This is a genomic window from Streptomyces sp. NPDC054796 (assembly GCF_053611545.1).
In genome coordinates this window covers 1-57,671 of record NZ_JBSHAO010000026.1, presented here as the reverse complement: position 1 = coordinate 57,671, position 57,671 = coordinate 1, and the positions used below count along the sequence as shown (strand labels likewise).

The following is a 57,671-nucleotide window of genomic DNA, read 5'->3' as shown; positions in this document are numbered from 1 at the left end:
CCTCGAAGGTCACGCGCCCGTCGTGGTCGCCGTCCATGTCCTGGAAGACCGCCTCATGGGCGGCGCGCGAGGCGGCCACGACGGGGTGGTGGGCGTCGCGGCCCAGGGCGGAGGCCACGCGGTCGACGCGCGCGAGGTATTCCGCACGGGTGATGGCGCCGTCGCCGTCGGCGTCCAGGATGGCGAAGATGCGGTGCTGCGGTGAGTCGGACACTGTGCTGTCTCCCGGCTGTTCCACGGATGTGCCACGTCAAGTTATCCGCGAAACAGGCGGAAGGCTCACATATGGGGGAGAGCGGGCGGGTGTGTCCGGACTCCGTGGCACGGAGGGCTATGGGCTTCCGGGGCTCAGATCGCGCTGGTACCAGGTGCCCTTCTTGCCCCCCCCCGAGGCCGGTCGGCCCGGCCGGGGTGACCGGGAGGAACCCGGCCTTGACCAGCACCTTCTGGGATGCGGTGTTCTCGTGGGCGGTGGCCGCCCGCAGTGTGCTCAGCCCGTACCGCGTCGCCGCCGGTCGGCACAGCTCCCGTACGGTCGCGGTCGCCGGACCGCGCCCGGCGGCGTGCTGGGCGACGCGGTAGCCGACTTCGGCGGCACCGTCCTCGAAGTCGTACAGGTTGAACCGGCCCAGCACCGAGCCGTCCTCGGCGGCGAGCACGTGGAAGGCGCAGCTGCCCGCCTCCTGCTCGGCCAGCAAGGCGTGGTACCTGCCGGGGAACCGGTCGAAGCAGGCGTCGCCGCGGTCGGAGACCGAAGCGGCGAAGTAGGCGCGGGTCGCCAGCTCGAAAGCCAGGACCGCCGGGGCATGGCCAGCATGCAGCCGTATCAGCTCGGGCACCGCCCGACCCCGACCGGGCTGTGCGCCGAGGACATCTGAGTTCCCGTCAGCGGTTGTGGGCCATCGGGATCAGCGGGGCGGGTGCGGATTCTCGGGCCCCCCGGCCAGCCCCGTCAGTCACCCACGGCGACGGCGATGAGGGCCTGGAGCTGTTCGGCGGTGTGGTCGAGGGGCTGGGTGCTGCGCTTGGCGCGGCACATCGCCACCGTGCCCTCGACGGCGGCGACGACGAGCGTGGCGAGCTGCGCGGCCTGCCGGGCTTCGGCGCCGTGTTCCCGCAGGGAGGCGGCGAGCAGCGTCTCCCACTGTGCGAAGACCTCGGCCGCGGCTGCCAGTGCGGGCGGGACCTCGTCGGCCGGGGGCTCCTCGATGGCGACCGCCAGGACCGGGCAGCCCGCGTGGAAGTCGCTCTCCACGACGACCCGGCGCCACAGCTCCAGGAAGGCGCTGAGCCCCGCGGCCGGACCGGCTTCCAGTTCCTTGCGCAGCCTCCGGGCCACCCAGTCGCCGGTGTAGCGGACGGCCTCGTCGGCCAACTGCCGCTTGCCCTCGGGGAAGTAGTGGTAGGTCGAGCCGAGCGGCGCCTCGGCGTGCTTGGCCATCTCCCTGATGCTCGTGGCGCTCAGTCCGCGCCGGCTGATCATGTCGGCGGCTCCGGCCACGATCCGCTCGCGCGACGGCGCACTGCGCTCGGCCACTGGTGTGCTCCCATCCGGCCTCCGGCCGCTGGCTATAACGACCGTCATAGTCTACCGTGATCCGCGTCTATAACGATCGTCATAGGAGCTGCCATGCCCATGATCCGGTTGACCGTGCCCGCCGAAGCCCTGACCGACGAGGGCCGCACCACCGTTCAGCGCGACCTCGCGGCCGTGCTGCTGCGCTGGGAGGGGGCACCCGACACCGCCTTCTTCCGCGCCCAGGCGTGGAGCTACCTCGTCGAACTCCCCGCGGGCGCCCAGCGGACCGCCGAGGACGACGCGCCCCGCTTCCTCGTGGAGGCGACGGTGCCGGCGGGGGCGCTGTCCGAGCGGCGCAAGGCCGGACTCGTCGAGGACGCGACGCGCACGGTGCTGGCCGCCGCAGGACTCGCCGCTGACGACGCGACGCGGGTGTGGGTGCTGGTGCACGAGCAGCCCGACGGAACCTGGGGCGCGGGCGGCTCCGTCATCCGCTACGCCGACCTCGTCGCGCTGGCGCGGCAGGGCAAGGAGCAGGCCGATGCGTGAGCTGACGTACGTCGCCCGCCGTACGGTCGAGTGGCGAGAGGCCCCGGAGCCCAAGGTCCGGTCAGGCCAGGAGGCGATCGTCGCACCGGTCGCCGCGACCTCCTGCGACGTGGACTCCGCGATCCTGGCCGGACACGGCTTCATCGACCCGCCGTTCGCCCTCGGGCACGAGTGTGTCGCCCGGGTGGCCGACGTCGGCGACGCCGTCACCACCGTGACGCCCGGCGAACTCGTCGTCGTGCCCTGGTCGATCAGCTGCGGCACCTGCGACAACTGCCGTACGGGACTGACCGCCCACTGCGCCTCCGTCCCGCACATGGCCATGTACGGCGCGCCGGTCGGCGGCAGTTGGGGCGGCCTCTTCTCCGACCTGGTCCGCGTGCCCTGCGCGGACGCGATGCTGGTGCCCCTCCCCACCGGCCTCGACCCCGTGGCCATGGCCTCGGCGAGCGACAACTGGTCCCTGTCCTGGCGCCTGGTCGCGCCGCACCTGAGGGCGCGCGCCGGTGCCCGGGTGCTGGTCGTGGCCCGGGGCAGCATCGGCCTGTACGTGTGCGACATCGCCCGCGCCCTCGGCGCCTCCGACGTCCTCTACGTCGATCCCGACCCCGGGCACCGCGAGCTCGCCGAGAGCTTCGGGGCACGCACCGCCGGGACGATCGAACCCGTCCGGCACGGCTTCGACATCGCCGTCGAGGCCACCGGCCGCGTCGACCAGCTCTCCCTCGCCGTCCGGTCCCTCGCCCCCGAGGGCATCTGCGAATCGGCCGGCAACCACTTCCGCGCCGGCGAACTGCCCCTGCTCGACATGTACCTCACCGGCGTCACCCTGCGCATCGCCCGCGACAACGTCCGCGCCCACATCCCCGAAGCCCTCGCACTCGCCGCCTCCGGCGCCGTCGCGCCCGAACGCGTCGTCTCCCACGTCCTCGACTGGGAGCAGCTCCCCGGCGCCCTGCCGGAGAAGCACCTCAAGCCCGTCTTCGTGCACGACGGCCTTCCGCCCCAGGGCTTCAGCGGGCGAGGATCCCGAGCTGTCGGAGCATGATGTTGACGCCCCAGTAGTCGATCTCCTGGCGGATGCGGCCGGCGTCGGCGAATTCCAGCACGGTGAGGCCGCGGTATCGCGCGGACGCGGTGCTCTCACGCTCAGTGCCGCTGGACTCCCAGCTTGGCCGCGGCGGAGATGCCCGACCGGCATCCCGCTTCGTGCAGCCCGTCGCCGTGATAGCTCCCGGCGAAGGCGAGGACGTGGTCGCCGAGGTCCCCGAGGCGGCTCTGGGCCGCTACCGATTCGCGTGTGAACGTCGGGTGCTTGTAGACGCCGTGGTGCAGGACTTTTTCCGGCGCGACGCTGTCGGCCGGGTCGTAGGTGGCGTAGTACGGCCGCTCGGCCTCCAGCCCGTGCATGCGGGGTGCGTTGATGTGAAAGGTGCCGGGTTCGGCCGAAGCGCAGCGGATATGCAGGACGATGGCGCTGTCCGGCGAGAATCCGGTCGGCAGAAGGCTGTCGTCGGTGTGCACGTAGACTTCGATGCGGCCGTAGGGAAACGCCCCGAGTGTCCTCTGGACCATCGGGTCCGGGTCCACCAGCATGCGCAGCGTCTCCGGGGCCGGGGTGGCCAGAACGGCCTTGCCGAAGCTGTGACTTTGACCGTCGGCGGTATGGATTTCCACGCCCTCGGCGACCCGCCTGACGCTGCGCACTGGCGCGGCCTTGTGCACTGCGGCGAGTTGTGCGGCGATCTTTTCGACGTAGGTCCGGCTGCCTCCGATGATGGTCCGCCAGTTGGCATAGGCGCTCTCGTCGAGCAGTGCCAGCCCCTGCACCAGGAAATCGGAGGGGAGGTCATCCAGGCATATCGCGTTGCCCAGGTACCAGCCTGCCAGCCGTGGATAGAGGAAATGCCGCGTGAAGTAGGCGCCGTAGCCCTTCCGTGCCAGCATCTGGCCCAGTGTCAGGCCGTGATCCGTGCCCTGCTTGGCCGAGTCGACGAGGAGCTGGCCGAAGGCGTTCCGGTCGTCGCGGAACTTCTGCCACGTTGCCTCGCTCACCCTCTCCGGGCGCGCGGGGAGGTCCTGGCCGCCGACCCATGTGTCGGCCTGTGTGAAGCCGCAGTCGGTGCAGAGCACGTCGGTGACGTTGCTGCCCGGCTTGGAAGCGACTCCCAGCTCGTCGAGCAGTCGGTGCACCTCCGGATAGAGCGCCGAGTTGTACTCGGCGAAGGCCGCCTCGATGGGTGGTGAGCCGTTCGCTTCCACCGTGTCCGCGTTGCCGCCGAGCCGGTCGCGCGCTTCGAAGAGTGTGACCTCGAACCGCTTGCTGAGGAGGTAGGCGGCTGTCATGCCGGATACTCCGGACCCGACCACCGCGGCCGTGGGCTTGCTCATCTCGCTGTCCCCTTCAATAGCTCCGGAGGTGCCTATGCGTACCGGCCGGTGACGCGCTCCCAGCGGTTGTTTCCGGCCTCGACGTTGTGCAGCCCTTGCAGGTACCGGCGCATGTCGAGCCGTTCGGTTTCGGTGAGCAGGACGTCGAGATCGCCGATGTGGTCTTCGAGGGCGAAAACGCGCTCGAACCTTTCGTGAACCATTGCCTGGAGGCGTTCGAACGCTTCAGCGCGGGTGCAGCCGTCGCGGTTCTCCGCGATCAGCAGCAGATTGTTGTAGTGGTCGCCGGTGCTCGCCTCCTTGTCCGCGGAGGTGAGGTCGTTGTCGATGGTGATCTTCTCGGCCAGGCAGTCGCGGATCTCGGCGAGCAGCGGCGTATGCCACACGATGTCCGGCGCCTCGAAATCGTTCACCGCCTCGACCATGTCGAAGATCGGGTACGCGCATTTGATGACGGTGAGCTGGCGCAGCGTGCTGACGCGTCCGTGGACCCGGTTGGAGACCTCCGCGACCTGCGCCGCGAAGTAGTCCGTCCAGTTGACGGTGGCGCGCCGGACCCAGGACGGTGAGCGGCCCTGGCGGCTGCGTCGCCACAGATCCGCGAAGGCGTGGACCCGCGGCTGGGCGCTCGCGGGGACGGGGGCGTCGGGCGCGCGGAGGACGCCTATGAGGTCCCCGCAGATCTTTCCGGTGGTCTCGATGTCGCGGCCGGTGGGCCCGTCGAAGACGTCGTCGAAGGGGGTGAACACCCAGCCGACGTAGTCGGCGGCCAACTGAAGCCGGTCCGCCGGCGCTTCGGGATGCCACCAGGCGGCGAACTCCGCCAGCATCCACCGGGTGTACCGCTCGGCGTTCAGACGCGCGTCGTCGACCAGGCCGAACGATTCCATCCAGTCGACAGCGCCCGCGCGGACCTGGTAGAGGTGCGGGTTGGTGCGGACAGGCCACGGGCACCCGAACTCGACGGCCTGCAAGGGTGTGTGCTCGTCCCACCGCGCTTGTTCCGTGATCGCTCTGCCCCGGCTGTCGAAGAGTTCGCCGCCGCTGTAGCGCTTCACAGCAGAGGTGCTCGTCATGGTGCGATCACTCCTTCGCCTCCGGTGGCTGCCTGGCCGCCCGGCCCGCTTGCTGCTTCCCGCACCCGGACGGTGCGGCGTGTTGGCGCCGTTCAGGAGGCGCAGCGGCCGGTCCCTCCCAGGCAAGCGCGGAACCGGGGTGCGGAGAAGGGGATGAGGGCGCCGGAAGCGTGCACGTGTTGAACGTTTGTGCGTTTGTGTGCTGTGCGTGATGCGTCGAGCGCGGATCCGGATCCGGATCCGGACCCTGTCCGGGCTCGGGCTCGGGTTGTGGCACGGGTTTGCCCGTGTGCAGGACCGTGTTGACGTGTGCGGTGTCGAGCGCCCCCTCCCAGCGGGCGACGACGAGGGTGGCGACGGCGTTGCCCGCGAGGTTGGTCAGGGCGCGGCACTCGGACATGAACTTGTCGATGCCGAAGATGAGCATGATCCCGGCGGCGGGGACGGTGCCGACGGTGGAGAGGGTGGCGGCGAGCGCGATGAAGCCCGCGCCGGTGATGCCGCCCGACCCCTTGGAGGTGAGGATCATGACGGCGAGCAGGCCGAGCTGCTGCCCGATGCTCAGGGGAGTGTCGGTGGCCTGGGCGATGTAGACGGCGGCGAGGGAGAGGTAGAGGGAGCTGCCGTCGAGGTTGAAGGAGTAGCCGGTCGGGACGGTGAGTCCGACGATGTCGCGGCGGACGCCGAGCCCTTCGAGCTTCATCATCAGCCGGGGCAGTGCGCTCTCGGACGACGAGGTGCCCAGGACCAGGACGAACTCCTCGCGGAGGTGGCGCAGCAGGCGGAAGATGTTGAGCCTGAGCGCTGCCATGACCGCGCCGAGGACGACGATCACGAAGAACGCGGACGTGCCGTAGAACAGCCCGATGAGCTGCCCGAGGCTGGTCAGGGTGGAGATCCCGTACTTGCCGATGGTGTAGGCCATGGCACCGAAGGCGCCCACGGGAGCGGCCAGCATCACATAGTGCAGGATCTTGAACACGACGGTGCTGAGCCGCTGGATGCCGTCGACGAGAGGTTCGCCGACGGGGCCGACGGCCTTGAGCGCCACGCCGAACAGCACCGAGAAGAAGATGACCTGGAGGATGTTGCCCTCGGCGAAGGCGCCGACGGCGCTGGAGGGCACCAGGTCGGTCAGGAAGTGCCACCAGTCCTGGTGTTGGCCGTCCTTGACGTACTGGCCTGCGTCCCCCTCCAGGCGGAGGTCTCCGGGGTGGGCGTGGACTCCGGCGCCGGGCTGGAAGACGTTGACGGCGATGAGGCCGACGAGCAGGGCGGCGAGGGTGCCCGCCTGGAAGTAGAGCAGGGACTTCAGGCCGACCCTGCCGACCCGGCCGAGACTGTCGACGCCGCCGATGCCCGCCACGATGGTCAGGAAGACGATCGGCGTGATCAGCATCTTGATCGCGGCGACGAAGGTGGTGCCGACCGGTTCGAGTGCGGTGCCGACGGAGGGCCACAGCCAGCCGGTGAGAACGCCGGTGACGATGGCGGTCAGCACCCAGAAGTAGAGCTGCCGGTACCAGGGTTTTCTCGTCACTTCGGCGTGCGTCCGCGCCTGCGTCTGCGTCTGCGCCGGTTTCCGCGGTGGTACGGGGGTTGCGGGTGCTGCCATGTCGTTTCTCCTCGTCGAGAACGGGGCGCAACCGGGGGAGTCCGGTGATGGGGCGTCAGGGGGACGTCGCGCTACAGCAGTTCGAGGAGCTTGTCGGTGAACTCCGCCGTGGTGGCCGTACCGCCGAGGTCGCGGGTGCGGATGTCGGTCTTGGCCAGGGTCGCGGCGATCGCGTCGGTGATGTCCTTGGCCGCACGCGGGTGGCCGAGGTGGTCGAGCATCATGGCCGCCGACCAGATCGCGCCGAGCGGGTTGGCGACGCCCTGCCCGGCGATGTCGGGAGCCGAGCCGTGGACCGGCTCGAACATGGAAGGGAACGCGCGCTCCGGGTTGAGGTTGGCTGCCGGGGCGATGCCGATGGAACCGGCGACAGCGGCGGCGAGGTCGCTGAGGATGTCGCCGAAGAGGTTCGATCCGACGACGACGTCGAAGCGGGCGGGTTCGAGGACGAACTTGGCGGCGAGCGCGTCGATGTGCTCCTGGTCCCAGGCCACATCAGGGAAGTGCGGGGCCCGTTCGGCGACGAGCTGGTCCCAGAACGGCATGGTGTGCACGATGCCGTTCGACTTCGTCGCGGAGGTGAGCCTGCCCCCTCGTTGCGCGGCGAGCCGGAACGCGTAGTCCAGGACACGGGTCACACCGGCGCGCGTGAACACGGCCTCCTGCACGGCCATCTCGTCCTCGAAGCCACGGTTGAGCCGCCCGCCGACCTCGCCGTATTCGCCTTCGACGTTCTCGCGGACGACGACGAAGTCGACCTCGCCCGGAACCGCGCCGCGCACGGGGCTGCCGATGCCCTCGAAGACCCGGATCGGCCGGAGGTTGACGTACTGGCGGAAGCTGCGCCGGATCGGGATGAGCAGCCCCCACAGCGAGACGTGGTCGGGCACGCCGGGGTAGCCCACCGCGCCGAGCAGGATGGCGTCCTTGTCGCGGAGCTGGTCGATGCCGTCGTCGGGCATCATCGCGCCTTCGCGCAGATACCGCTCGCACGACCAGTCGTCGTAGGAGGTGTAGCCGAGGGTGAAGCCGTGGCGGCGGCCGAGGACGTCGAGGACCTGGCGCGCGGGCGGCAGGACCTCGGCGCCGATGCCGTCGCCGGGGATCAGGGCGATGCGGTGGTCCGTCGTGGTGCGGTGGTTCGTCATGGCGCCGATTCCAGCAACGCCCTCGGCGCGGCGTCCAAGACGCAGTTCGCATCTGCCTTATAAGCGGCGCCTATCAGCGGGTGCGGATCGCTACGTATGTCGCTACGTGAGCCGCCATGTGTGCCGCTGCATGTTGTCGCTACGTGTGCGGGGTCCGGGCGCGGGCCGTGGCCAGGAAGGCCGTCGCGGCGGGGGAGAGGGGGCCGCGGCGGCTGACGAGGCCGACGTTCAGCGCCGTCGCGGGCTCGATGTCCAGAACGTGCGCGCCCGCCTGCCCGGCCAGGTCCCGCCAGGACTCGGTGACCACCGCGAGCCCCACCCCGGCCAGCACCAGCGGCAGCAGGGCCACCCGGTGCTCGATCTCGGCCGCCACCTCGAACGCGATGCCCCGCTCGCGCAGCGAGTCGACGTAGGCGCGGATGCCGGTGCCCGGCTGCCCCACGATCAGCCGCAGCCCCGCCAGGTCCTCGCACGACACGCCGTCCCGCAGCGCCAGTGGGTCGCCAGGCGGGACGAGGAGGACGAACCGCTGCCGCTCCAGAGCGGTCGTGCTGACCTCCTTCTCCGGCAGGGGTCCGGAAGTCGCCAGCAGCCCCAGCTCGACGGCCCCGGTGCGCACCGCGTCGACCGTGTCGCGCGCCGTGAAGACCGCCTTCACGGCCACGACCACCCCCGGATAGCGGTCGCTGAACGCGCGGATCAGCGACGTGAGGGGTTCGACAGCCTGCGACGGCATCGACGCCACATCCAGCCGCCCCGCGCGCAGCTCGTGCACGGACGCCACGCTCGCCCGGGCGGTCTCCAGGCTGCGGACGGCGGCACGGGCGGGCTCGATCAGCGCCTTGCCCGCCTCCGTGAGCACCGCACGCCGCCCGATCCGGTGGAACAGCGCGGACCCCAGGTCGCGTTCCAGCGCGCGGACGGCCTGGGACAGCGACGGCTGCGACACGTACAGGGCCGCGGCGGCCCGGTTGAAGCCGTCGGAATCGACGATCGCCAGGAAATACTCCAGTTGGCGGACGTCCATCGGTCCTCCCCGCGTCGTCTCGCATCGCTCATGTCCGTCCGGGCCGGATCAGCCTAGACGTCCGACGTCGGGGGAGGGCGGCGCACCGCTGACGGCTGACCGCTGACCGCTGACCCGCTGGCCCCACGGTGACCGGAAGTGGCTCCCCGGAGCAGGGACGCACTTCCGGCCCGACGCGCCCTGGGCTACGGTCCGGCCGGACCGTACGCGCACCCGAACGCCCATCGCCCATCGCCCACCGTCCGCCGTGTGAAAGGGCGCAGGATGACGACGCCACCCCCGCCGCCGCGCGCCTGGACGACCCGCCGTGCCGCGCGGCGCCCCTTCGATCCGCCGCCCGAGCGGTCCGGGCTGCACGCCGACGCGCCGCTGTCCAGGGTGACACTGTGGAACGGCGCCACGGCCTGGCTGGTGGTCCGGCACGCGGACCAGGTGGCGCTGCTGCGGAGCAAGCACCTCAGCGCGGACGACACCCGGCCCGCCTACCCGGCCGTCAGCGCGGCCGAGGACGCCACGCGCGATCACAACCGTACGTTCATCACCATGGACGGCCCCGCACACGCGGTGCGGCGCCGCAGGTTCACGGGCGAGTTCACCCCGCAGCGGATCGCCGCGCTGCGGCCACGCGTCGAGGAGATCGTCGACGGGCTGCTGGACGCGATGGTGCGGGCGGGCCCGCCCGTGGACCTCGTTGCGGCGTTCGCCCAGGCCGTGCCGGTGAAGGTGATCTGCGAGCTGCTGGGGGTGCCGTACGCGGACCGGGCGTTCTTCCAGGACGCCAACGCCGTGGTGGTGGACACCCGCAGCGCGCCCGAGGCCGCGCTCGCCGCCTCCCGCGCACTGACCGGCTACCTCGGGGAGCTGATCGAGCGCAAGCTGCGCGCTCCCGAGGACGATCTGCTCAGCCGGCTGGCCACGGACCACCTGGCGTCCGGCAGGACCACGCGCGAGGAGTGCGCGCGCGAGGCGCGACTGCTGCTCGCGGCCGGTCAGGAGACGACGGCGAGCATGATCGCGCTGGGCACGTGCGTGCTGCTCCAGCACCCCGGGGAGCTGGCCGTGATCAGGGAGGGCGGCCGGGAGCGGGTCGAGGCGGCCGTCGAGGAACTGCTGCGGTATCTGTCCGTCACGCACATGGGCCGACGCCGGGTGGCTCTCGCGGACATCGCCCTGCACGGACACGTCATCAGGGCCGGTGACGCGGTGATCTGCGCCAACGACCTCGCGGGCCGGGACCCGGAGGTGTTCGCGTGCCCTGACCGCCTGGACACGCGGCGTCCTGGCGTCCGGCGTCACCTCGCCTTCGGCGAGGGACCGCACCAGTGCCTGGGCCAGCACCTGGCCCGGCTCGAACTCCAGGTGGCGTATCCGGCGCTGTTCCGGCGGCTGCCGGGGCTGCGGCTGGCCCGGCCGGTGTCGCGCCTCCCCTTCGCCACGGAGAAGTTCGTCTACGGAATCCGGGAGCTGCCCGTTGTCTGGTGACACGCCCCAAGGCCCCGACGTCGGCCCTGCTCCGTCCGGCGTCGCCGCCCCCTCCGGCGTCCCCCGTCCGCTCAGCGGCAGGAGCGCGGTGGTGACGGGCGGCTCGCGTGGCATCGGCAGAGCGGTGACACACGCGCTGGCCGGTGCAGGGGCGCGGGTGGCCGTGAACTGGGTACGGGACGCGGAAGCGGCGGACGAGACCGTCGGCGAGGTCCGGGCGGCGGGTGGCCGGGCGGTGGCGGTGCGCGCTGACGTGTCCCGCGAGGCGGACGTCCGGCGGCTGTTCGACGAGGCGGAGGCGGCCTTCGGCACGGTGGACATCGTCGTGGCCAACGCCGGGGTCGTGGTGTGGAAGCCGCTGACGGAGAGCACGGAGGAGGACTTCGACCACATCTTCGCGACGAACGCCAAGGGGATGTTCTTCACCCTGCGCGAGGCCGCGCTGCGGCTCCCGGACGGCGGCCGTATCGTCGCCGTTTCGACGGCGGGCACCCGGCTCTACCTGCCCCACACCCCGCTGTACCTGGCCAGCAAGGGCGCCGTTGAGCAGTTCGTCCGCTCGCTGTCGCGGGAGCTGGGGCCGCGCGGGATCACGGTGAACGCCGTGTCGCCCGGCTTCACCGAGACGTCGCTCTTCCGCGAGGAGGACCGGGCGTGGGCTTCCGGCACGGCCTCGCTGGGCAGGGTGGGCACCCCGGAGGACATCGCCGGGACGGTGCTGTGGCTGGCCGGTCCCTCGGCGGCGTGGGTGACGGGGCAGAACGTCAGCGCGTGCGGCGGCGTCGGCTGACGAGCTGAACGGGGCTGACGGGCCAGGCGCGTTGGGCGGGTTGGGCGGGCCGGGCGGGGCGCCTCACCCGAAGTAGTCCTCGGGCCCTCCCGCCCGGACGGTGTCGAGCGTGAAGCAGTGGAACCCGCCCCCGAACAGGCGCCGGTGGCGGTGCCGCACCGGGACGACGGTGAAGCCGTTCTTCTCCAGGACCTTGATGAGGTCGGGGAAGAGCGAGTTGGCGATCACCGTGTTCTCGTCCACGGACAGGACGTTCATGTCGATGTACCGGGTGGTGAGGACCATGTCGTCGTCCTCGTACCGCGGGAAGATGCTGTCGGCGGGCTCCGGCGGATAGATGTGGTCCCACGAGCGCAGCGGCGCGGGCAGTTTTTCGGTCACTTCCGGATTGCGCACCAAGAGGGTGCCGGGACGCAGTGGAAGCACGAGGCTGTCGATGTGGTTGTCCGAGAACCGGTACATGATGTGGAATCGGAACTTGCCTTCGAGATGGCGTTCCAGCCAGCGCACCGCGAGTGCGTGGTTTTCCGTCGCGACATTCACGATCACATCCTGGCCGAATCGCATGCACTGGGCCGCGTCCAGGAGCATTTCGAATCCGACGTCGAACTCCGACGGGTCCGGATCGGATATTTCCTGGAGGGCAGGAGCGTTCTGTCCTGACACGTAGGAGATGTCGAAGGACTTGTCCGTCATCACGGGGCGCGGCATGGTGGTCCATTTCGCGCCCTGCTCGAAGTACCGGTAGAACACGGGCTTCAGCAGATCGTTCTCGAAGTACCGGGCGCGGATCTGCGGAGGCGTTTCGATGATCTCGTCGCCCAATACCATGGCCTGGTCCCGTATGTTGAGCGCCGGAACGCAGCTCGCCGCCCAGTAGGGGGTCCGGAAATCGACGGAGCGGGTGAGCGTTTTCGGCCGGTGTACGGTGACCGACAGCGCCGCCAGCGCCGCCGCCAGCTCCTCGACGTCCTCGTTCAGCTCCTCCACGTACTGCTTCTTCAGCTCCAGACGGCCCGAGACCGGTGCCCCGTAGGTGGGGTAGTAGAAGGGCCCCGCCACGTCGTGGAAGAAGAGCTTGAAGGACAGCTCGACTTCATGGGCGTCGTACCGGAGGCCGGAACCCACGATGACCTCTCGCAGGGGTGACCATTCGTCGTAGCTGTGTACGGACATCTCGCATCGGCCCTTCTCGGAGGAGGGTGCGTTGATGCACGAGTGAACAGAACGAGTGAACAGGCGGAGGCGGAGCGAAATCTATGGCGCCTTCGGGTATTGGCCGAAACGGGCCGAACGTATTACGCCGGTCGGGCCGGAACCGTGCGAGCACCGGGCGCAGTTGACAGTGAATAATCCGGCGGGCACCCTCGCACAAGGTCACCCGAATGGTATTCACCCCGATCCGAACGCTCCGCCTAGGAGGCGCAGTGGTAGCCGATCAGGACTACGGAACCCATTCCGGCGAGACCGGACCCGCAGCCCAGGGCTCGGTCTTCACGCAAAACGCGGACAGATTCTCCATGATCCTGTTCGGGCACGCCGCTTTCCAGTACCTCAACGCGGCATGCGAACTCGGCCTTTTCGAGCTGCTGGCCGAAAAAGGACCACTCACCAGCAAGGACATCCGCACCGCACTGGACCTGGAGGAGCGCGCGGGCGACATCCTGCTGCTCGGCTGTGCCGCGCTGGGCCTGGTCCACAGGGAAGGGCCCACCTGCCGCCTGTCGGCGGCGATCACCGACCTGATGGAACGCGACGAGTGGACGCACGTCGTCAACACCGTCGCCTTCGAGCAGTACGTCGTGTACGAGGGCCAGCGGGACTTCACCGACTCGCTGCGCCACAACACGAACGTCGGACTGCGCCGGGTGCCCGGTGACGGCGCGGGCCTCTACCGCAGGCTCTCCCAGAACCCGCACATGGAAGAGGTCTTCTACCGCTACATGCGCTCCTGGTCGCAACTGGCCAACGCGCACCTCGTACGCCATCTCGACCTCTCCGGGGCCCGCACGCTGCTGGACTGCGGTGGCGGCGACGCCGTCAACGCGACGGCCCTCGCGCAGGCCAACCCGCACCTGCGCGTCACCGTGCTGGAGATCCCCGAGTCCGTGCCGCTGGCCGAGGAGGCGATCCGCGCGGCCGGTCTCCAGGACCGGGTGACCGTGCGCGCGGCCGACATCCTGGAGGACCCCTTCCCCACCGGCTTCGACTGCGTGCTCTTCGCCCACCAGCTCGTCATCTGGACCCCCGAGGAGAACACCGCGCTGCTGCGCAAGGCCCACACCGCGCTGGAGCCTGGCGGCCGGGTGGCGGTGTTCAACTCGATGTCCGACGACACCGGGGACGGGCCGCTCATCGCGGCGCTGGACAGCGTCTACTTCGCCACGCTGCCGGCCGAGGGAGGCATGATCTACCCCTGGTCGCGCCACGAGGCGTCGATGCGGGCAGCCGGATTCACGGGGCTGCGCCGCATCCCGCTGCCCACCTGGACCCCGCACGGCATCCTGACCGGGACGCGGGCGGCATGACGGGCTCAGCGACGGCCCTGCGGGACCTGCCCACGGTGCGCACCTGGCCGGTGCTGGGCTGTCTGCCGGACCTGATGCGCCGCAAGGAGTCGTTCTGGGCCGACGCCGGGCGCGCGCACGGCGACCTCTACGAGCTGGACCTCGGCGTCACCCGGCTGGTCGCTGCCGGGCACCCCCGGCACGCCCACCACATCCTCATCGACCACGCGGACAACTACCGCGACAAGGGCGGCGCCACCGGCTTCCGGGCCACGCTGCTGCCGCTGACCGGGCAGGGGCTGTCCACCATCGACGTGGAGGACGCGCACTGGCAGAGCCGCCGCGACCTCGTCGGCCCCGCGTTCCGGCAGGCGGCGCTGAAGTCGATGACGGACCACATGGCGCGGCTCGTCGGCCACCGCGCCGACGGCTGGCTGCCCGCGTCGGCGGGGGAGGCGGCGACGGGGCTCGACGTGGTGCCCCGCGTCACCGCGGCCGTCACCAGCGCGCTGGCCGAGCTGCTGTACGGGGCGCCGATCTCGGACGACGAGATCCGGCGCGTGGACCGGGCCTTCGACCAGATCATGAACTACATGTGGGTCGGCATGCTGGCCTCCGCCGTGCCCGCCTGGCTCCCCTTCCCCGGGCGGGGCCGGCAGCGCAGGGCGATCGGGGTCGTCGAGCGCACCGTCCTGGACGTCGTCGCCCGCCGTGACGGTGACCGGGACCGGGACCGGGGCCGGGGCCGGGGCGGGGAGGGGCCGGGCCGCCGTCCGGAGCTGGTCGACCTGATGTCGGCGGCCGGGAGAGAACTGGACGCCGAGGGACTGCGGGACGAGGCGGTGTCGCTGCTGCTCGGCGCGGAACCCCTGGCGATCTCGGTGAGCTGGGCGCTGCACCTGCTGGCACGCCACCCCGACGTCCAGCACACTGCCCGCGCCGAACTCGACGCCGCCCTCGGCGGCCGGTGCCCGCGCTTCGAGGACCTGGCCGCGCTGCCGTATCTGCGGACGGTGCTGAAAGAGGCGCTGCGCCTGTGCCCGCCGACGTACTGGGTGCAGCGCCGCGCCGCACGCGACGACGTCATCGACGGCGTCCTCGTCCCGGGCGGCACCGTCGTGGTCGTGCTGATCCACCGCATCCACACCCATCCGGAGATCTGGGAGGCGCCCGAACGGTTCGACCCTCAGCGGTTCGCGACGGGAGTGGGCGGTGGCGCGGGTGGCGTACCGGCACGGCACCGGCAGGCGTGGATGCCGTTCGGCGGCGGGCGCCGGAGCTGTGTGGCGCGGGAGTTCTCCATGACGCTCGGGCTGCTCGTCCTGGCCCACGCACTCCAGCGCTACGTGTTCACCCCGCACCCGCGCCGCACCCCCGCGCTGACCGTCGCGACGAACCTCCGCCCGAGCGCCGGGGTGTGGCTCACCGCGCGCCGGCACCGGGCGACATGACGGCGGGGTGCGGCGCGGCGCGGTCCGGTGCGCGGGGATCAGCGTGCCGTGACGCGGCCCGGAACGTCGCGGCCCGGAACGTCGCGACGGGGGAGGGCGCGGTCCGCGAAGAGCCGTGCCGCGCACGCGGACATCGCGTCCTTGAGCCGCTCCAGGTCCGTCTCGGCGCCAGCGCCCGGCTGGAGCACGATCCGGTGGACGCCGAGATCCGCCAGACCGGCGGCCTCCTCCGCCGTCAGCTCCCCGAGCCCCCGGTACAGCGACAGTTCCAGCGCGTCGGGGTCACGCCCGTACCGTTCCGCCTCGTCCCGCATCACCCCGGTCAGGCGCGTCAGCTCCGCACCCTCGACGCCGAGCGGCTGGAACCCGTCGCCGTACCGCCCGGCCCGGCGCGCGGCTGCGGCGCTGTGCCCGCCGAAGTGGAGGGGGACGCCCGTGGCCCGCCGGGGCCGTGGGCGGCACAGCACCCCCTCGAAGCGGAAGAACTCCCCCTCGTGCGTGGCCCCTTCGGGCCCGTCGTGCGACCACAGCGTGCGCAGCACCCGCACCTGCTCGTCCGCCCTCCGGCCGCGCGTGGCGAAGTCCACCCCGCACGCCGCGGTCTCCTCGCGCAGCCATCCGACGCCCACGCACAGCCGCAGCCGCCCGCCCGACAGCGCGTCGAGGGTGGCGGCGCGCTTGGCCAGGACGACGGGATGGTGGTGGGGGAGGATCAGCACACCGGTCGCCAGCCCGATGGTGGCGGTGCGTGCCGCGAGGAAGCTCAGCAGCTCCAGCGGGTCGGGGACCGGGCAGTCGGGGGCGACCGGGAGCCGCCCGGTGGGGCTGTACGGGTAGGTGCTCGACGTGCCGCTCACCATGACGGAGTGTTCGGCGGCGACCAGGGACTCGAATCCGCACGACTCGGCGTGCCGGGCGAATTCTCCGACCCATTCCGGGTCGACCACACCCGGGCCGCCGAAAGGTAAGGCGATGGCGTAATCCATGGGGACAGCGTAGGCGGAACCAGGAACGCGCACAGGCCGCTTTCCTGCCGATCGCATATCTCCGGCGCATACCTGAAAGGAGCGCGATGTGGTACTCAGGCCGTGACACGGGGCTGACCGAAATATGGTCCAGGAAACAGCATCTGGCCTACGGAATGGGCCTCGGCATCATGCTCGTCGATGACGTGTATCCGGGGTTCCCGGGCGACATGCGCAACCCGAGCGCGTACCCGTTCCCCATTCAGTACGACGTCGTCAGGGGAATCGGATTCGACGAGCTGATCTTCGAGCGGGACAAGTCGGCCTGTGTGGAGCCGGTCATCGCGTCGGCGCGCCGGCTCCAGGACCTGGGGTGCCGGGCGGTCGCCGCCGAGTGCGGCTATTTCGCGTACTTCCAGCGGACGGTCGCCGACGCGCTCGACGTGCCGGTCTTCATGTCCAGTCTGCTGCAAGCCCCGCTGGCCAGGGCCGTCGTCGGCGCGCACCGGACGGTGGGCCTCATGGTGGCCTTCCGTGACCACCTCACCGGCGGCCATCTGGAGGCGGTGGGCATCGCGCCGGACGACCACGCCGGATATCCGGTGACCGGCATCGTCGAATCCGGGCACTGCCCGACCCTGGTGCGGCTCTACAACGAGCCCGACCCCGCGAAGCGGCACGCCGAATACGCCGTCGTGGAGCGCGAAGTGGTCACCCTGGCCACCGAGTTCAGGGACCAGCACCCCGCGATGGGCGCGCTGGTCCTGGAGTGCGGTGCCGTCCAGCCGTTCGCCCGCGCCGTCCAGCGGCATCTGGACCTCCCCGTGTTCAGCTGGGGCACGCTCCTGGACTACGCCTACGGAGTGGTGGCGCACCGCGACTATTTCGGGCACGTGTGAGCGGGTGACGGGGCAGGCCGTCGGTCCCGTGGCCGCCCGCTCAGCCGTCCGTCCACGCCACCGGCAGCTCCCGCAGCCCGCGCACCACCAGCCCCGTCCGCCAGACCAGTTCGTCCGTGGGCACGGCGATGCGCAGGCCGGGGAAGCGCGCCAGGAGGCGGCCGAGGGCGACCTGTAGCTCCATCCGGGCCAGGTGCACGCCCAGGCAGTGGTGGATGCCGTGCCCGAAGGCCAGGTGAGGGTTGTCGGCGCGGGCGAGGTCGATCTCGTCGGGCCGGGCGAAGACCGCCTCGTCGCGGTTGGCCGAAGGACGCGACACCATGACCGTCTCGCCCGCCCGGATGAGCTGCCCGCCGATCTCCACGTCCTCGGTGGCGACGCGGGGCAGCCCCGCGTCGGACCCCAGCGGGACGAAGCGCAGCAGTTCCTCCACGGCGCGGGGCAGCAGCGCGGGATCGTCGCGCAGCCGCCGCCACAGCCTGGGGCTGCTGAGCAGGGTGTAGCTGAAGTTGGTGATCTGACTGGCCGTCGCGGGGAAGCCGGAGACCAGGAGGCTCACGCTCAGATGCACCAGTTCGTCCTCGGTGAGCGGGTCATCGCCGCTCTGGCGCGGGTCGTGGACCAGGGCCGAGAGCAGGTCGTCGGCCGCCCGTGTCCGGCGCCGCCGCAGCAGCTCGGCCATATAGGCGTCCAGCCCCGCGCACGCGGCGTCGATCTCCTCCTGCGTATGGGCCGTCAGCGACAGCAGCACCTCCGACCAGGGGCGGAGCACCTCGCGGTCCGAGGCGGGCACGCCCAGCAGATCGCACATCACCGTCAGCGGCAGCGGATGCGCGTACTGCCCGACGAGGTCCCCCGGTTCGCCCTCGGCGGCCATGGCGTCGAGCAGCCCCTCGGCGATCCGCTCGGAGCGCGGGCGCAGCCGCTCGACGCGGCGGTGGGTGAACGCGCCCGCCGCCCTGCTGCGGATACGGGACTGGCGCGGCGGATCCATGTCCAGCATGAAGGTCGGCTGGACCCCCTTCGCGGGCAGTCCGGTGGCCAGGGTGCGGCTGAAGGCCGGGTGGGTGAACAGCCGCCGGGTCTCGGCCCAGCCGGTGACCAGCCAGGCCGGACGGCCGTCGGAGAGGCTGATCCGTCCGACGGGGCACGCGCCGTCGCGCGCCGCGAGCGCGGGATCGACCTCGAGGCGCACCCCCGGTATCTCCTCCTGGTGCTGCCAGCGTGAATTCGTCACCGATTCCTCCGGTATCGCCGAACGGTTCTCCGGGATTGCGCGTGTTCTCGGTGCGGGTTCCTGATGCCTGCCCCTGCCCGAAGGGCGTCAACCGCCCTGGCGCGGGCCGCGAAAAGCCGTACCGGAAATCGCGTGTGCTGCGCTCACATCAGGCCATTCGCAAGAGGCGATCCTCCGCCCGATGGGGTCCGCGTCTACAGTGAACGGAGAATCGGCCGGCCTTCTCTGCCCCGGCGATACGTCACTTCCCAAGGAATCTTGCCAAGCAATCTTGCGCGACAGGGAATCATCCACGGAGGATGCGGACGGGAGACGGGAAATGACCAGTACGTCGACGGTGCGGACGCCCACCCTCGCGGAACACGGATACGAGGTGATTCCCGGCGCGCTTTCCCCGGCGCTGCTGGAACGCCTCTCCGAAGCGGCGCACCGTGTGCACGAGCGGTTCCGGGACCGTGCCCGCGACTACTACACGCCGCGCCGCCGGATGCTGTTCGCGATCCAGGAACTGGAACCGGCCTTCCTCGAACCCCTGGCGCTGGCCACCACCCTGCCCGCCGTGTGCGGGGCACTGGGCCCGAACATCTTCGTCTACCACTCCCACCTCGACCGCAACGAATCGCTGCCCGAAGAGTTCGAGTACCCCTTCAACTGGCACCGTGACCTGCAAGGCATCACCTACACGCTGCCCCATCCGCTGCCGCTGCTCTCGGTGAAGGTCTCCTATCCGCTCACCGACATCGCCGGTGCCGAGGACGGCGGGCCGCTGGTCGTCCCCGGCTCCCACACGGGGCCGCCGACGGACCGGCCCACCGGGCCGCGCCCGCCCGGCTCGGTGCCCGTCCTGGCCCCGGCCGGATCCGCGATCCTGATCGACTCCCGGCTCTGGCACACCGTCGGCGCCAACCGCTCGGGCCACATCCGGATGACCCTGTTCTACGCGTACGCCTACCGCTGGATCCGCCCCATCGAGCCGTACGACCTCTCTCCGGAACGCCTCGCCGGGCTCACCCCGGTGCAGCGCCAACTGCTGGGCGCGGGCGACCGGCTGGAGGGCTTCCATCTGCCCGAGCCCGACGAGGTGCCGCTGCGCTCCGTCGCGGAGAGCGGGGACTGGTCGACACTCTGACGTACCGTCAAATCTCTGCCTCACCCGCGAAGTCGACCAGCACCCGCACGGGGACGCGCCCCGGGTTCGCGGTGAGGCGGCCCAGCCGCAGGTTCTCGCGGCGGCGTTCGAGGTTGTGCCGCCGCATCTCCTCCCAGTCCAACGGCAGCCCGGTGTCGCGCAGCTTGTCCTCGATGCTGTTGAGGATCGAGGCGCGGCCCGGCTGCGGCAGCCGCACGACGGCGAGCCCCAGCGCCCGCGCCCGGTCGATCAGATCGACGTCCTGCTGGGACATGGGCAGCATCTCCTCGTCGTAGCCTCCCAGGGCCATGAAGTGCCGACGGGGCAGGCCGATGCGTCCGCTGGTCCCGTTGCCCTCGGCCGGGAGGCCGTCCCGCTCGCCGGTCCGCCCCTTGTCGGTCTCGGCGACGAAGCCGTGGATGAGCGTGTCGTAGGCCCGCGCCCACTGCGCGCGCCACGCCGGGACGGTGTCACCGATGAAGTTGTCCGCGTCCACATTGACCAGGAACTCGCCCGTGGCCCCGAAGTGCGCGAGGTTCTTCGCCTTCGACATGTGGAAGTGCGGCGCGTCCCGCAGGTGCAGATAGCGCAGCAGGCCGCGCTCGATGTGCGGCCGGAACGTGCGGACCCACTCGTCCATGCCGTCGCGCGAGTCGTAGTTGACGAGGACGACCTCGGCGTTGCCGTCGGCCTCGGCGCGCTCCAGGTTCTCCGGCAGGGTCCGGCGCAGTTGCCAGAGGCGGTTCTTGCACGTCACGCAGAACGAGATCCTGCCCGCGCCCTGACCGTTCACGAGCCCGCCCCCTGCCCCGCCCTCTTCCCCTTGCCCTTGCTCTTCCCCGTCCCCTTCTCCCGCCAGCCCGGCCAGTGCTCGTCGAGCATCGTGGCCAGACCGTCCCGCAGCGCCACGCGCGGCACGTACCCGAAGGCACGCGCCGCCAGCGAGATGTCAGCCCCTGTGTCCCGCACGTCCCCCGGCGCCGTCCCCACCCGCTCCGCCTTCACCGGGCCCACCAGCGACCGCAGCACGTCGATGGCCTCGTTGAGCGACACCCGACTGCCCCCGCCGACGTTCGCCACCCCCGCGAACGCCGACAGGGAGGCGCGGTACAGGGCGTCCACGACATCGGAGACGAAGGTGAAGTCGCGGGTCTGGCAGCCGTCCCCGTACACGGTGAAGGGCTCGTCGCCGGCCGCGGCACGGACCAGCCGGGCGAACGCCATGTCCGGGCGCTGACGGGGCCCGTAGACGCTGAACAGCCGCAGCGCCACCGTGGGGACGCCGAAGGTCTCCCGGTACACCTCGCACAGTTGCTCACCGGCGAGCTTGGTCACCCCGTACGGGGACACCGGGCGCGGATGCCGCGTCTCCGCTGTCGGGTAGGAAGCGGCCTGCCCGTACACCGACGAACTGGAGGCGTACACCAGCTTGCGCGGCGGACCGACGCCGACGGCCCTGGCGGCCTCCAGCAGCGCGTGGGTGGTGAGGACGTTGCGCCGCACGTAGGTGGCGAACTCCTCGCCCCAGGACGTGCGGACGCCGGGCTGACCGGCCAGATGGAAGACGACATCGGCGTCGTCGAGCAGCTTCGCGAGGGGGAGCCCGAGCAGTTCCTCGCCCCGGAAGGTGAACGAGGGCCACGCTCGCAGCCGCTCCGCGTTGCGCTCCTTGAGCGCGGGGTCGTACGTGTCGGTGAGGGCGTCCACCCCGAGGACCTCGTGCCCCTCGGCGAGCAGACGGTCGCACAGATGGGATCCGATGAAACCGGCGGCACCGGTGACCACGGCCCGCATCAGCGCGGGCCGACGGGGCCGGCGTCGGGTAACGGGGAGGCAGGAGACACGGGGGACACCCTTTCGTCGAGGGGCGAGGTCCGAGGGGCCAGGCTTTCGCGGCGCCGGGCGGCCACGGAAGAAGGCCGCCGCACAATGGCCGAAGGCGGTGCGGTGGGGTATCGGTCACGCTGGCGGAATCACGGGCCCACTTTCCCGCCGACCGGGTCACCCTTGCCCTTGCCCTGGCCCTGGCCCTGGCCCTGGCCCTTGCCGTGGCCGTGGCCGTGGCCGACCCCGTCACCGTCGGTGCGCGGGAGCAGGGTGGGCGCCGCAGTGGCGCGTCGGGAGTGTGGCCGTGCAAGGGGAAGCCCGTCGGGAACGCCAACCGCTGCCGGCGGGAGCCGCGCTCCTCGCCGGGCCCGGCGTCCGCTGCCGGGCGGGGCTCATGGCCCTCGCCCGTGCGGCGGGGCCCGGTGACGCCGTCCCCTTGGCGTCACCGGCGCGTCCCGGTCGGTGCGTCCCGGGCCGCCCCCGCGGAGCGACGGCCGGTGGCGGGGCCGCCCGCGCCCCGGCTCGTGGCTGTCCGGCCTCCCCCGTTGCCCGGACGGCGAACCGGGGCAGCCGCCCGGACCCCCCCGTTGCGGTCCGGGCGACCGCTCCGGGGAAAAGTCTTCGGCGTCCGCCTGTTGTTGCGCAGGTCCGTCCAGCCCGAGAAACAACGCGACGGCCGGACCGGGCGTGGGCGGCTTGGGTGCGTGGGGTCGCTTTTGAGGGGTCTTGCCAGGGTCGGAGCGGGTGCGTAGGTTTCCGCGCGTCAAACGTCACCGTCGGGCAGGGGGCTGGGATGCCGCGTCGGGAGAGTCCGGTGGATCCGGGCGCGGGGCCGGTTTCGCGGTTCGCGTTCGCGCTGCGGAAGCTGCGGGACGAGGCCGGCGGGATGACGTATCGCGTGATGGCGCGGCGTACGGGATACAGCGTGCCGACACTGTCGCGTGCGGCGGGTGGGGAGAGTCTTCCGTCGCTGCCGGTGACATTGGCTTATGTGAAAGCGTGCGGCGGGGACGAGGGGGAGTGGGAGGAGCGCTGGCGGCAGGCGTCCGAGGAGGCCGCCGGGCTGGCGGCTGCCGAGGAGGGCGGCGCGGCGCCGTACCAGGGACTGGCCCGTTTCGACACCGGGGACCGGGAGCGGTTCTTCGGGCGGGAGAAGCTGGTGGGGGAACTGGTGGAGGTGGTGCGCCGCAGCCGGTTCACCGCCGTGGTGGGCGCTTCGGGCAGCGGGAAGTCCTCGCTGCTGCGTGCCGGGCTGGTGCCAGCCCTCCGGGACGACCCCGTAGCGGAGCGGCGCCCCTCGGTGGTGCGCCTGCTGAGCCCGGGGGAGCGCCCCGCCAGCACGCTCGGGCATCTGCTGGCGCCCCAGGACGCCGTCGGGGAGACCGTCGTCATCGTCGACCAGTTCGAGGAGGCGTTCGCGCTGTGCCAGGACGCGGCCGAACGCTCCGCGTTCTTCGGCGCGCTGCTCGCGGCCCGGAGTGCGGGGAGCCGGTTACGGGTCGTGGTCGCGGTGCGGGCCGACTTCTTCGGCCGGTGCGCGGAGCACCGTGGCCTGGCCGAGGCGCTGCGCGAGGCGAGCGTGCTGGTGGGGCCGATGGGGCGGGAGGAGTTGCGGGAGGCGGTGGTCAAGCCGGCGCAGAGCGCGGGGCTGATCGTCGAGCGGGCGCTGACCGCGCGCATAGTGGACGAGGTGGCGGACGAGCCGGGCGGGCTGCCGCTGATGTCGCACGCGCTGCTGGAGACCTGGCGCCGCCGCTCGGGCAAGGCGCTGACGGTGGCCGGGTACGAGGCGGCGGGCGGCTTGCACGGCGCCATCGCGCAGACGGCGGAGGAGCTGTACGCGCGGCTCGTCCCCGCGCAGGCCGCCGTGATGCGGCGGCTGCTGCTGCGACTGGTCACCCCCGGCAACGGTGCGCCGGACACCCGGCGCCCGGCCGAGCGGGCGGAGCTGCTTCCCAGCGGGCACGGGGAGGCGGAGGCGGAGTCGGTGCTGGAGGCGCTGGTACGGGCGCGGCTGGTCATCCTCGACGGCACCCGCGCCGACCTCGCGCACGAGGCGGTGCTCACCGCCTGGCCCCGGCTGCGGGAGTGGATCGAGGAGGACCGCGAGCGGCTGCGCGTGCACCGCAGGATGACGGAGGCGGCCGGTACCTGGCAGGAACTGGGGCGCGACGCGGGTGCGCTGTACCGGGGCACGCAGTTGGCGCTGCTGCACGAGTGGCTGGCCCGTCCAGGTGCCCGGGAGGAACTGAACTCGCAGGAGCGTGCCTTCGCGGACGCCAGCATCGCCGCGCAGGACGCGGAGCAGAACCGGGCGCTGCGCACGGCACGCCGTCTGCGGGTGCTGGCCGCGGCGCTGGCCGGGCTGCTGGTGGCCGTCACGGTCGTCGGCACGGTCGCGGTGCGCGAGCGGAGCCAGGCGGAGCAGGCCCAGCGGATCGCGCAATCGCGCCAACTCGCGGCCCAGGCCCTCAGCATGGCCAACACCCGGCAGAAGACCGCCATCCTGCTGAGCGTGGAGGCGTACCGCCTCGCCCCCACCTGGGAGGCCCGCAGCGCAGTGCTGTCGATGGACGCCTACAAGGACTACCGGGCCAAACTCCTCGGCCACACCGGAACGCTCTTCGACCTCGCCTACGGCCGCGACGGCCTCCTGGCCACCGTCGGCCAGGACCGCAAGCTGATGCTGTGGGACACCGAGCGGGGGAAGCAGCAGCTCGAACTGGACGGCCTCACGGCCCGGTGGCGCGCGGTGGCCGTCACCAAGGACGGACGCTGGGCGGCCACCGGCGGCGACGGCGGGCCCGTGGTCCTCTGGGACCTGAAGACCCGCAAGAAGTCGGCGTCGCTGTCCAGCGGCACGGACCGGGTGCGCGATCTCGCCTTCAGCCCGGACGGCCGCAGCCTGGCGGTCGCGGGTACGGAGGGCGAGGTCGAGGTGCTCGGCGTGCACGAGCACTCCAGGGCGCGGACCTTCGACGGGCACTCCGGCACCGTCAACGCGGTGGCCTTCAGCCCGGACGGCCGCACCCTGGCCACCGCGGGCGCTGACCACACCGTACGGCTGTGGAAGGCGGACACCGGCACATCCACCGCCACCCTCAGGGGCCACAGCCGCTCCGTCGACGGCCTCGCCTTCTCCCCGGACGGCCGCACCCTGGCCAGCACCGGCGCCGACAGCACGCTGCGGCTGTGGGACGCGCGGGAACACACCCGGCAGGCCACGCTCACCGGCCACGAAGGGCCGATCAACGCGGTGGCCTTCGCCTCCGACGGCCGTACGCTGGCCACCGCGGGAGACGATGACACCGTCATGCTCTGGGACGCCCGTGGGCACTACAAGCGAGCCGTCCTCACCGGGCACACCGGTGATCTACGCAGCCTCGCCTTCCGCCCCGGCGGATCGCGGCTCGCCGCAGGCGGATCGGACGGCACCATCAGCATGTGGGACCCCACCCGCGTCCCCATGGCCGGGCACACGGACGAGGTCAACGACGTCGCCTTCAGCCCTGACGGGCGCACGCTGGCCTCCGCGGGGAGCGACGGCGCCACCGTGCTGTGGAACGCCGCCGACCGCGCTCGGCAGGCCACCCTCGACAACGGCGACACCTCCGTCAACAGCATCGCCTTCAGCCCCGACGGCCGCACCCTCGCCACGGGCGGTGACGCGGGCGAGCCCGGCGAGGGGGGTCTCACCCTCTGGGATCTCGGCTCCGGCCCGGAGCGCGGCAAGCGCGTCGCGCGCGGAGACTTCAAGCAGGTCGCCTACAGTCCCGACGGCCGCACCCTGGTCACCGTCACCTCGGACAACATCCTCGCGCTGCGGGACGCGCAGCGGCCCGAGGAGGCGGCCGAGCTCCCGGCGGCGAGCACCACCGATCCCGCCACGGACGTGGCCTTCGCCCCGGACAGCCGCACCCTCGCCGTGACCCTGCGCAGCGGCGACACGACCCTGTGGGACCTCGCCGAGCGGAAGAAGCGCGCGACGTTCCCCGGCACCGACGGGGCCTCCTGGTCGGCGGCGTTCAGCCCGGACGGCCGCACCCTGGCCATCTCCGGCGCGCGGGACACGGTGGCGCTGTGGGACGTGGCCGCACACGATCTCGTCGCCACACTGGCCGGCCACAGCGGTCCCTCGTACGATCTCGCCTTCAGTCCTGACGGCCGCACCCTGGCCGCCGCGACCCCCGAGACGACGACGGTCCTGTGGGACGTGGAGAAGCGCACCCCCCGGGCCTCGCTGAACGGCCACACCCGGCCCGTACGCTCCCTCGACTTCAGCCCCGACGGCGAGACCCTGGTCACCGGCAGCGACGACCGCACGGCCATGCTGTGGATCACCGACCCCCACCGCAAGGTGCGGGAGCTGTGCGACATCGCCAAGCTGAACTTCAGCCGGGAGGACTGGAAGCGCTACTTCCCCGACACCGCCTACCACGAGACCTGCCCCGTGGGCGATCTCCCCGCCGACCCGTGAGCCGTGCGTCGTGATGCCGTGCGCCGTGAAGCCGTGAGCCGTGCGCCCGGGGAAGGGTGATGGTGAAGGTGGGGAGAGCGTGCGGATTTTTACTGGGGGGTAGGCCGCGCGGCGGTCCTTGTTATACCGTCCGTCAGCAAGCGGGCGCTGGCTGCCGCCCCGGCGATCCACCGGAGAGAGGCGACGGCCGCATCCCCCTCCGGCCGCAGCGCGAACGCCACAGCGAACAAGGACCCCTTTCCTGACTGTAGGAGCCGCAGGATGGCAAGCAGCACGGTTCGACCAGAGACTCAGGACGGCCTCGACCGGCAGGACGTCGCCCGGCGGCTGCTCGACTCGGCCGCGACGCTGGCGTACGACCCGGCCACGGAGGTGGACTGGGAGACGCCGCTCGACAAGGACTTCCACGGCGCGAGCCCGGAGTGGAGCACGCTCTACGGGACGCGGTACTGGAGCGAGCTGAGCGAGGCCCAGCGCAAGGAGCTGACGCGGCACGAGGCCGCGTCCGTCGCCAGCACCGGCATATGGTTCGAGATGATCCTCCAGCAGATGGTGCTGCGCGACATCTACGCGAAGGACCCGACAGACGACGAGTTCCAGTGGGCCCTCACCGAGATAGCCGAGGAGTGCCGCCACTCGATCATGTTCGCCCGCGGCGCCAAGAAGCTGGGCGCTCCGCCGTACCGGCCCCACCGGGTGGCCGTCGAGCTGGGCCGGGCCTTCAAGACCCTCGCCTTCGGCGAGTCGGCGTACGCGGCGATCCTCGTCGCCGAGGAGGTCCTCGACGTCATGCAGCGCGACTGGATGCGGGACGAGCGCGTCGTGCCGTTCGTGCGCACCATCAACAACATCCACGTCGTCGAGGAGTCGCGGCACATGAAGTTCGCCCGCGACGAGACGCGCAAGCGGCTCGCGAAGGCGGGCTGGGTGCGGCGTCAGATCAGCGCCTTCGTGATCGCCATCGCGTCCTACGTCATCGTCACCAGCATGGTGAACAAGGGTGTGTACGCGAACGCCGGGCTCGACAGCGAGCGCGCCCTGCGCGAGGCCAAGGCGAACGAGCACCACAAGTCGATGATGCGCTCCAGCTGCTCGGGCCTGATGGACTTCCTGGCCTCGGCACGCCTGCTCACCAAGCCCGCGCTGATCTTCTACAAGCGCGCCCACCTGATCTGACGCGCCCACCTGATCTGAGCGGACCCAGCGGACTGAGCGGACGACCATGCCCTACGCCATCACCCAGAACTGTTGCAGCGACGCCACCTGTGTCGCCGTGTGCCCCGTCAACTGCATCCACCCGACGCCCGACGAGCGGGCCTTCGGCAGCACGGAGATGCTGTACGTCGACCCGAAGACCTGCATCGACTGCGGGGCCTGCGCCGACGCCTGCCCGGTGGACGCGGTCTTCCCCGTGGACAGCCTCTCCGCCGCGCAGAAGGAGTACGCCGAGATCAACGCGGCGTACTACGAGAACGCGGGGCAAGCGGCGAGCGCGGAGGACGAGGGGACAGAGGGGGAGGGCGCGGGCATCGCCGGGCCCGAACCGGCGCCGGGCAGCCCCAACTTCCACCACTGGGACCGCCCGGTCTTCGACCGCGTGCTGCCCTCGGACTTCAAGCCGATCCGCGTCGCGGTCGTCGGCACGGGGCCCGCGGGCATGTACGCGGCCGAGGACCTGCTGCTGCACACCCACGCCGAGGTGACCCTGATCGACCGGCTGCCGGTGGCGGGCGGGCTCGTGCGCTACGGTGTCGCGCCTGACCACCCCGCGACCAAGCGGGCCGGTGACACCTTCGCGAGGTTCCTCTCGCACCCCCGCTCGCGGCTGCACCTGGGGCTCGACATCGGCAGGGACGTGACGGCGGAGGAACTCGCCGCGCACCACGACGCGGTGATCTACGCGGTGGGCGCGTCCACCGACCGCCGTCTCGGCATCCCCGGCGAGGACTTGCCCGGCAGCATCGCCGCGACGACGTTCGTCTCCTGGTACAACGCGCACCCGGAGGTGGCGCCGGACGCGATCGACCTGTCGGCCGAGCGCGTGGTGGTGGTCGGCAACGGCAACGTCGCCCTCGACGTCGCCCGCATCCTCGTCGCGGACCCGGACACGCTCGCTGGTACCGAGATCGCCCCCCTCGCGCTGGCGGCCCTGCGCGCCAGCAAGGTGCGCGAGGTGGTGCTGCTCGGGCGGCGCGGCCCCGAGAACGCGGCGTACACCAGATCCGAACTGCTCGCGCTCAAGCACCTGCCCGGCGTGGACCTCGTCGTGGACGACCACGACCCGCGCGTCGGCACGGCGATCGACGCGGCGGCCGACGGGCCCGGCGCGCCCGGAGTCCAGGACAAGGCGGCGCTCCTGCGCGGGGTGACCCGTACGGCGACGGACTGGTCGCAGGCCCCCGCACCGGGGCGGCGCATCGTCTTCCGCTTCCACTCGGCGCCCGTCGAGGTGCTGGGCACGGGCGGCGTCAGCGGAGTGCGCGTCACGGAGGGCCCGGCGGACGGCTCGGGCGACGGATCGGGGCACGCCCCGCGTGAGCGGGTGATCCCGGCGGGGACGCTGCTGCGTGCCGTCGGCTACCGCGGCGTGCCGGTCGCGGGGCTGCCGTTCGACGAGGCCACGGGCACCGTTCCGCACGAGGGCGGACGCGTGCGGGGCATGCGCGGCACGTACGTCGTGGGCTGGATCAAGCGCGGCCCCTCGGGCGGCATCGGCGCCAACCGCACCTGCGCCGCGGAGACGGTCGGCACGCTGCTCGCCGACGCCGTCGAGGGCACTCTGCCCACGCCGACGCGCGCCGCGAAGGCGTTCCACCGGCTGGCGCGCCGCCGCAGCCGCGCGCGGAGCGGAGGCGGCGGAGGCGTGCGTTCAGCGGCGGCGGCCCGGCGGTCGGAGCGTGCCGGGGCCCCGGCGTAACGGCGCTTCGGCCGGTTCGTCGATCGGTCAGCGCGTCGGGAGGCGGGAGTCCCGGGCACGGGCCGGGCGCGAGGAGAGCTCGCGCCCGGCCCGCCCCTTGGGGCGGCCCGTCAGGGCGTCAGCGCGCGGAGACGCGCTCCACCCGCAGCTCGGGTGAGGCCGCGATGTCCTTCTCGCAGAAGCGCGAGGTGACCCACTCACTGTCCCCGAAGAGCCGCGTCATGTCGCTGTAGTACGGCGACGCGGGGTTGCTCGACTGGGAGTAGGTCAGCAGCGTGCGGGCCACCGGGCAGCGCGAACCGTCCCAGCCGACCGCCTGGATGTAGCTGGAGCCCATGGACACCTCGGTGTAGCCGCCCTTCGCCGCGTTCCACTCCGGCTCCAGCTTGTTCCACACGCCGAGCGGCTCCGTACCGCCGTGCAGCGCCGTCCGCTTCCCGTTCCGCTCCACGAACTGGTGCTCGCCCAGGGGAGCGTCGAGCGCGATGTCGGCGTCGCGCAGCTGCGCGACGGCGTCGGCCAGGGCGCGGGTGAAGCCGGGCGCCGCCGTGTTGAGCGTGTGCGGCGTCGTGACGGGGTGCGCCGGGTCGAAGGGCACCTTCCACCGCTCGGTCTCCGTCACCTGCGCCGTCAGCTCCCGCCAGAACCGGTCGAAGAGCAGCGCGCCACGGCTGTCCTTGCGCATGGTCCGGTCCCACCGTTCGAGGACCGGGCAGGCCCCGGACACGTCCACCCTGGCCCCGTCGCTGCCCGTCGCCGTGCCGCCGGGGAGCGACGCGCAGGCGCGGGCCGCGTCGGCGGCCGCGAGGTCACCGGCCGGTGCACGGTCGGCGAACTGCTGCTTCTGGAGGTCGCGCACCGTCAGCTTCCCCCGCCCGGCCATCTTCGCCACGTCCTCGATGGCGCCCCGTGTGCGCAGCGAACGCGGGGTGCCGATGTCGCCGAAGACCCGCTCGTACCCGCTCAGCGGCCGGTCGGCGTTGGCCAGCCAGGCGCTGTTGTTCGAGTTCTCGGCGTACGGGGCGTCCTTGAGCGTCGGCATGCGCGACGGGCCGAAGATGCCGGGCTGCGCCGCGTCCGGGTCGCTGCCCAGCGCGCAGTCACCGCGCGAGCCGTCGAGCACCGCGAGGCCGCCGGCCGGGTACGTCGCCCTGCCCAGCTCGGTGGAGCAGCGCCCGGCCAGCGCGTCGGTGATCCGCGGCAGCACCTGCGACTGGGTGAACAGCGAGTGCCCGGAGCTGTCCGACGCGATGGTGTTCACCCACGGCATGCCCTGGTGACGGCGGAGCGAGTCGAGCATGCCCTGAGTGCCGCGTGCCTTGCTGAAGCCGAGGGAGGTGGCGGTGAGGCGGTCGTTGGCGGCGTTCGGGTCGTTGAGCGCGTAGGCCGTCGTGCGCGTCCACGGCAGCGGCAGATCGGAGTCGTAGGAGGTGAGGACGGGGCCGTAGCGCGTCCACCACTCGGTCAAGGTCCGCTCGCCGCCGCCCTCCACGGGGACGGTGACGGTGCGCTTGGTCATCGGCTCGCTCTCGCCGTCGACGAGGTAGGAGGTGGGGTCCTCGGGGTCCAGCGTGAGCTGGTGCAGGTTGAAGGGGACACCGGTGGCGACGGTGTGGCTCCAGGCGACGTGCGCGTTGTGCCCGATGGAGATGGCGGGCGAGCCGAGCAGGGAACCGCCGGAGACGTTCAGTTCGCCCGGGATGGTCTGCTGCGACATCCAGAACCGGCGCCCGCCCTGCCAGGGGTAGTGCGGGTTGCCGAGGAGCAGGCCCCGGTTGTCGGCGGTCGTCGCACCGCTGAACGCGACGGCGTTGGAGCCCATGTCCGCCGTGCCGGTGTCGAGCAGCTTCCGTGCGGCGTCGGCCTGCGCGTCGGGGTCCGGCAGGGAGGGGGAGCGGGTGGCGCCGGGTCCGTCGGCGGGCGGCCGCGCGCTCGTGATGCCGTCGGCGGCGCGGCCCTGGCCGCCGATCACGGAGAGCGCGAAGGCGCGGGTGGCCATGTCCTTCGCGGTGATCGGCCCGATCCAGTCGGCGCCCGCGCACGCCGGGTCGGTGATCCGGTTCCGCGCGAGCCAGGCGTTGTAGCCCGCGATCCAGCCGCGGGTCATCTCGGCCGCGTTCCTGGCCTCGCGGCCACCGTCGCCCCGGTCACCGTGCCCCCGGCCCCGGTCGCCGCCGCCCGAGCCGGGCTTGAGCCGCTTCTCGACCTCGGGCGACTCCCGAGCGGCGCGGAAGAAGGCATCGCTGGACAGGTTGCTGCCGGCAGAGGAGAGCGAGCCGTCGGGCGCCTTGTCCGGGCCGAAGTACCTGGAGCGTTCACCGCGTACGGTCACGAACCCGTCCGCGAGCACGCACACCATGTCGGCGGCCTGCGCCCATCCGGAGCCGAAGCCCACCCCCGCGTAGTCCTTGGCGAGGATGTGCGGGACGCCGTGCTCGGTGTACCTGAGCGTCGCCGACAGCCCGCCGCTCGAGGGGCGCTGGTCCTCGGTGCGCTCGGCCGCCGCGGCGGGAGCCAGGGTGGCGGCCATGGTCAGCAGTGCGGTGCCCAGAAGGGCGAGGCGTCTGAAGCGCCGGTGCATCGGAACCTCACAGCGTCGGACGGACAGGGCTCGGCGGACAGTACCGAGCGGTTGCTTATCCGGGGAGGGGGTCGACGTGAATTGGCGCGTACTCGCGCCGGGTTCACGCCGGATCCGAGCCGAGTCCGAGCCGGGTCCGCGCCGTGCCATGGCAGGAAAGGTGGGGTTCTCGTCATTGCGGACGGGCCGGGACCGCTGAAGAATCCGGGGCATGACACGAGACCCGGCCGGCCCCGGCCGCGCCAAGGACGTGCTCGTCGTCCTCTTCGACGGTGTGCAGAGCCTCGACGTCACGGGCCCCGTCGAGGTCTTCACCGGCGCCGCCCACCTCGCCACGGCGCCGGGACCCGGCGCCTACCGGGTCCGTACCGCCTCGCTCGACGGCGCCCCCGTCCGTACGTCGAGCGGCCTCTCCCTCGCCCCCGACCTGGCCCTCGACGACGCACCCGTACCGCACACCCTGCTCGTGCCGGGCGGTGAGGGCACCAGGGCCTGCGATGCGCGTCTCGTCGGCTGGCTGCGGGCACACGCCCCGCGGGCCCCGCGTCTGGTGTCCGTGTGCACCGGGGCGCTCGCGCTGGCCGAGGCGGGGCTGCTGGACGGGCGCCGCGCGACGACGCACTGGGCGTTCTGCGACAAGCTCGCCCGCGACCACCCCGAGGTCGAGGTCGATCCCGATCCCGTCTACGTGCGCGACGGGCACGTCGCCACCTCGGCGGGCGTCACCGCGGGCATCGACCTGGCCCTCGCCCTCGTCGAGGAGGACCTCGGCAGAGAGGTCGCGCTCGCCGTCGCCCGCTATCTCGTCGTCTTCCTCCGCCGCCCCGGCAACCAGGCCCAGTTCAGCGCCCAGTTGTCCGCGCAGACCGCGCGCCGCGAACCGCTGCGCGAGGTGCAGCGCTGGATCACCGAGCATCCGGAGGGCGATCTGACGGTGGAGTCGCTGGCGGCGCGCGCCCGCCTCTCGCCACGGCACTTCGCGCGGGCCTTCCACGCCGAGACGGGCATGACCCCGGGCCGCTACGTCGACCGCGTACGCCTGGAACACGCCCGCAGGCTCCTGGAGGACACCCGCGGGGGAGTGGAGGAGATCTCCCGCAGTTGCGGCTACGGCACCCCCGAGGCCATGCGGCGCGCCTTCCTCAACGCGCTGGGCGCGTCTCCGGCGGAGTACCGCCGCCGCTTCAGCGCGGCTCCGTCGGCCACCCCCGTCGAATAGCGCCCCCCGATCCGTCCAGTGACCAACCGACGAAAGGACCCTGACCCCATGCAGATCGCGATCCTTCTCTACGACAAGTTCACCGCGCTCGACGCGGTGGGCCCCTACCAGACGCTCAGCGGACTGCCGGGCGCCGAGACGGTGTTCGTCGCCGAGGAGGCGGGCCCCGTGCTGGACGACTGCCGCAGCCTCTCCATCGTGGCCAGGCCGCTGGCCGAGGCCATGCGCCCCGACCTCGTGGTCGTGCCGGGCGGGCCCGGACCCGACACCGGCAACGAGACGCTGCTCGACTGGCTGCGCACGGTGGACACGGCCACCACCTGGACGACCTCCGTGTGCACCGGCTCCCTCCTGCTCGCCGCCGCCGGGCTGCTCGAAGGCCGCCGCGCCACGACGCACTGGCTCGGCATGGCGGAACTGGAGCGGCTCGGGGCCCGGCCGACGGGGGAGCGCGTCGTGTTCGACGGCAAGTACGTGACCGGCGCGGGCGTGTCGGCCGGGATCGACATGGGCCTGACCCTCGCGGGGCGGATCGCGGGCGACGAGCTGGCGCAGACCGTCCAGCTCATGATCGAGTACGACCCCCTGCCGCCCTACGACGCGGGCTCCCCCGAGAAGGCCCCGGCTGCCCTGGTGGAGCGCTTGAGGTCCGGGGTTTGATGTAGTGGGGCATGAGCATTTTCGTACGGGCCCGCTTCGACGTCAGGGACGGTCGGCAGGCCGAATTCGAGCGCATCGCACTGGCGTTGCGCGACGCGGCGGCGGCCGAGCCCGGAACCGTCAACTACCGCTGGTTCTCGATGCCCGATCCCGGCTGCTATCTGGTACTGGAGGAGTACACCGACTCCGCCGCTGCCGTGATGCACAACGAACACCAGGCGGAGCTGCTGGCGCGGGTGGGGGAGACCGCGGAGATGATCTTCGCGGAGATCTACGGTCCGGTGGGGCCCGAGGTGCGCGAATGGGCCCGCACCAGGCCGCAGGTCAGGGTCTACCCGGACTTCCCGGCCCAGTAGCCGACGCGGCTGAGGGGCCGCAGCCGTCTGGCCGGGCCCCTCAGCCGTCCCATCTCCTGTCCAGTCCCGTCCCGCCTCAGCCGTCGTAGAGCCCGTCCCGCTCCAGCTCCCGCAGCCGCGCGCAGTCCGCCTCCACCTGGGCCGCGTCGTGCGAGCTGAGATAGACGGCCCCGGGGCACGTGGCCAGGTCCACGGTGCGCGGTGCCGGACCGCCCTCGGGCAGGTTCGGCACCAGCGCGGCGAAGGAGGGGAGAGCCCTGACGGGGTCCCAGCGCGCCCCGGAGGGCACGGTTCCGTCGTGCGGGCTGATCAGGTTGACGCACCGCAGATGGGTGCGCGGCCGGTACGGCTCCTGGGAGCCGCCGGAGAACTCCTCCGGGTGGGCGATGGAGAAGGCCAGCCGGTCCACCTGGTCGGTGCCGATGCACCGGGACAGCACGTCCGGCATCTGCCCGCCCCCCAGCCGCGCCCCGCACTCGATGAGCACGGGGCCGTCCTTCGTCAGCATCACCTCGGTGTGCGCGGCGCCGTTGCGGATCTCCAGCGCGTCGAGCACGGCGAGGGCGTAGTCGCCGATCTGGCGGGCCTCGGGGTCGTCGGGCGGCAGCAGGATCTCGTAGTCGTTGATGGAACGCCCGCCGGGCACCGGGCGCTTGAAGTAGTGCCAGATCTCGACGATGCGGTGGACACCGTTCCTGCTGACGGTGTTCACATAGTGCTCTTCGCCGACGAGGAAGCGCTGTGCCAGTACGGTCCCGTTCCCGCGGCCGTAGCGGTCCGTGCCGCTCAGGATGCGGGCATGCGCGGCGCGGACGTCGTCGGCCGAGTCGCAGATGAGGACGTTGTCCGTGCCCGCGCTGGCGACCGGTTTGAGGATCACCGGCCACTCGCCGCGGTCGACGGCCCAGGCCACCACCTCGTCGGCCGAGGCGGAGACGAGGCTGTCGGCACTGGCGAGCCCCGCGTCGCGCACGGCCCGCTGCATCTGGAGCTTGTTCCGCCGCGCCTCGGGCCGCCGCATGCCGTTGCCCGGGGTGCCGAGCGCGACGGACAGCTCGTTGGCGAGCAGCACGCCCGACTCGGCAGCCGCCACCACGTGGTCCACGCCGTGCCGCCGCAGTTCCGCCGCCGTCGCCGCCACGTCACCCTTGTGCGCGATATCGACGGAGAAATCCTCGGGACGGTATTCCAGATAGGTGTCCGGGAATTCGGAGCGGACGTGGAGGAATTCGACGCCGTAGCGACGCAGCGCCGCGGGCAGCAGGCGCCCGGCACCATAGGCGTCCACAATGGCACACGTCATCACACAAGCCCTTCCAGCTCAGTTCTCCAGCTCGGTTCTCTAGCTCAGCTCTTCTTTGCTCTGCGCCGGTGCCGTTTCGCTTTGTGCCGGTTCCGGTTTCGGTGCCGTCGGGAGCGGTTTCTCTTCCTCCGGTGGTGAAGTCCGCGCGTCGTACCGGCTGCGCGCGAGTGTTCCCGCGCCGACGAGCACGACAATCGCGAAGATTCCCGTCAGCGTGAGCGCCGAAGGACGCAGCCTGCCGTCCAGGAACTGGAGCAGGAACGTGATGAGGGGGGAGAGGGAGAGCAGGAGCGAGGTGGTGATCGGTTCGGTGTGGCGGATGCCGATCTGGAGCACGTAGATCGGCAGTCCGACGCCGATCACGGCGACGATCAGACCCGGCACGAATCCCGCGCCGAGTTCGGGCTCGTCGCTCAGTGCCGTCATGACCCAGGAGATCGCGATCATCAGGAAGAACCGGATCGCGAGCACCGCCTGCGGACTGTGCCCGGTCTCGCTGAGCCGCTTCATGTAGATGATGTTGGCCGTGGACCCGACCCCGCACAGCAGGGCGAAGAGCATGCCCAGCGCGGCCTGGCCCGTGCCGACGTCGCCCACGCCGCTGCGGCCCGTGAAGGAGCCCCAGACCAGCACCCCGAGAACGGCCGAGATGCCCAGCGAGACCCCGATCTCGGCCCCGATCACCGAACTGCCGCGCCGCAGCAGCGGGCCCATCAGCAGGGTGAGCACGGGCCCGAGCGCCACGACGACGATGCTCACCACGGCGGGTTCGAGGTATTTGAGCGAATACAGCATGGAGAGCCATGTCACGGCGGTGGTGACATTGATGGCGGTGACGTCGTAGCTGTGCGTGCGCATCGGCCGGAAGGTGGCGGCGGCGCCTCGGCGGGTGATCTCCAGCCCGAGGAAGAAGACCGCGGCCAGCGAGAAGGAAATGGCCGCCATGGTTTCTGGACTGATGACCTGGAGCTTGTTGCCCCCGTAGACGTCCAGTGCGGCGGTCAGAGTGGCGAATCCGAGAATCGGGGCGACGCCACGGCCGATGTGCGAGGTGCGTAAACCAGAAGAAAGTTCAGCCAATTACTGGGTCTCCAATGGAATTTCTACGGCCGGTCCTTGACGGCCGCGCTAATCCGTGCGCGCAAGCCGTCAAGTCCGGTCCAGCAAACCACAGCGGGGTGACCCGCGCAATGCGGTCAAGAGCCGTGTCAGCCGGTCGTGCCGAGTTGTCCCGTGGCCTCCAACTGCTTGGCCGAGGCGAAGTAGTGGGCGCCGGTCTCGTGGTTGTCGAGGTGCTGGTAGAAGCCGCGCAGACCGCGGAACTCGTACACCACATCATCGGGGTCCGGCGGCACGGTGTCGCCCGCCGCGATCCTGCCCAGCGCCTCCGCCGCGTGGAACGGGAAGGCCACCGGATCGCTGACGTACTCCTCGCCCTCCACGCGCCAGCCGGCGGGCAGTTCGCTGCCCGGGGGCTGGTAGACGGGGCGCGACCAGTGCTCGAAGGTGTAGAGGTGTGCGCCGTACGCCGCCCACTCGGCGGGGAACCTGGGCACGATCTCCTCGGCCCACCAGCGCGCGATCTCCGCCTCCAGCGCCGGATCGCCGTAGAGCATGCGGTGCCCGTTGGCGACGGCGGGGGACTCGGCGAGGACGGGGAACGACGCGCGGAAGGCCGCGACGGAGGGGTGCGACGAGTCGTCGATCCACCGCATCAGGGACTTGATGACCTGCGTCTGCGTCATCCCTCCCAGCAGCCGCGCCGGGTGCCACAGCCGCTTGAAGAACTGGTTCTCGCCGAGGATGCGGGCGAGATACATGAAGCGCTGCATGCTCAGGTTCTCGGCGAACGTGGAGGAACGGTTCGCCAGCACATACTCGAAGTCGTCGGACTGGCCGCGCAGGGTGACGAACCCGTGCAGCTCACGCTGCTCGCTGTAGGCCGTGTTGGGCAGGAGCAGCAGCGGATAGACCGCGATGCGGGGGACCTTCTCCGCGAGCCTGTCGTACCCCTCGAAGAACGACTCCGTCGTCTCGCCAGGCGCTCCCCAGATCAGCTCGACGAAGGACTCCATGCCCTCGTCGGCCAGCCAGTCCGCCAGCTCCTCCCACTGGTTGAGCTTCATGTTGCGGCGCTTCATGTCGGTGAGCGCCTCGTCCGAGAGGGTCTGGAGCGCCAGGGTGAAGGAGCTCTTGAAGCCTCGGTCCCTGAGGGTGCGCACGATGCGGTGGAAGCGCTGGGACTTGTTCTTGGCCCAGTTGGCCTCCAGGGCCGCGGGGAACCCGTACTTCTCGTTGACCCTCAGCAGATCCTCGGTGAACTCCTCGTCGGCCTCCAGCATGCCGAAGTTGGCGTCGCACAGGAACACGGTGGGCACCTTGTGGAACCCGAAGAGGTCCAGCTCGGCGGCCAGCCGCTCGCGCGAGAAGGAGCGCACGCGCTGCCCCGTGGCGCCTCCCCAGTAGCAGAAGGAGCACTTGTACGGGCAGCCGCGGTTGGTCTCCAGCAGTGCGAATTCATAGGGGAAGTGCCCGTTGTGGTCGAGCAGGGGTATCGCGCCGGTGAGGAAAGGGGACGGAAGAACGTCCAGATCGTCGATACGGGCCCGGTCCTCGGTCGTGGTGAACTCCCCGTCGGGAGTGCGGAACGAGAGACCGGGCGTGCTCGTCAGATCGGGTTCTTTGCGGTCCTTGAGAAGGGCGGTGATGAGGTCACGGAAGGTCAGCTCGCCCTCGCCGTTCACGATGATGTCCACGGTCGGACACTCGCGGAAGACCTTCTTCGCCTGATGGCTCACATGGTTTCCGCCGAAGACGGTGTGGCCGTCGGGCTTGAGCTGCTTGTGCAGTTCGGCGAGATGGGCGAAGTTGCGGTAGTTCCAGCCGAGCACGGAGAAGGCCAGGACGTCGGGTACGTCGTCCTCGAAAATGGAACGGGCCATGTCGGTTACCGACGAGCCGCCCCGCAGGTTGTGGATGCGGACGTCGACCTCGGGAGATAAGTCGGCGTCGGCGTCCAGCAACGCCTTCAAGTACCCGGCGGCCAGGGGCATGGAATCAATGGGCAGGTCCCAGGCGCTCTGCTGAACCAGGCCAATCTTGAGCATGGTGCTGGTACCTCCGTGTGGAATGAATTAATCCGTGTCAGTCGACCGCGGACCACGTGACGCGGGTTTCGGTGGCCGGATCGAAGTCGTAGAGGCTGACCGCCTCGGCGTGCGGCGCCACCAGCGCCGCCAGCTCGCGCTGTGCGTCGGCCAGTACCTCCGGTGGCACGACGGGGGCGACCCCTTCGAGGAGGAGCATGACGTTCCGGGTCCGCTCGGTGACCTTGGTGCTGTCGGCGTCCCGGTGGTTCCAGTGCCGCGTCAGCACGTTGCCGCCGTCCGCGTAGACCACTTCGCCGTCGACCGGGGTCTCCCGCTCGTCCGGCTTGCCCAGGGGGACGTGGACGTCGCCGGGGCGCGCGTAGCGCAGGCTGAAGCCCTCGGTGATGCCGTCGAGGTCGTAGCCGCCGGTCGGCAGCATGTAGCGGAGCGACACCAGGTTGCACGTGTCGACCAGCGGCGAGATCCGGGGCACCCGGCCCGACTTGACGAGGCGTCGGCTCAGGGCGTCCACGCTCGGCCGTGTCCTGCGGGGATTCGTGCCGAAGCTGCGCAGCAGGTCGTGCCAGACCGCGATGGCGGGCTCCTCCTGACCGGGGAGGTGCCGGGTGCCGTCGCGCACCTCGGTCTCGAAGAGGCTCAGGGCCTCCTCGGTCTCGGGCCACGGCTCCGCGTTCTTCACCCCGAGCACCAGCACGGCCGCCGTCCGGCAGTCGGGATAGCGCTCGGCGATCTCGGGCGCGACGGTCAGGGTCAGACCGCGTGCCCGCTCGTCGGCGGTCGTCGCGGTCGGGGCCGGGGCCGTGGCGGAGGCCGAGGTGCTGGTCGTCGTGGTCGCGGCGTCGGTCGGGTGGGTCATCGCATCTTCCTGGGGTGCTCGTGCGTGTGCTCGTGTTCGTGCTTGCGCGTGTGCCGGCAGCCGTACTTGTGCGGCTGCGGGTTCACGTGTGCGTTCGTGGTGGTGCCGGTGCTCATCATGGGCCGTGGCGCCGACGAGTGTGTGCCGACGTGGTCGGCGTGGGGGCGATTGCCCAACGGGTGAGGTGTCCGCCGGGACACGGAGACGCGGGAACGGCGCCGTCCGACGACATGGCTGCTGCTCCTGGTCAGGCGCGGATGGCCGCACTGCGCGTTCCCTTCCCCCGTGTTTCCCCCGTGAGCGCGCCGGTCCGGGCCAGGCCCGGACTGTGGGCCGGGTCTTCCTGCGGCGGCTGTGGCGACGGAAACATCGCCACGAAGCATGGACGCTACGTCCAGGAGGCGGCGGATGCCAGATCTCTGTCGTACTCCGATTGGTCGCCGATCACTTTTGGCCAGACGGGCAAGATCGATAAAGGGCCCCTGAGCGCGATGGGCAGCAGTTGGCGGCGCGATCCGAAATGATCGTCCGAGTGGATGTGACTGTCGTCACACTTGGGATTTTGCAGTTGATTCCCGCACCGGGCGCCGCCACTTTTGGTGAGGCACCGGAAATCACAGCCGAGATGAAGGATGCATGCGAATTGAGCGCGACCGTTACCCCAGAGAACGTCGATTCGATCCTCGATAAGCACATCGCCGAGAACTTCGACGAAGAACGCACCCGGAAGGCGTCCCAGCAGTTTCGGCGCGAAGGGTACGTGAAGGTACGCGACCTGGTTCCTGATGCCGTCTTCGAGGCTTTACAGGAAGAGACCTACCGGCTGATCGATCAGTACGAGAAGCGAATAGACGTCACTCTTCCCGAGACCAGCGATTCGCCGCGCTACATGAGCACGGTGAGCGCTTCGGCAATTGCTGAGGACGGCGTCATCATTCCTGCGGTATACGCCTCGGAATCGCTCAAGGCGGCACTCTCCCGTATCGCGGCCGAGCCCGTCATCGACTGCCCGTGGGAAGGCGAGAAATACGCCATTCTCCACCAGCACAAAAAGGGCGACACGCACGGCTGGCACTGGGGTGACTTCAGCTACGCCATTGTCTGGCTCATCGAGGCGCCGGACCTGAAGTACGGCGGAGCCCTCCAGTGCGTACCGCACACGGACTGGGACAAGTCCAACCCGCGGGTCATGGACTACCTCCTGGAGAACCCGATCCGCACGTACGGGAACGTCACGCGCGACCTGTACTTCTTCCGCACCGACACCACCCTCCACAGGACGATCCCGCTGTCGGAGGACAAGACCCGCATCATCCTCAACACCACGTTCGCCGGAGAGAGGGACCTCAACAAGGAGGTCACTCACGAGACCATGGGCGCGATGTTCGACTAGCGCGCCCGGCGCTACCGGGCCGCTGCTCCCGGCCGTCGGCCGGGGCCCGTCACAGGGCCCCCGGCCGACGCGCCGGATCGGCGCGGTGACCCGAGGGGCGACCCGAGCGGTGACCCGAAAGAAGCGGCCCGGGATGTCCAGTTCGGCACATACCCGGTGACCTGCTCGCCTGGCACAGTGAGGCCATGGACGAGAGCGTGGCGCACATCTCCGGGTTCGGGCGTGAGGTCAGGGCGTTCGAGGCCGCCGTGCGGCCGGTCGCCGCGGCCGGTGAGGCGCCCCTGGTGCCGTCCTGTCCGGGCTGGACGGTGACCGACCTGATCGCGCACCTGGGCGCGGTGCACCGCTATGTGCTCCGTCTCCTGCGCGAGAGGGTCCAGGAGGAGCCCGACCCGACGGATCTGGGCTTTCTCGGGCTCCCCGCCGAACGCGAGGGCTGGCCCGTCTCGTTCGAGCAGACCCCGACCCTCGGGCCCGTCCCCGGCCCCCTCGTCGACTGGTTCGCCGAGGGAGCCCTCGCGCTGGAGGCGGAGTTCAGGAAGAGCGACCCGCGGGACCCGGTGTGGACCTGGGCCCCGGAGCACACCGCGGGCTTCTGGATGCGCATCCAGGCCATCGAGGCCGCCGTTCACCGCTGGGACGCGGAGAACGTGGCCGGGGAAGCGGGCCCCTTCGATCCCGCGCTGGCGGCCGACGCCGTGGCCCACACCTTCCAGGTCATGGCCCCCGCACGGCGCGCCTGGGCGCAGGCCCCGCGCGGCGCGGGCGAGCGCTTCCGCTTCCGGCGCACCGACGGCCCCGAGGTGTGGACGGCGCACTTCGACGGCGACGACGTACGGCTCCTCGGCGAGTCGGCGCCCTGGGACGTCGAACTCGCGGGCACGGCCTCCGACCTGATGCTCTTCCTCTGGGAACGGCTCCCGGCCGACCGGCTCGACGGAGTGCGGGGGGACCGCGCCCTGCTCGAACGCTACTTCGCCCTCGTGCCGCCCCGGTGACGCGCGTCCCCTGAGCCCCCGCCCCTGCCCCTGAGTCCCCGCCTCTGAGTCTCGCCCAATTGTGCGTGCCCGGACGGTGTACGGGGCAAGAGAAGCATGAGGCGGTTGAGGTGGATGAGGCTCGGCTTACGCGGTGACCGGGCGCTTAGTACGCTTAACGGCGCAGGTCAGGGACGGGCGGGGACCGGTCAGGTGGAGGTGACTCCCCATCGGCGCCCGACCCGGACCCGGACGGGACTCGTACGGGAGCGACAGAACGGAGCGAGCGGACGGAGCACGAGGGCACGGCGCCGACGGGCGCCGCTCCGCGTCTCCCCGACACCGTAGGGACTTCAGAGCGGCCCGGTCGCCGACCGGAGCGCGGGACCTGGCAGGGATACGGAGGCGAGTGTGGCTGCGGGCGCGACTTCGGATGCGGCTTCCGGCGACGGGCGGTTCGACGCGCGGTCGGCGCTCCCACCCGGCGCCCGCCCGTACGTATGGGCAGGGGCGGCAGGGCCGGGTTCCCCCAGCTCCCGGCCCGTGCCCCCTCCGCCGCCGCCCGCCCCTGCCTCCGGGGCCGCCCCTGTCTCCGCCCCCGCCCCCGCTCCCGTCCTCGCCGAGGTCACCCGGCGTCCTGACGGGACGTCGACCGCCGCCGTGGACGGCAGGAGTTTCGCCCTGCGGCCGGTGCGGACGGACCACGACAGCCTGTTCGGCGCCGTGCTGTCGGGCGCTTCCGCGCAGGGCATCGCGCCCGAGACATGGCAGCTCGACGTGCCCGCGCTGCGCGACGTCGTACGGAGGCGGCTGTCCGATGGCCAGGAGCCGCGTCCGGGGACCGAGGTGGACGACCCGCGCAGCCCCGTCGACGTCGTCCTGGACGACCTGCGGGAGTGGCACCGGGCGCGGTCGGGCGGGCCTGGCGGCCCGGGTGGTCCGGGCGGGACCGGGACGGCGGGGACCGCGGGGACGGTGCCGGACGAGGCACGGGAGGCCGAGGCCGCCGAGAACGCAGCCTGGGACCTCATCGCCGAACGGGTACGCGCGAACGACCGGGAGGTGTGGCGTCAGCTGCTCGAAGCGAGCCCCTACCCGCGGCTCGCGCGGATCGCCCCCGACCCGGCCACGGCGAACCGGCTCGGCAACGACGGGCTCGCCGCAGCCGCGGTCGAGCACCCGGATCTGTGGTCCTCGCCGTTCGGCGACCATGTACCGGTCCTGATCGCCCGCACGCTCGGCGTCGAACTCACCGTCGTGTCCGACGGGTCGGGACCGCTCCGCCTGAACGAGGGCGCGCGGGGCGGCCGACTCTACGTCTATTACAACGGGCGGGACCGCTATCAGGCGCTGACGCCGGTCGCCGGGCCCTCGATGCGGAGGTCCGCCGCGCGAGGGCTCACGGCGTCACCGCCGGCGGCTCCGGTCACGGCGCCTCCGGCCATGACCGCCGCGCCCATACCCATGCCTCCGTCCATGCCCGTGCCGAGGCACACGCCCACGCGGGCCGTGCCCAAAGCGGAGGCCGTACCGGAGCGCGCGGGCGCTGCCGGTGCCTGGGACGCGGCACTCACGGAGTGGCTGGACGCGCTGGACGCGGTGGAGACCGTCAGGGCGCGGGAGCCCCGCGCGGCGGCGCGGTGGGACGCGGGCGAGGCGGCCTCCTCGGTGCGCGGGACCGCACGTACCCCGGGGGACGCCGCGCTGCGGGACGCCTACCACCGGCTGGACGTCGCGCGTACGGCAGCGGCCGAGCTGTACGAGGGCGCCACCGGGACCGGCGAAACCCCGGAGCGGAGGGCCGGTGTGGCCCCGGTGCCGAGACCGGTGCCGACGCCGAGACCAAGACCGAGACCGGCCTCGACGCCGGTTCCGACACCGCTTGAGCGCGGAAGCGGAACAAGCCCCGCTCCTGCTCCCGCACCCACGCCCGCTCCTGCTCCGGCCCCCGCTGCCGGAGACCAGGGCCCGCGCACCGTCGAGGCGGAACTCGACAGGACCAGGCAGCCGCGCATCAGGAAGGGCCCAGCCGTGCTGCCGCCCGGACCCCCGCCCCCTTCGGTGCGGTTCGCCGACGGCAGCCGGCTGCCCGACTTCCTGCACGCCCACGTGCCGAGCAGGCCCGCCAGTTGGGCGGCACCGGAGACGGAACGGGAAGCGGAAGCGGCGGCACGCGCGCGGGCCGACTCGAACCCGGCGGGCGGCAGCCCCGTCTTCTTCGCGGGCGGCGAGCTGAGGTTCCGGGGGCGCGAGAGTGTCGCGGACGAGGTCGTCGCCGGGCTGCCCGCGCGGGTGGCGGCGGGCTTCGACCGTATGGAACTGGTGCGCAGGCTCGGCACGGAAGCGGCGTCCTTCACCGCTTCCGGCGGCTCCCGCTTCGTCATGCGCGCCCGCTCAGGGGAGGCATACGAGGTGGCGGTGGAAGCCGTCCCGTACCACCGCTGGCAGCGGTTCACGGACGACGCCTCGCAGGAGACCAGGCTCGACCTGCACCAGCGCGCGCAGGCGAACACGGGCGGCGGCAAGTCGTTCGGCTCGCCCTGGCGGATCCCGCTGACGTTCAGCCTGGGGCCGCCGAACGACTGGCTGGTGAAGTTCGGCCTCGCCGCAGGGCGGGACCACAGGGCCGGGTACTACACCTCGAACCAGGGGCTGAGCCACACCGAGGTCCGGTACGCCGAGGGCTCGCACCTGCACCTGGACGATGTGTACTTCCGCGTCCGCGTCGCGCACCTGACGCAGGCGCCGAAGGGGTCCCGCGCCACCGCACCGCCCGCGCCGGGCGCCCCGTCCGGCGCACGGCCCGAAACCGGCACCTCGGCGACCGGCACGTCCGCCACCGGAACATCGGCGACCGGTACGTCGGCGGCCGGTTCGCCCGTCGCCGACGCGCCCGCCTGGGTGCGGACCCCGGTCGCCGACACCGGCTTCGCCGTGCGCGACGGGCTGTCCTGGCGGCTGCCCGACAGCCTCACCACCCCGGCACGGCGCGGCCACGCGCCCGCCGTCATCGACTTCCGCAGCTCCGACGACGCGCACGACGCCCACGACTCCCGCACCGCCCACGGCACCCCGCGCCCCGTCACCGACGGGTACCGCGTCTCCCACCGCGAGGGCATGCTGCTGCTGGACCGTCCCGAGGAGTGGGCGCTCGCGAAGTTCGGCGTGCGGCCCGGCAGTTCGGCGCACCGTTCGCTGACCGGATTCCTGCGCCCCGCGCGGCTGGAGACGCTGCTGCCGCGCCTTTCAGGACAGGTGACAGGACCCGAGCTGACGCGCGGGTGGCGCCATACCCCGCTCGGCCATCTCGTCCTCGACCGGCTGGAGAACACCCGGGCCACCCTGGTCACGGAGGCCACGAAGGTGGACCTGCGCGACCTCGTGCAGAACGGCAGGCAGAACGAGCGCTCCAGCGGCCGGGAGACGAACCTCGCCGTCTATCTGACCGCGGGGCCGAACCACGACTTCGTCAACATCGGCACGGACGTGCGGGTCCAGGGCGGCCCGTACGGGCGGCTGGACGCGGCGCTGGAGCGCAGCCACTACGTCGGCAGCACGGTCACCAGGAGGCTGGCAGGACGGGTCAAGGCCGGTACGCCGGTCGCGCTGTACCGGGTGGAGAAGACGCTGCACCTGCGCAGGTCGGGCGAGCCCTCGTCCGCCGCGCGGCCGTTCCGCGTCGTCACGCTGGACTGGATGAGCGAGTCCGAGGCGCGGCGGCTGCGCGGCTGGGACGACGGCAGCAGGCTGCGGACCGAGGAGCCGTCGGCGCCCGAGTACCTCACGCGGGACCACCCCCGGCACCTCGGCCAGACGCGCGCCGAGCGCTTCACCCCCGCGATCGCGCCCCCGCAGCCGCCCGGCCAACCATCCGCGCAGCCGCCCGGCCAACCATCCGCGCAGCCGCCCGGCCAATCATCCGCGCAGCCGTCCGCGCGGCCGTCCGCGCGGCCGTCCGCGCGGCCGTCCGCGCAACCGCCCGGCGAGGGGCGCGCGCTGATGGACACGTACGTGGACTCCGTCATGGCGTCGCTCCAGCGCGCGTACCCCGAGCTGATCGCGGCGAGCTGGGAGGAGGGAGCGCGCGGGTCGTGGCTGTCCCAGGTGGTGCGGGGCCGTCGCGCGTCCGAGGCGGCGCTGGGCAACCGGCGCCATGTCCGCGACGCGCTCGCCAACACCCGCCAGGTCAGGGAGGGTTCGGACCGGCACACCCTCGAACAGAGCCTGGAGGCGCTGGCGACGACGGGCGTACGGATCGACCTGGTGGACCCGCACACCTTCCGCCGTGGCCACCTGTCCGTTGTCCTCACGGCCGAGCTGACGGGACGGCGCTACGAGGGCACCTCGTACGACCGGACCCTGCGCACCTCCGTGATGACGAGCGAGCGGGGCGAGCAGTCGACGCAGGCCACGCTCGCCGCCGCGGCCGGAGCCGAGGTCGGCATCTCGCCGCGCTCCCACGAGAAGTCGGAGGTGACCGGCTGGCCCGGCCGCATCGGCACCTTCGGGGTCGGCCTCCGTGTCGGGGACCAGATACAGCGCAGCACGCAGTCGGGTGTGGTGCTGCACGGCGAGAACGTCAGCGCCTCCACCGGGCCCTCGCACCTCTACGGTTACGACGTGTCGCTCGGCGCCACCGTCGAGGGCTACCGTCGGCCCCGCGCCTGGACCCGGCTGATGACGCTGGGGGTGCTCGGCATGGGCTTCGCCGTCTCCCCCGTGGAGAGCAGGCGGCTGCTGGAGGCCGGGGAGGAGACGCTGGGCCACGTCCTGCTGGCCGCCCCCTCCGCGCACAGTGCCCCGCGTGCCAGGGCGGCTGCCCGGGTGCGGAGCCAGGCGGGGCCCGAGGCATCCGAGGCCAGGGACACCAGGGCACAGACGGCTGCGGCGAAGCCCGATCCCGCGAAGCCCGCTCCGACGACGGGCGTTCCGGCGCGCCCCGCGTCCAAGGAACCCGAGCATCTGACGCCCGACGAGGCGGAACGCCTCGTGGACCGCCCCTGGTCCGTGCCCAGGAAGGAGACCGCTGAGGCGGCCCGCGTCCGCGAGCTGATGAGCCGTCCGGTCGCGGTCGCCTCCGCGCACGGCGGCAGGCTCAGGGAGAAGCTCGGCCTGGAGGCGGCCGACGAGGCCACCGGCGGTTCCTGGCACACCGCCACCCCCGCCGCCCCGCTGCGCACGGCGCTGGGACGGGCGCTGACCGACAACACCTTCACCGGGCATCTGGGCCAGGTCCTCGGCCGCTGGGGCATGCGCGTGACGGCGCTCAATGCGAGCGGCCCGTACCAGAGCCACCAGCTCAAGGCGGCCGTGCACGGAGAGGTCAAGGACCCCGTCGTCGTCGGCGACCCCGAACGGCACGGCACCGAGCTGACGACGGGCGCCGAGCGCAGGATCACCGGTACGGCGGCGCGGTCGACGCGCGTAACAGGTGGCCTCCAGGGCGCCTACATGCACCAGCACGACGACGGCCACAGCCCTGTGTTCGGCTCGTACTCCTCGGCCGCGCAGCTCAGCGCGGGCCGCACCGCCACGCGCTCGCTGACGCAGAGCGCGGGCCGGGACACGGTCTTCTCGCCCTCCGGGCGCATGTACCTCGTGAGCGCGGACGTGGAGGAGCGCGTCGCGGTACGAGCCCACTGGAGCGGGGCCTTCGGGCTGCTGGGGACGCGCTCCGCCGACGCGCTGCGCCGTACGAAGGACCGTGTGTGGCGCGGCGCCGAGCGGCTGCGGGGCACCCAAGCCGCCGCCGCGCCCGCTGCGCCGCCGCCCGATCCGGACGCGCCGCCCCGCACGCCGCACGCCGCGGGCCGTAAGCACCGGGTGGCGGACGGCGTGCTCATCGAGGTCCCCATGCCGGACGCGATCGAGACCGGCCTCGCGCCCGACGGGCTCCCGGCGACGACACCCCGGTACGTGGCCGGCGGGTACCGGCTGCCCGGGTGGGCACAGGGAAACCGTTTCTTCTCGCATCCGCTGGGCCGCCTCGACGCGAGCCCGGTCGCCGAGCGGCTGCTGCCGAGGCTGCGAACCCTCGGCGTGCGGTCCGACGACCGGGACGCCGTGCTCCAGGCGCTCGGCCCCGACGCGCTCAACGGCCAGTTGATCGAGCTGACGGGTGAAGGCGTGACGGTGCCGGTGCGGGCGCACGGCAGCCAGGCCCGCTTCCTGCGCCATCTGCACCTGGGCGCACGGCAGTTGAACGTGCGCGTCAAGCTGACGCCGCGCCGTACGACCGTGCGGCGGATGCGTACGGGCTGCGAGTTCGAGGACTACCGCACGCGCGGTGTCTCCGGCGAGGTGTCCGCTGCCCGGGACACCACGCGGGACCTGGGCGCCGGTGTCGCCCAGAGCGCGTTCTCCGGGCGTGGCGAACTGGCCGCGATGGGGCCGAGCCTGGCGGAGAACACCTCGTCGGCCCGGCAGTACAAGAACAGCGAGGGCACCTCGTCGCTGCGCATGCCGAACATCGCGACCACGCAGGGGCACGGCGAGGTCATCACCGAGTACGACCTGACGGTGACCGTCGAGGGGGTCGGCGGGAAGGCGCGTCCTGAGACGTTCACGAGCCCCGTGGGCGAACTGCGCGAGCTGATGCCCCTGAGCGTGCTGCGTCCCGAGACCGGCAAGGGAGCCCCCGGGGCCGCCAGCACCAAGGGCGGGCCCGACACCGGCTCCGGTACCGGGACCAGTACCAGTACCAGCACCGCCACCAAGGCCGACGCCGTGCGGCAGGGGCTGCCCGAGAACGTCGCGGCGCCCCCGGAGGCGATACGGGTCTGGCGTGCCCAGGACGCGCGCGCGGGCGGGCCCGAGGCATGGCGCCGTCGCGGCACGCACGACGGCGGCCTCAGCACCCCGCCCGAGACCGGGTTCCTCGCGGTGAGCGTGCTCGGCGCAGGGCAGGTGCGCGACGCGCTCACCCTCGCCGCCGGGCAGTCCTACGGCGTCGGGGCCCGCACGGCGGGCGAGCTGAGCGGCGACGGCCTCCAGCAGGCGCTGGCCGTGGCCCGCCACACCCCGCTCACCCACCTCGGCGCGCAGACCGCGCACGCGATGGAGGAGGCCACGGGCCAGACCGGGCTGACCGCCTTCTTCCCGCATGCGCTGCGGCCCGAAGGCCACCGACTGCCCGGCATCGCCGCGCCCCGGCTGCTGGGCGAGTCGGCGCGGGCCGACATCCGCCTGTACGCGCGCCCCGACGTGCGCAAGGCCGTCCTGCTCACCGTCGAGAACACCCCGCGCATGGAGGGGGTACGGCGCGACACCGAGAGCAGCAGTCAGGACGTGTCCCAGTCGGGCACGCACGAGGGCCAGTTCGGGACCACTCCCTTCCTCAGCACCGCCCCCGCGGGCACCGTCGTGCCCGGCGCCACCGGAACCGGCTACGCCGCGCCCGACGGCGCCGTCAGCAAGGACGGCCTGGACACCACGCGCGGTACATCCCACAAGGTCGAGGCGCCGCGCGCCATGCTGTTCGCGCTGCCCGTCAGTTGGCTCGCGGTGGCCGACGTGCACCGCACGCTGCATGACAACGCTGCCACGGGGGCCGTGCGGGACACCTTCGGCGGCGCCCCGCGCGGGCCGCGCGGCGCTGAGACCGAGACCGTGGTGCTGGCCTGGGTCCGCGAGGACGTCGCCACGCGGATGGGGCTGATCAACAGCGACACGTTCCCCAAAGAGGCGGGCGACGCGTGGAACGCGCTCGGAAAGGCGTACGGCGCGCTCTCGCACGCCGACGACGCGTACTACACCGCGCGCGCCGCGGTCCGACGCGCGTGGCTCGATCTGCCCGAGAGCGCGCGTCAGGTGGCTCGTCGGGCAGGAGAGACCGGTGACTTCACCCGCTCGGAGAAGGACGGCCCGGCGCTCGCCGAGTGGAAGCGCGCCGCGGCGGAGACGGCGCTGTGGCACGGCCGCGCCGACGAGGCGGCGGCCGACGTGCACAGGCTGCGGACCTCGGCCGAGCGGCTGACGGCCTGGTACCGCCTCCCCGCCCACGACCGCGCCCCCGCGCCGGTGCGCGGCCCCGACGTCAGCGCCTCCCCGGAGGCGAAGGCCGCGGAGGTGAAGGCCCAGGGCGTGCAGGCCCAGGGCGTTCCGGAACCGGTCCCCGACGCGGCGCCCGCGCGAGGAAGTTCGGGTGCCCGCGTGCCGAAGCCCGAGGTGCCCGCCTACGAAGTGCCCGCGTGGCTGCCGCAGCCGCCGCCCGCGTACAAGGTGGACACCCCGGACAAGGACGCGGACAAGGACGCGCCCACCACCCTGACCGCACCCAACGGCGGGCCCCGCTACACCGTGCACGACGTACCGCACGACGGCTCCTCCCTGCTCCACGCGCTGGCGTACGGCGCGGACCGGCTCGGCCTGCTGGACCGGCTGCTGCCGCCCGACGCCCGGCCGGGGGCCACGGGGGGCGTGGTACGCGCTGACGCGGTGCGGCAGCGGCTGGCCGAGGCGCTCGACGAGCCCCGTAACGCCGACCTCGCCGCCATGGCCGCGCTCGACCCGGACGACACCTACACCCCGGCCGACCTCACCCGCAGCGGCGTCACGCTGCGCGGGGAGGCGGAGCGGGAGGAGTTCGCCGAGACGGGCAATCTGCCGCGCGGCACCTCGCCGACCGCAGGACAGCGCCTCGCGCTCATCCACCGCCTGCTGAACCGCCCGGCCGTCGAGGAGCGCGCCTCCTGGGACCACGACGCCGCCGACCTGATGCCCGCGCTGGGGGCGCGCGTCCTGGGCGTTCCGGTGACCGTCGTGACGAAGGACGGCGCGGCCCTGCGCTTCCCGCCCTCGGCGCCGGAGGAGGGCCAGGACGACAAGGGCGCCAAGGACGCGAAGGACATCAAGGAGGCGAAGGCCGAGCCCGAGGACGCGGCGGCCAAGGCGCCCGGCGTGCTGCTCCATCTGTCCGACGACCACTTCCGTATCGCCCTTCCCGAGGGCGAGCGGTTCACCGGCCTGGTGACGGCGACGACGACGGCGACGGCGACGACGTCAGCGAAGCCGACGGGCCACGGGCACGGACAGGCCACCGGAGCCGACCTCGGAACCAGCCCCGCGCCCGCGCCCGCCCCCGCTCCGGTCACGAGCCCCGTCAGCGGCGCCGTCCCCCAGCGTCGGCCGCACGCGGCGGTCGTCGCCGGGACCAGCCCCGTCGCCGCGGCTGTTCCGCCCGCCACCGCGACCGTGCCGCCCGCCACCGCCGTGCAGCGGCCGGGCCCCGGCCACGCGCCGCCGTCACCCGGGCGGCGGTCACGGCGCTGACGAGGGCCGGACCGGACGCGCCGTCACGCCGTGCGGCGCTTCACATCGCTACCCGGTACGGGTCCAGGTCCGGGGCCGGACCCGGGTCAGGCGGCGCGCACTATCTCGCGGCGGACGGCCGCCTGCCACGTCGAGCGCAGGCGGTCCAGCTCGGCCAGTGCCGAGGGGGTCCAGGAGGTGCGTCCGGAGGCGAAGGCGCGCAGCGCGGCGTTCGCCTCGGCGGCGGAGGGCAAGGGGGGATTCGGGGACAGGGCGGCCGACTCCGGTACAGGGTCGGGTGAAGTGGGCATGGTTGAACTCTAGGTCCCGGCACTGACAACGGCCGATTCCATTTTCGTGCCGCAGCCATATGACCGAGCGGTCTGTTCGACCCGTCAGGCGGCTTCGTACACCGGGGAGTCGGGCGCGCGGGGGCGCGCGGAGACCGTCGCGAACGGGGGCCTGAAGGCGGCTCATGCGGGCGACGCCGTTCATCCTCGCTGGTGACAGCCCATGCGAGCGCTGTACGTGCTGCGGGTGACGCTTTCACGGGAGTGAAGTCGCGTCGGCTTCGCGCCAGGAGCCGCGCGCGAGGGGCCGCGCGGCGGCCGGGAGCGCGCGTGAGGAACGTCACCGTTTCGCACCCTCGATCGGGCGACTCCGCGATCCGCTACCGGATGGTCTTGTTCCGCCCGGCCACCGGAACCGTCACCCGACCCGTCGCCCGTCCTGCCACCCGTTCGGCCCAACGCGCGGCCACCGGGGCGGACCGACGCCGGTTCGGGTGCGACGCGCGAGGTCACGGCGTCGTCGGGGGCCTACGGGCACCGCGGGTACGGACCAACTCCCGTCATGCGGCACACTGTTGCCGCCCAGGGGGCGCGCTCCCATGGCCCGCGCGCCGGTGTACGTACCCGGCGCGTAGGCCCGAAGAGCGCGCTCGCACGGCCCCCTTGTCGTCCTGTCATCGAACCGACCGATGGACCGACCGATGGAGAAGGTGCAGTGACCCCGACGCCCGAGATCGACACGAGCACCCCGCACTCCGCCCGCGTCTACGACTACTGGCTGAACGGCAAGAACAACTACGAGGCCGACGCCGAGGCGGCCCGCAGGGTCTCCGAGATCTGGCCCACCGTGCGCGTCGGCGCACAGCTCAACCGCGCCTTCATGCACCGCGCGACCCGCTGGCTGGCCGCGGAGGCCGGGATCCGCCAGTTCCTGGACGTCGGCACCGGCATCCCCACCGAGCCCAACCTCCACCAGATCGCCCAGTCCGTCGCGCCGGAGGCACGCGTCCTCTACGCGGACAACGACCCCATCGTGCTCCAGTACGCGCAGGCACTGCTGCACAGCACCCCCGAGGGCCGTACGGCCTACCTCCACGCCGACGTGACCCGTCCGCGGGACATCCTGGAGTCGTCCGAGCTGCGGGAGACCCTCGACCTGGGGCGGCCCGTCGCCCTCTCGCTCATGGCGCTGCTCCATCTGATCAGCGACGAGCGCGGCGCGTACGAGATCGTCCGCACCCTCGTGGACGCGCTGCCCTCGGGCAGCTACGTCATGCTGACGCACGCCACCGACGACCTCGACCCGGAACTCATGGCACGGGTCGCGACGTTCTACGAGTCGTCCGTCACGGGCGGCGGCCAGCTGCGGTCGAAGGAGGGCGTCCTGCGCTTCTTCGACGGCCTGGAACTGGTCGAACCCGGCCTGGTGGTGGCCCACAGGTGGCGCCCCGAGCTGAATCTGACGGACGATGTTCACAAGCCCCGTGCGGCGGCCGAGCACGGGGAAGCGGACGAGCCGGAGGAGGCCGTGGTGCCGGAACGAGAGGTCAGCGACGCCGAGCTGTCCGTGTACGGAGGAGTCGCACGCAAGCCATGAGCTCCGCACCCGCCGAAAGACCGCCCCGCGCCGCAGGACGATGGCGGCTGCTGCCCGATGCCTTCGGTGCCGCGCCCTACGGGGAGCGCTGGGAGCGCGTCCAGCGCTCGCCGCAGTTCCGCGACGGCCAGTTCCGCAACGAGCAGCCCGCCAGGACCATGTCCCCGGGCGCCCTGCTGCCCCTGCTGCGGGCATCGCTGCGCCGTGAGACCCGGCTGCGCAGGTCACCCGCGCAGACCCCGCCGCTGGTGCGCCCCGCCTTCGCCGAGCGCGACGAGGCGCCGGGCACGGGACTCCGGGTGACCTGGCTGGGCCACGCCTCCGTCCTCGTGGAGATCGACGGCCACCGGGTGCTCTTCGACCCCGTGTGGGGCGAGCGCTGCTCACCCTTCGCCTTCGCGGGGCCGCGCAGGTTCCACCCGATGCCGGTGCCGCTGTCCGAGGTCGGGCCGCTGGACGCCGTGGTGATCTCCCACGACCACTACGACCACCTGGACCTGCCGACGATCCGCGCGCTGGCCCGTACGGGGACGGTGTTCGCCGTGCCGCTCGGGGTCGGGGCGCATCTGGAGCACTGGGGCGTGCCCGAAGCGCAGCTGCGCGAACTGGACTGGCACGAGTCGGCGCACGTCGGCGGCCTCACCCTGACGGCCACCCCGGGGCGGCACTTCTGCGGCCGGGGCCTGAGCCGCCGCGCGCTGACGCTGTGGGCGTCGTGGGTGGTCTCCGGGCCCATGCACCGCGTCTTCCACAGCGGCGACACCGGCTATTTCCCGGGCTTCGCGAAGATCGGCGCCGAGTACGGCCCGTTCGACGCGACGATGATCCAGATCGGCGCCTACAGCGAGCACTGGCCCGACATCCACATGACGCCCGAGGAGGGCGTCACCGCGCACCTGGACCTCGCGGGCCCGCAGCCGGGTGCCGAGGATGCTCCCGGGCCCGGGTCCGGGAACGGCGTGCTGCTCCCCATCCACTGGGGCACCTTCAACCTCGCCCCGCACCCGTGGGAGGAGCCCGTCGAGCGGACGGTCGCCGCGGCGGAGGAGTCGGGCGTACGGGTGGCGGTGCCCAGGCCGGGCGAGTCCTACGAGCCCGCGGGCGCCCTGCCCGCGGCCCCCTGGTGGAAGGCGCTGGCCAGACGCCCCGAGCCCCTGGCGACGGGCCCCGTCCCCGAGGGCGGCAGGTCGGGCACCATGGAGGGGTTGGGTTCCGGCGGCTGAGGCTGAGGCTGAGGAGAGCGGTGGCTGAAGAGACGGAGATCCGGTCAGCGGCGGATGCGGCGGCGCACGCCGGCATCCAGGCGTTCGGGGTGCTCCTGGACACGGCGGCGCTGATGGAACGGCTCTTCGGCAGCCGCCTCCAGGAGGAGTGCGGCATCACCCACTCGATGTTCGAGGTGCTGCTCCACCTTGCCGACAGCTCTGAGGGGGCGCGCATGAGCCGCCTCTCCCAGGATCTGATCCTCACCAGCGGCGGCGCCACCCGGCTGGTCGACAGGATGGTCGGCGCAGCGCTCGTGCGGCGTACGCGCTCCGCCGACGACGGGCGCGTGCAGACCGTCGTCATGACCGAGGAGGGCGAGCGCGTCCTCATACGCGCGGCCCGCCTTCACGCCCAGCAGCTCGACGAGCACTTCTACGGGCCGCTCTCCGGCAGCCAGGCGGCCGTGATGACCGCCGCGCTGGACCGCCTCGGACAACACGCCCGCACGGTCCTCCCCACCTTGCGCTGACCCGCCCGCGCCGCGCCTTTCCCCTGTCCGCCTTCCGCGCCGAGAGCGCCGAGCGGCTTGTAGTAACCGCACAGTTCTCCCACCGTGAATCGGTGCGCTCACTCGACCGTGCGGAACGCCGTGAACTGGCACTGTGGCCGTCGAGCGAGGCGGACCCGGCCCATCGGACCCGGTCCCACCTTGTGTGCTCCCTACGGATCGATGGAGGAAACGTGACGGATCACCACGGCGACGTACTCGTGACCGGCATGGGCGCGATCACGCCCCTCGGTGCCGATGTGGAGGCGTCCTGGTCGGCGATGCTGGCGGGCGCGTCCGGTGTCACCGCGCTGGAGGAGGAGTGGGCGGAGCGGCTGACGGTCGGTGTCGCCGCGCGGCTGCCCGTCGACCCGGCGTCGCTGATGAGCCGCGTCGAGGCCAGGAAGCTGGACCGCTGCGAGCAGATCGCCATGATCGGTTCCCGGGAGGCGTGGCGCGACGCGGGCAGCCCGGAGGTCGCGCCCGAGCGGCTGGCCGTGGTCCTCGGCACCGGAACCGGAGGCGTCCTCTCCACGCTCGGCCAGGACGACCTGTTCGAGGAGTCGGGCGGACGGCGGCTCTCCCCGTACGCCGTGCCCATGCTCATGCCCAACGGGCCCGCGGCCTGGGTCAGCATGGAGCTGGGGGCACGGGGAGGCGCCAGGACGCCGGTCAGCGCGTGCGCCTCGGGCGCCGAGGCGCTGGCGATGGGGCTGGACCTCATCCGCGCGGGCCGGGCCGACGTGGTCGTCGCGGGCGGCGCTGAGGCGTGTCTGCACCCCTTCACCCTGGCCGCGTTCGCGCAGATGAAGGCGCTCTCCCCGCGCACCGAGGAACCGGCCGCCGTCTCCCGCCCGTTCGACGTGGACCGCAGCGGCTTCGTGATGGCCGAGGGCGCGGGCGTCGTGGTGCTGGAGCGCGCGGACTTCGCCCGCGCCCGTGGTGCCCGTGTCCACGGCACGCTGGCCGGGGCGAGCGTCACATCGAGCGCGCACCACATCACGGCCTCCGACGCGGACGGCCAGATCGTCGCCATCGAGGACGCGCTGCGCTCGGCCGGTCTGGCGCCGGGGGACCTCGACCACGTGCACGCCCATGCCACGTCGACGGAGTCGGGGGACCTGGCGGAGGCGGAGGCGGTGCGCCGCGCGGTCGGCGACCATGTGGCGGTCACCGCCACGAAGTCCATGACCGGGCACATGCTGGGCGCCTCGGGCGCCGTCGCGGCCATCGCCGCGCTGCTGACGCTGCGCGACGGCCGCCTCCCCGCCGTCCGCAACCTCGACGACCCCGACCCGGCCGTCGGGCTCGACGTGGTGCGCGGCGAGAACCGCGCCGGGGACTGGCGGGCCGGGCTCGTCAACGCCTTCGGGTTCGGCGGACACAACGTGAGCCTGGTGCTGACGGGGGCGCTTGGCTGACTCCGTAGGGGCCCCGTAGGCGCCCGCCCGGTGCGGGCGGCACCCGGCTCCGGCTCCGGCCCCCCGGGGAAGAAAGTTTCCGGCGGTGGAAATACCTGAGCGCTCAGGAAATGTTGTCCGTACGGATGCCCCCGCATCCCGACACGCGCACCCCTCCCGGAAACGGAGCACCCCATGAAGATCCTGCTGTTCGGCGCCACCGGCATGGTCGGCAGCCGCATCGCGGCCGAGGCCCTTCGGCGCGGTCACGAGGTCACCGCCGTCAGCCGCTCGGGCAAGGCCCCCGCGTCCGGGGAGGAGGGCGGGCTGACGGCCGTCGCCGCCGACGCGTCCGACGCGGGCACCGTGACCCGCCTGGCCGAGGGCCACGACGCGGTGGCCTCGGCCCTCGCGCCGCCCCGCGACGGCAGCGCCCCGGCCGCGCCGTTCCTCGCGGACAACCGCGCCCTGATCGAGGGCGTACGGAACTCGGGCGTGCGCCGCCTCGTCGTGGTCGGCGGTGCGGGCAGCCTGGAGGTGGCGCCCGGTACGGAGCTGGTGGACACTCCCGGCTTCCCCGACGCCTACAAGGGCGAGGCCCTGGCCCACCGCGAGGTGCTCGCCCTCTACCGCTCCGTCGAGGACCTCGACTGGACCTACGTCTCCCCGGCGCCCGAGATCGGCCCCGGCGAGCGCACCGGCACCTACCGGCTCGGCGGCGACCAGCTCCTCGAAGGCGGCGAGCGCATCAGCGCCGAGGACTACGCGGTCGCCTTCCTCGACGAGCTGGAGAAGGACGCGCACCCGCGCACCCGCATCTCGGCCGCGAACTGACCCGTACGGCCGCGTCCGCCGCACCCCTACCACTCCGCGCGCCCCCGCGTGGGGGGTGGCCGGGGCGCGCGGAACGGGGCGGGCGCGCCTAGGGTTGAAACGTCAAGAAAGACCGCGACACACGCGACACAAAAGACCCCGACACACACGAGGATCCCCTGTGAGCAATGTCCCCGCCAGCACGCTCAACAACGGCCGGACGATGCCCCAGCTCGGCTTCGGCGTCTTCCAGGTGCCGGACGACGAGGCGGCGACCGCCGTCACCGCGGCCCTGGAGGCCGGATACCGCAGCATCGACACCGCGGCCCTCTACGCGAACGAGAAGGGCACCGGCGCGGCCATCGCCGGGTCCGGCATCCCGCGCGACGAGGTCTTCGTGACCACCAAGCTCTGGAACACCGAGCAGGGGTACGACTCCACCCTGCGCGCCTTCGACGAGTCCCTGGCCAAGCTGGGCATGGACTATGTGGACCTCTACCTCATCCACTGGCCCCTCCCGGCCCGCGATCTGTACGTCGACACCTGGCGCGCCTTCGAGAAGATCTACGAGGAGGGGCGCGCCAAGTCCATCGGCGTGTCCAACTTCCAGCCCGCGCACCTCCAGCGGCTCTTCGACGAGAGCGGCATCGTCCCCGCCGTCAACCAGATCGAGCTGCACCCGCGGCTCCAGCAGGACGCGCTGCGGGCCTTCGACGCCGAGCACGGCATCGCCACCGAGGCGTGGTCCCCGCTCGGCCGCGGCAACGGTGTGCTGGACACGGCCGCCGTGACCCAGGCCGCCGAGAAGCACGGCAAGTCGCCCGCGCAGATTGTGCTGCGCTGGCACATCCAGTTGGGCAACATCGTCATCCCGAAGTCGGTGACGCCCTCCCGCATCAAGGAGAACATCGACGTCTTCGACTTCGAGCTGGACGGCGACGACCTGATCGAGATCGGCACCCTGGAGACCGGCGAGCGCGTCGGCCCGGACCCCGACACCCTCAACTGACCCGGCCGCGCGGGGGGGGGGGGGGGGGGCCGGACGCGCACCCCCCCCCCCGGGAGGTATACCCGGCGGCCGGGTGAAGGGGCCCACCCGCGGCCGGCC

41 protein-coding genes and 1 pseudogene (1 of these 42 running past the window's edge) are annotated in these 57,671 nt (G+C 72.2%); 23 read left to right on the top strand and 19 right to left on the bottom strand.

Annotated elements, in window-relative coordinates; translation table 11 throughout:
• From ACWGJ2_RS21865 to ACWGJ2_RS21855, 3 genes and pseudogenes are all read right to left on the bottom strand, one after another.
• A protein-coding gene (locus tag ACWGJ2_RS21865) for an EF-hand domain-containing protein (RefSeq protein ID WP_453347833.1) crosses the window boundary here: on the bottom strand, positions 1 to 214 show its 5' end (the start). Its footprint begins 323 nt before the window's first position; the window shows 214 of its 537 coding nt (coding positions 1-214); it begins with the start codon at positions 212 to 214; the stop codon falls past the left edge of the window.
• 117 nt (positions 215 to 331) lie between these two features.
• Positions 332 to 839 (bottom strand): annotated as a pseudogene (locus ACWGJ2_RS21860) (GNAT family N-acetyltransferase).
• Between the two features lie 113 nt (positions 840 to 952).
• Positions 953 to 1,537 carry a TetR/AcrR family transcriptional regulator gene (locus tag ACWGJ2_RS21855; RefSeq protein ID WP_453347832.1) on the bottom strand — a complete coding sequence of 195 codons (585 nt, stop codon included), beginning with the start codon at positions 1,535 to 1,537 and terminating at the stop codon, positions 953 to 955.
• A 93-nt stretch (positions 1,538 to 1,630) separates the two neighbouring features.
• On the opposite strand from ACWGJ2_RS21855, the gene ACWGJ2_RS21850 reads away from it, so the two are divergent.
• Positions 1,631 to 2,068 carry a tautomerase family protein gene (locus tag ACWGJ2_RS21850; RefSeq protein WP_453347831.1) on the top strand — a complete coding sequence of 146 codons (438 nt, stop codon included), beginning with the start codon at positions 1,631 to 1,633 and terminating at the stop codon, positions 2,066 to 2,068.
• Positions 2,061 to 3,116, top strand: coding sequence for a zinc-dependent alcohol dehydrogenase (locus ACWGJ2_RS21845; protein ID WP_453347830.1), 1,056 nt, complete (start codon positions 2,061 to 2,063; stop codon positions 3,114 to 3,116). Before ACWGJ2_RS21850 ends, ACWGJ2_RS21845 begins: the two co-directional genes overlap by 8 nt.
• A gap of 101 nt (positions 3,117 to 3,217) precedes the next feature.
• On the opposite strand, the gene ACWGJ2_RS21840 is transcribed toward ACWGJ2_RS21845, so the two are convergent.
• The 5 genes from ACWGJ2_RS21840 to ACWGJ2_RS21820 form a co-directional block, all read right to left on the bottom strand.
• Entirely contained in the window at positions 3,218 to 4,459 is a 1,242-nt protein-coding gene (locus ACWGJ2_RS21840) for an FAD-dependent oxidoreductase (protein ID WP_453347829.1), read from the bottom strand.
• Positions 4,460 to 4,491: 32 nt separating this feature from the next.
• Entirely contained in the window at positions 4,492 to 5,535 is a 1,044-nt protein-coding gene (locus ACWGJ2_RS21835) for a terpene synthase family protein (protein ID WP_453347828.1), read from the bottom strand.
• A 7-nt stretch (positions 5,536 to 5,542) separates the two neighbouring features.
• Positions 5,543 to 7,150 (bottom strand): C4-dicarboxylate transporter DctA, encoded by a 1,608-nt coding sequence (dctA, locus tag ACWGJ2_RS21830; RefSeq protein WP_453347827.1) that lies wholly within the window; start codon positions 7,148 to 7,150, stop codon positions 5,543 to 5,545.
• A gap of 71 nt (positions 7,151 to 7,221) precedes the next feature.
• A complete protein-coding gene (locus ACWGJ2_RS21825) occupies positions 7,222 to 8,298 on the bottom strand; it encodes a tartrate dehydrogenase (protein ID WP_453347826.1) in 1,077 nt (358 codons plus the stop codon).
• Between the two features lie 139 nt (positions 8,299 to 8,437).
• A complete protein-coding gene (locus ACWGJ2_RS21820) occupies positions 8,438 to 9,325 on the bottom strand; it encodes a LysR family transcriptional regulator (RefSeq protein WP_453347825.1) in 888 nt (295 codons plus the stop codon).
• Positions 9,326 to 9,589: 264 nt separating this feature from the next.
• Between ACWGJ2_RS21820 and ACWGJ2_RS21815 the strand changes: the two genes are divergently transcribed.
• Both ACWGJ2_RS21815 and ACWGJ2_RS21810 read left to right on the top strand, forming a co-directional pair.
• Positions 9,590 to 10,807 carry a cytochrome P450 gene (locus tag ACWGJ2_RS21815; RefSeq protein WP_453347824.1) on the top strand — a complete coding sequence of 406 codons (1,218 nt, stop codon included), beginning with the start codon at positions 9,590 to 9,592 and terminating at the stop codon, positions 10,805 to 10,807.
• The gene (locus ACWGJ2_RS21810) at positions 10,797 to 11,597 is read left to right on the top strand and encodes an SDR family oxidoreductase (RefSeq protein WP_453347823.1); all 801 of its coding nucleotides are present in this window, start codon (positions 10,797 to 10,799) and stop codon (positions 11,595 to 11,597) included. Before ACWGJ2_RS21815 ends, ACWGJ2_RS21810 begins: the two co-directional genes overlap by 11 nt.
• A 63-nt stretch (positions 11,598 to 11,660) precedes the next feature.
• Here ACWGJ2_RS21810 and ACWGJ2_RS21805 read toward each other — a convergent pair whose 3' ends face one another.
• Positions 11,661 to 12,773: a glycine amidinotransferase gene (locus ACWGJ2_RS21805; protein ID WP_453347822.1), complete on the bottom strand. Its 1,113-nt coding sequence runs from the start codon at positions 12,771 to 12,773 to the stop codon at positions 11,661 to 11,663.
• Positions 12,774 to 13,024: 251 nt separating this feature from the next.
• Between ACWGJ2_RS21805 and ACWGJ2_RS21800 the strand changes: the two genes are divergently transcribed.
• On the top strand, positions 13,025 to 14,125 hold the full coding sequence (locus ACWGJ2_RS21800; protein WP_453347821.1) for a methyltransferase: 1,101 nt from the start codon (positions 13,025 to 13,027) through the stop codon (positions 14,123 to 14,125).
• On the top strand, positions 14,122 to 15,555 hold the full coding sequence (locus ACWGJ2_RS21795) for a cytochrome P450 (RefSeq protein ID WP_453347820.1): 1,434 nt from the start codon (positions 14,122 to 14,124) through the stop codon (positions 15,553 to 15,555). Before ACWGJ2_RS21800 ends, ACWGJ2_RS21795 begins: the two co-directional genes overlap by 4 nt.
• Positions 15,556 to 15,593: 38 nt before the next feature.
• Here the strand turns inward: ACWGJ2_RS21795 and ACWGJ2_RS21790 are convergent, their stop codons facing one another.
• Positions 15,594 to 16,541: an LLM class F420-dependent oxidoreductase gene (locus ACWGJ2_RS21790; protein WP_453347819.1), complete on the bottom strand. Its 948-nt coding sequence runs from the start codon at positions 16,539 to 16,541 to the stop codon at positions 15,594 to 15,596.
• An 86-nt stretch (positions 16,542 to 16,627) separates the two neighbouring features.
• Here ACWGJ2_RS21790 and ACWGJ2_RS21785 point away from each other — a divergent pair, with 86 nt between their 5' ends.
• Positions 16,628 to 17,419 carry a hypothetical protein gene (locus ACWGJ2_RS21785; RefSeq protein WP_453347818.1) on the top strand — a complete coding sequence of 264 codons (792 nt, stop codon included), beginning with the start codon at positions 16,628 to 16,630 and terminating at the stop codon, positions 17,417 to 17,419.
• Between the two features lie 40 nt (positions 17,420 to 17,459).
• Here the strand turns inward: ACWGJ2_RS21785 and ACWGJ2_RS21780 are convergent, their stop codons facing one another.
• A complete protein-coding gene (locus ACWGJ2_RS21780) occupies positions 17,460 to 18,656 on the bottom strand; it encodes a cytochrome P450 (RefSeq protein WP_453347817.1) in 1,197 nt (398 codons plus the stop codon).
• 319 nt (positions 18,657 to 18,975) lie between these two features.
• Between ACWGJ2_RS21780 and ACWGJ2_RS21775 the strand changes: the two genes are divergently transcribed.
• A complete protein-coding gene (locus tag ACWGJ2_RS21775) occupies positions 18,976 to 19,785 on the top strand; it encodes a phytanoyl-CoA dioxygenase family protein (protein ID WP_453347816.1) in 810 nt (269 codons plus the stop codon).
• Between the two features lie 7 nt (positions 19,786 to 19,792).
• Here the strand turns inward: ACWGJ2_RS21775 and ACWGJ2_RS21770 are convergent, their stop codons facing one another.
• Together ACWGJ2_RS21770 and ACWGJ2_RS21765 are read right to left on the bottom strand one after the other, a co-directional pair.
• Positions 19,793 to 20,542: a hypothetical protein gene (locus tag ACWGJ2_RS21770; RefSeq protein ID WP_453347815.1), complete on the bottom strand. Its 750-nt coding sequence runs from the start codon at positions 20,540 to 20,542 to the stop codon at positions 19,793 to 19,795.
• 32 nt (positions 20,543 to 20,574) lie between these two features.
• Positions 20,575 to 21,579, bottom strand: a complete 1,005-nt coding sequence (locus tag ACWGJ2_RS21765) for an NAD-dependent epimerase/dehydratase family protein (RefSeq protein WP_453347814.1) — start codon at positions 21,577 to 21,579, stop codon at positions 20,575 to 20,577.
• Positions 21,580 to 22,603: 1,024 nt separating this feature from the next.
• Here ACWGJ2_RS21765 and ACWGJ2_RS21760 point away from each other — a divergent pair.
• The 3 genes from ACWGJ2_RS21760 to ACWGJ2_RS21750 all read left to right on the top strand — a co-directional run bounded on the left by ACWGJ2_RS21760 (position 22,604) and on the right by ACWGJ2_RS21750 (position 29,006).
• Positions 22,604 to 26,089, top strand: a complete 3,486-nt coding sequence (locus ACWGJ2_RS21760) for an nSTAND1 domain-containing NTPase (protein WP_453347813.1) — start codon at positions 22,604 to 22,606, stop codon at positions 26,087 to 26,089.
• 261 nt (positions 26,090 to 26,350) lie between these two features.
• Positions 26,351 to 27,265, top strand: coding sequence for an AurF N-oxygenase family protein (locus tag ACWGJ2_RS21755; protein ID WP_453347812.1), 915 nt, complete (start codon positions 26,351 to 26,353; stop codon positions 27,263 to 27,265).
• A gap of 46 nt (positions 27,266 to 27,311) precedes the next feature.
• Positions 27,312 to 29,006, top strand: coding sequence for an FAD-dependent oxidoreductase (locus ACWGJ2_RS21750; protein ID WP_453347811.1), 1,695 nt, complete (start codon positions 27,312 to 27,314; stop codon positions 29,004 to 29,006).
• 118 nt (positions 29,007 to 29,124) lie between these two features.
• Here ACWGJ2_RS21750 and ACWGJ2_RS21745 read toward each other — a convergent pair whose 3' ends face one another.
• On the bottom strand, positions 29,125 to 31,587 hold the full coding sequence (locus ACWGJ2_RS21745) for a penicillin acylase family protein (RefSeq protein WP_453347810.1): 2,463 nt from the start codon (positions 31,585 to 31,587) through the stop codon (positions 29,125 to 29,127).
• Positions 31,588 to 31,798: 211 nt separating this feature from the next.
• Here ACWGJ2_RS21745 and ACWGJ2_RS21740 point away from each other — a divergent pair, with 211 nt between their 5' ends.
• From ACWGJ2_RS21740 to ACWGJ2_RS21730, 3 genes are read left to right on the top strand one after another with little or no spacing between them, the layout of a single operon-like run.
• Complete coding sequence (locus ACWGJ2_RS21740; protein WP_453347809.1) at positions 31,799 to 32,806, top strand: GlxA family transcriptional regulator; 1,008 nt, start codon at positions 31,799 to 31,801, stop codon at positions 32,804 to 32,806.
• A gap of 48 nt (positions 32,807 to 32,854) precedes the next feature.
• Positions 32,855 to 33,466 carry a DJ-1/PfpI family protein gene (locus tag ACWGJ2_RS21735; RefSeq protein WP_453347808.1) on the top strand — a complete coding sequence of 204 codons (612 nt, stop codon included), beginning with the start codon at positions 32,855 to 32,857 and terminating at the stop codon, positions 33,464 to 33,466.
• An 11-nt stretch (positions 33,467 to 33,477) separates the two neighbouring features.
• Positions 33,478 to 33,822, top strand: coding sequence for a putative quinol monooxygenase (locus ACWGJ2_RS21730; protein ID WP_453347807.1), 345 nt, complete (start codon positions 33,478 to 33,480; stop codon positions 33,820 to 33,822).
• A 76-nt stretch (positions 33,823 to 33,898) separates the two neighbouring features.
• Here ACWGJ2_RS21730 and ACWGJ2_RS21725 read toward each other — a convergent pair whose 3' ends face one another.
• The 4 genes from ACWGJ2_RS21725 to ACWGJ2_RS21710 form a co-directional block, all read right to left on the bottom strand.
• Positions 33,899 to 35,125 carry an ATP-grasp domain-containing protein gene (locus ACWGJ2_RS21725; RefSeq protein WP_453347806.1) on the bottom strand — a complete coding sequence of 409 codons (1,227 nt, stop codon included), beginning with the start codon at positions 35,123 to 35,125 and terminating at the stop codon, positions 33,899 to 33,901.
• Between the two features lie 39 nt (positions 35,126 to 35,164).
• On the bottom strand, positions 35,165 to 36,205 hold the full coding sequence (locus tag ACWGJ2_RS21720) for an EamA family transporter (RefSeq protein WP_453347805.1): 1,041 nt from the start codon (positions 36,203 to 36,205) through the stop codon (positions 35,165 to 35,167).
• 128 nt (positions 36,206 to 36,333) lie between these two features.
• Positions 36,334 to 38,232 carry a KedN5 family methylcobalamin-dependent radical SAM C-methyltransferase gene (locus ACWGJ2_RS21715; protein ID WP_453347804.1) on the bottom strand — a complete coding sequence of 633 codons (1,899 nt, stop codon included), beginning with the start codon at positions 38,230 to 38,232 and terminating at the stop codon, positions 36,334 to 36,336.
• Positions 38,233 to 38,269: 37 nt separating this feature from the next.
• Positions 38,270 to 39,091: a B3/B4 domain-containing protein gene (locus ACWGJ2_RS21710; RefSeq protein ID WP_453347803.1), complete on the bottom strand. Its 822-nt coding sequence runs from the start codon at positions 39,089 to 39,091 to the stop codon at positions 38,270 to 38,272.
• Positions 39,092 to 39,716: 625 nt separating this feature from the next.
• Between ACWGJ2_RS21710 and ACWGJ2_RS21705 the strand changes: the two genes are divergently transcribed.
• From ACWGJ2_RS21705 to ACWGJ2_RS21695, 3 genes are all read left to right on the top strand, one after another.
• Entirely contained in the window at positions 39,717 to 40,484 is a 768-nt protein-coding gene (locus ACWGJ2_RS21705) for a HalD/BesD family halogenase (protein WP_453347885.1), read from the top strand.
• A gap of 185 nt (positions 40,485 to 40,669) precedes the next feature.
• The gene (locus ACWGJ2_RS21700) at positions 40,670 to 41,482 is read left to right on the top strand and encodes a maleylpyruvate isomerase family mycothiol-dependent enzyme (protein ID WP_453347802.1); all 813 of its coding nucleotides are present in this window, start codon (positions 40,670 to 40,672) and stop codon (positions 41,480 to 41,482) included.
• A gap of 639 nt (positions 41,483 to 42,121) precedes the next feature.
• Positions 42,122 to 50,731 carry a hypothetical protein gene (locus ACWGJ2_RS21695; RefSeq protein WP_453347801.1) on the top strand — a complete coding sequence of 2,870 codons (8,610 nt, stop codon included), beginning with the start codon at positions 42,122 to 42,124 and terminating at the stop codon, positions 50,729 to 50,731.
• Between the two features lie 86 nt (positions 50,732 to 50,817).
• On the opposite strand, the gene ACWGJ2_RS21690 is transcribed toward ACWGJ2_RS21695, so the two are convergent.
• Positions 50,818 to 51,021: a hypothetical protein gene (locus ACWGJ2_RS21690; protein ID WP_453347800.1), complete on the bottom strand. Its 204-nt coding sequence runs from the start codon at positions 51,019 to 51,021 to the stop codon at positions 50,818 to 50,820.
• 694 nt (positions 51,022 to 51,715) lie between these two features.
• Here ACWGJ2_RS21690 and ACWGJ2_RS21685 point away from each other — a divergent pair.
• The 6 genes from ACWGJ2_RS21685 (at position 51,716) to ACWGJ2_RS21660 (ending at position 57,572) form a co-directional block, all read left to right on the top strand.
• Entirely contained in the window at positions 51,716 to 52,597 is an 882-nt protein-coding gene (locus ACWGJ2_RS21685; protein WP_453347799.1) for an SAM-dependent methyltransferase, read from the top strand.
• Positions 52,594 to 53,820: an MBL fold metallo-hydrolase gene (locus ACWGJ2_RS21680; protein WP_453347798.1), complete on the top strand. Its 1,227-nt coding sequence runs from the start codon at positions 52,594 to 52,596 to the stop codon at positions 53,818 to 53,820. The genes ACWGJ2_RS21685 and ACWGJ2_RS21680 overlap by 4 nt, the downstream gene beginning before the upstream one ends.
• A 20-nt stretch (positions 53,821 to 53,840) precedes the next feature.
• Positions 53,841 to 54,332: a MarR family winged helix-turn-helix transcriptional regulator gene (locus tag ACWGJ2_RS21675; RefSeq protein WP_453347797.1), complete on the top strand. Its 492-nt coding sequence runs from the start codon at positions 53,841 to 53,843 to the stop codon at positions 54,330 to 54,332.
• Between the two features lie 212 nt (positions 54,333 to 54,544).
• Positions 54,545 to 55,771, top strand: coding sequence for a beta-ketoacyl-[acyl-carrier-protein] synthase family protein (locus tag ACWGJ2_RS21670; protein WP_453347796.1), 1,227 nt, complete (start codon positions 54,545 to 54,547; stop codon positions 55,769 to 55,771).
• A gap of 174 nt (positions 55,772 to 55,945) precedes the next feature.
• Complete coding sequence (locus ACWGJ2_RS21665; RefSeq protein WP_453347795.1) at positions 55,946 to 56,584, top strand: NAD(P)-dependent oxidoreductase; 639 nt, start codon at positions 55,946 to 55,948, stop codon at positions 56,582 to 56,584.
• Between the two features lie 160 nt (positions 56,585 to 56,744).
• Positions 56,745 to 57,572: an aldo/keto reductase gene (locus ACWGJ2_RS21660; protein WP_453347794.1), complete on the top strand. Its 828-nt coding sequence runs from the start codon at positions 56,745 to 56,747 to the stop codon at positions 57,570 to 57,572.
• Positions 57,573 to 57,671: the final 99 nt, after the last annotated feature.

Coding starts and splice junctions, on each gene's coding strand:
- ACWGJ2_RS21850 (WP_453347831.1), top strand. CDS start 1,631: ATGCCCATGATCCGGTTGACCGTGCCCGCCGAAGCCCTGACCGACGAG.
- ACWGJ2_RS21845 (WP_453347830.1), top strand. CDS start 2,061: ATGCGTGAGCTGACGTACGTCGCCCGCCGTACGGTCGAGTGGCGAGAG.
- ACWGJ2_RS21840 (WP_453347829.1), bottom strand. CDS start 4,459: ATGAGCAAGCCCACGGCCGCGGTGGTCGGGTCCGGAGTATCCGGCATG.
- ACWGJ2_RS21835 (WP_453347828.1), bottom strand. CDS start 5,535: ATGACGAGCACCTCTGCTGTGAAGCGCTACAGCGGCGGCGAACTCTTC.
- dctA (WP_453347827.1), bottom strand. CDS start 7,150: ATGGCAGCACCCGCAACCCCCGTACCACCGCGGAAACCGGCGCAGACG.
- ACWGJ2_RS21825 (WP_453347826.1), bottom strand. CDS start 8,298: ATGACGAACCACCGCACCACGACGGACCACCGCATCGCCCTGATCCCC.
- ACWGJ2_RS21820 (WP_453347825.1), bottom strand. CDS start 9,325: ATGGACGTCCGCCAACTGGAGTATTTCCTGGCGATCGTCGATTCCGAC.
- ACWGJ2_RS21815 (WP_453347824.1), top strand. CDS start 9,590: ATGACGACGCCACCCCCGCCGCCGCGCGCCTGGACGACCCGCCGTGCC.
- ACWGJ2_RS21805 (WP_453347822.1), bottom strand. CDS start 12,773: ATGTCCGTACACAGCTACGACGAATGGTCACCCCTGCGAGAGGTCATC.
- ACWGJ2_RS21795 (WP_453347820.1), top strand. CDS start 14,122: ATGACGGGCTCAGCGACGGCCCTGCGGGACCTGCCCACGGTGCGCACC.
- ACWGJ2_RS21790 (WP_453347819.1), bottom strand. CDS start 16,541: ATGGATTACGCCATCGCCTTACCTTTCGGCGGCCCGGGTGTGGTCGAC.
- ACWGJ2_RS21785 (WP_453347818.1), top strand. CDS start 16,628: ATGTGGTACTCAGGCCGTGACACGGGGCTGACCGAAATATGGTCCAGG.
- ACWGJ2_RS21775 (WP_453347816.1), top strand. CDS start 18,976: ATGACCAGTACGTCGACGGTGCGGACGCCCACCCTCGCGGAACACGGA.
- ACWGJ2_RS21765 (WP_453347814.1), bottom strand. CDS start 21,579: ATGCGGGCCGTGGTCACCGGTGCCGCCGGTTTCATCGGATCCCATCTG.
- ACWGJ2_RS21755 (WP_453347812.1), top strand. CDS start 26,351: ATGGCAAGCAGCACGGTTCGACCAGAGACTCAGGACGGCCTCGACCGG.
- ACWGJ2_RS21750 (WP_453347811.1), top strand. CDS start 27,312: ATGCCCTACGCCATCACCCAGAACTGTTGCAGCGACGCCACCTGTGTC.
- ACWGJ2_RS21745 (WP_453347810.1), bottom strand. CDS start 31,587: ATGCACCGGCGCTTCAGACGCCTCGCCCTTCTGGGCACCGCACTGCTG.
- ACWGJ2_RS21740 (WP_453347809.1), top strand. CDS start 31,799: ATGACACGAGACCCGGCCGGCCCCGGCCGCGCCAAGGACGTGCTCGTC.
- ACWGJ2_RS21735 (WP_453347808.1), top strand. CDS start 32,855: ATGCAGATCGCGATCCTTCTCTACGACAAGTTCACCGCGCTCGACGCG.
- ACWGJ2_RS21730 (WP_453347807.1), top strand. CDS start 33,478: ATGAGCATTTTCGTACGGGCCCGCTTCGACGTCAGGGACGGTCGGCAG.
- ACWGJ2_RS21725 (WP_453347806.1), bottom strand. CDS start 35,125: ATGACGTGTGCCATTGTGGACGCCTATGGTGCCGGGCGCCTGCTGCCC.
- ACWGJ2_RS21715 (WP_453347804.1), bottom strand. CDS start 38,232: ATGCTCAAGATTGGCCTGGTTCAGCAGAGCGCCTGGGACCTGCCCATT.
- ACWGJ2_RS21710 (WP_453347803.1), bottom strand. CDS start 39,091: ATGACCCACCCGACCGACGCCGCGACCACGACGACCAGCACCTCGGCC.
- ACWGJ2_RS21705 (WP_453347885.1), top strand. CDS start 39,717: ATGAAGGATGCATGCGAATTGAGCGCGACCGTTACCCCAGAGAACGTC.
- ACWGJ2_RS21700 (WP_453347802.1), top strand. CDS start 40,670: ATGGACGAGAGCGTGGCGCACATCTCCGGGTTCGGGCGTGAGGTCAGG.
- ACWGJ2_RS21690 (WP_453347800.1), bottom strand. CDS start 51,021: ATGCCCACTTCACCCGACCCTGTACCGGAGTCGGCCGCCCTGTCCCCG.
- ACWGJ2_RS21680 (WP_453347798.1), top strand. CDS start 52,594: ATGAGCTCCGCACCCGCCGAAAGACCGCCCCGCGCCGCAGGACGATGG.
- ACWGJ2_RS21665 (WP_453347795.1), top strand. CDS start 55,946: ATGAAGATCCTGCTGTTCGGCGCCACCGGCATGGTCGGCAGCCGCATC.